The following is a 57,067-nucleotide window of genomic DNA, read 5'->3' as shown; positions in this document are numbered from 1 at the left end:
ACCGGTCGCTCGTCGACGGCGGTCCGGTGGACCTGGCTGTTCTCGGGCTGCCGTGGTGGTACCGCCAGGAGGCCGATCATGCCGTCTGAGCTCCACCGCATCATCGCGCGAACGCGGCGCCACCTCGACGAGTGGCTTCGCCCGGCCACCGTGGTCGCCGCCGCCCCGATCGGCACGACCGCGTGGGAGGCGCCGGGCGAGCCCGTGCCGTGGGAGGTCGCTGCCGCCGCGACCTACGGACCGTTCACGGACGGGGAGTCGTGGGGGCGCCCCTGGTCGACGTGGTGGTTCCGTCTCGAGGGGCGCGTTCCGGCTGATTGGGATGCCGACCGCGTCCGCGCAGTCGTCGACCTCGGCTTCACGCACCTGCGTCCCGGCTTCCAGTGCGAGGGCACGGTGTGGAGCGAAGACGGCCGGATCCTGCGTGCGGTCGAACCGATGAATCGTGCGCTCCCCGTCGGCGTTCCGGCCGGATCGCGGTTCGTGCGCCTGATCGAGGCATCCGCCAATCCCGATGTGCTCTTCGCCCCCGGCGATCTGACGGGCACCCGCTTGAACAACGGGCCGACGCTGCTCGGTGACCGCGACACCGCTCCCGCCGACCCGTTGTACCGGTACGGCGGGGCGCGGCTGGAACTCATCGACCCGGAAACGCAGGAACTCGTGCGCGACGTCGAGACGCTCCTGGGCCTGCTCCGCGTGGGAGACGCGGAGTCCGCCCGCTCCGCGACGATCGGGCGCGCGCTCGCGCGCCTTCTCACGGCGAGCGATCCCGACGACGTGCGCGGCACGGCGGTCGCGGCCCGGGCCGCCGTGGCGCCGGTTCTCGCCGCGCGGACCGGGGGAGGTGGGCATCGCGTCATCGCCGTCGGGCACGCCCACATCGACTCCGCGTGGCTGTGGCCCGCCCGCGAGACCCGCCGCAAGGCCGCGCGGACCTTCGCCAACGCGCTCGCATTGATGGAGGAGGATGCCGACTTCGTCTTCGCCGCCTCTTCCGCACAGCAGTACGCCTGGATCGAGGAGGACTACCCCGACCTGTTCGCCCGCATCCGCGAGCGAGTAGCGGAGGGGCGCTTTCTCCCCGTGGGCGGGATGTGGGTCGAGCCGGACACCAACCTCCCGTCGGGGGAGTCGCTCGTACGACAGTTCTTGGAGGGCACGACGTACTTCGCGGAGAAGTTCGGCGTGGAGACCGATGAGGTCTGGCTGCCGGATTCGTTCGGTTACAGCGCGGCGCTGCCGCAGATCGCTCGCGCGGCGGGCAAGCGCACGATGCTGGCGCAGAAGCTGTCGTGGAACGACACGAATCGTTTCCCGTTCACGACCTTCTCCTGGGAGGGACCGGACGGTTCGCGCCTGCTCACCCACATGCCGTCGGTCGACGTCTACAACGCCGAGCTCAGCGCGGAAGACCTCGTGCGCAGCGCCGAGCAGTACACGCAGAAGGACGTCGGCACGCTGTCGCTCGTCCCGTTCGGATACGGCGACGGCGGGGGAGGGCCGACGTCCGAGATGCTCGCGGCGGCGCGCCGGGTCCGGGACCTCGAGGGTCTTCCTCGCGTCGAGCTCGGCTCGCCCGCCCGCTTCTTCGCGGAGGCCGCGGCGGAGCTGCCCGACCCGCCGACCTGGACGGGCGAGCTTTACCTCGAGTTCCACCGCGGCGTGTACACCGCCCAGCACGACATGAAGGCGGGCAATCGCCGCAGCGAGCATCTCCTCCAGGTGGCCGAGGCGCTCGCCGCGGCGGCCACCGTCCTCGGCGACGCCGACTACCCCTCCGCCGACTTCCGGCGCCTGTGGCGCACCGTCCTCCTCGGGCAGTTCCACGACGTCCTTCCCGGGACGTCGATCGCCTGGGTGCACCGTGAGATGCGCGAGGCGCACCGCGCCATCCGTGCCGAACTCGGCGCGATCATCGACGCGTCCGCGGCGCGGCTCGGTATCACCGCCCCCGAGGTCGTGGCATCCGGTCCCCGCCCCGGCCTCGACGCCGAAGACGGAGACATCGTCATCGACAACGGGCTGATCCGGGCGCGCATCGACGAGCGCGGGCTGGTCGTCTCGCTCATCGACGCGGATACCGGGCGCGACCTCGTCGCCCCGGGCGCGGCGGTCGGCCTCCTACAGCTGCACCGCGACATCGCATCGATCTACGAAGCGTGGGAACTGGAGCGCGATTATGTCGACACCGTCGTCGATGTCGAAGCGGTCGAGCGCATCACGACCCACGTCGACGCCGAGTCCGCGTGGGTCGAGGTGCACCGACGGCACGGAGCGTCGAGCTTCGTCCAGCGGTTCGTGGTGACGACCGGATGCCGCGCGCTCGAGGTCCAGACCGACGTCGACTGGCGTGAGCGCCGGACGCTGCTGAAGCTGTCGTTCCCGCTCGACGTGGTGGCCGATCGCGCCGCGTACGAGATCGCGCACGGTTTCGTGGAGCGACCGATCGTGCAGAACACCTCGTGGGACCGGGCGCGGTTCGAGGTGCCGGCGCACCGGTGGGTCCGGGTGGCCGAGTCCGGCTTCGGCGCAGCCGTCGCGAACGACGCCATCTCCGGCCACGACGTGACACGGCTGCCCCGGATCGGGGGCGGGGCAGCCGTGCGCGTGCGCCAGTCGCTGCTGCGTTCTCCGCGCTTCCCCGACCCCGAGACCGACCAGGGCCGCCACGCCTTCCGTTCCTCCGTCCTCCCCGCTCCGCGCCTCGTCGATGCGGTCGAGGAGAGCGCGCGTCTCGGACGTCTTCCCGACGACCGCGGCATCGAGGCCCTCGCGCTGCTCGTCGACTGCGAGAGCCCGAGCGTGCGCGTGGATGCCGTGAAGCTCGCGGAGGACGACAGCGGCGACGTCGTCGTCCGACTCTACGAAGCCGCCGGGACGCGGGCGGCGGCGCGACTGCGTCCGCGGTTCGCGGTTGCGGCGGTGCGCGAGACCGACGTGCTCGAACGGCCACTGGACGGAGTCGACCTGTGGTCCGAGCGGGCCGACACGGACGCTCTCGACCTGATCGTGCGGCCGTTCGGCCTACGGACCCTGCGATGGGAGCGCCCACAGTGACCCTCGATGCCCGCGGAACCGTGCTCGTCCTTCCCGGCGGCGGATACCGCCGACACGCCGACGGCGAGGCGGAGCCGATCGCGGCGTGGTTGCGCGAGCTGGGATGGAACAGCCGCGTCGTGCGTTACCCGGTTCTCGCCCGGCATCCCGAGCCTCTGCGGCACGTTCAACACGAGATCGCCGAGGAGCGGGCGCGCGGAGCGGCGACGGTGGGCGTGATCGGGTTCTCCGCGGGCGGCCACCTGGCCGGGCTCGCGGCGCTCACGCCGGATGCCGCCGCGGTCGAGCGCCCGGACTTCGCGATCCTCGGCTACGCGGTGGTCAGTCTCCTCGCCACCCCGAACCCCGACTCGGCGACCGTTCTCCTCGGTCCCGACTCGCCCCGGCGGGAGCGCGCGGCGCTCTCGCTCGAGACCCTCGTGAGCCCGCAGTCCCCACCGCTGTTCATCTGGCACACCGCGGACGACCCCACGGTGCCGGTGTGGCACGCCCGTGCGCTCGCCGAGGCGATGGCCGCCGTCGGGGCACCCCATGAGCTGTGGGTCTACCCGGGCGACGTGCACGGTGTGGCATTGGCCCGCGACACCCCCGCGGGGGAGTGGACCGCGCGAGCCGCGGCGTGGCTGCGTGCACGTCTCGCGGAGGTGAGGTGAGACCATGCAGTTCGACCTCCCCCTCGACGCCCTCCGCGCCCATGTCAGCTCCGTCGAGCGCCCCGACGACTTCGACCGGTTCTGGAGCGACACGATCGCCGAGGCGCGCACCCACGACCGTGCACCTGAGATCGACCCGCTCGACCTGGGCCTGGATGCCGTGGACACGTACGACGTCTCCTTCCCGGGTTTCGGTGGTCACCCCATCCGGGCTTGGCTCCGCGTCCCGCGTTCGCGCCCGGCGGCCGGAGCACCGATCGTGGTGCAGTTCCACGGCTACAGCGGAGGACGCGGGTGGGCGCTGGACCCCGTGATCTGGCCGCTCGTCGGCTACGCCCACCTCTCGGTGGACACCCGCGGCCAGGGCATCGGGCGCATGGGAGGCGCGACACCCGACCCGGTCCCCGGCTTCGAGGGCGAGATCCCGGGCTGGATGACCAAGGGCATCCGCAGCCCCGAGACGGCCTACTACCGCCGCGTCTACACCGATGCCGTGCGGGCGGTGGATGCCGTGGCCTCGTTGCCCGGCGTCGATGCCCGGCGCATCGCCGTCGAGGGGACGAGCCAGGGCGGGGGTATGGCGCTCGCCGTCGCGAGTCTGCATGGCGACGTGTCGGCCGTTCTGGCCGCGGTGCCGTTCCTCTGCGACATCGAGACCGCGGCGACGCGGCTCACCGACGCCGACCCCTCCGCGGAGGTGGTGCGCTACCTTCGCGTGCGGCGTGAGATGGCGGATGCCGTGCATCGCACCCTCGGGTACGTCGACGTCGTGAACCACGTCGTCTCGGCGACCGCTCCCGCGCTGTTCTCCGTCGCTCTCATGGACCGCAACTGTCCCCCGCGGACCGTCTTCGGGGCGTTCAACGCCTACGGCGGCATCGACAAAGCGATCGAGGTGTATCCCTACAACGGCCACGAGGGCGGCGAGGCCGTGTGGGAGCAGACCCGGCTCGAATGGCTCCGGCGCGTGCTCCCCCCGCGTGGTGACGGGGTCGTGTCGTCGTGAGCGTGCGACAGCTGCAGACCTCGTTCGCGGTGATCGGCGGCGGACTCGGCGGCGTGGCCGCGGCCCTCACGGCGGCCCGGCTCGGCGTCCGCGTCGTCCTCACCGAGGGCAGTGATTGGATCGGTGGCCAGCTGACTTCACAAGCCGTGCCTCCCGACGAGCACGAGTGGATCGACCGACAGCCGATCTCGCCGAGCTACTCCCGGCTGCGCGAGGGCATCCGAGACCATTACCGGCGCACCTACCCGCTGACGGAGCGTGCTCTGCGGTCAGCGACCCTCAACCCGGGGGCCGGCTTCGTCTCTCGGCTCTGCCACGAGCCGAGGGTCGCGCACCTCGTGCTGCGCGAGATGCTCTCGCCGCTGGAGGCATCGCGCATGCTGACCGTCCTCACCGACCACGATCCGGTCGCGATGGAACGAGACGGCGAGCGCGTCATCGCCGTCACGGTTCGGGATCGCCGAACGGGCGACGACACGGTGATCACGGCATCCTTCTTCGCGGATGCCACCGAGCTCGGCGACCTGCTCGGTCTGGGTGGGCTCGACCACGTCATCGGAGCGGAGGGTGCCGGCGAGACGGGCGAGCTCCACGCCCCCGAGCGTGCGGATCCGCTCGATCAGCAGGCCGTGACATGGTGTGCCGCGCTCGAACTCCGGTCCGAGCCGGGTGAGCCGATCGCCCGGCCCCCGTCCTACGACCGCTGGCGTACCGACGCTCCACCGGGCTGGCCCGGCCCGCAGTTCTCCTGGACGGATGTGCACCCGATCAGCCTCCGCCCGCGGGAGCGACCGCTCTTCGTCGGGAACCCGTCGGGTGCCGCGAACGGCGTCGACCTCGACCTCTGGCGTTATCGACGGATCCTGGCCCGCAGGATGATGCGACCCGGCTGGGACGGGACGGACATCACGCTGGTCAACTGGCCGCAGATCGATTACTGGCGAAGGCCTCTCGTGGGGGTCTCCGCGAAGGAGACGGCCCTCGCGCTGTCCGAGGCGCGGGAGATGACAGCATCCTTCATCCACTGGCTGCAGACCGAGGCGCCGCGTGCGGACGGCGGCGTGGGCTATCCCGAGGTGCAGCCGCGCGGCGACGTCGTCGGCACCGCCGACGGGCTCGCCAAAGAGGTGTATGTCCGCGAGTCCCGCCGCATCAGGGCGCTGTTCACCGTGACAGAGGCGCACATCGGGCGCGAGATGCGGGGAGACGGTGCCGGTTCGGCGCTTTTCGACGACGCGGTCGGCATCGGGTTCTATCGCATCGACCTGCACCCCTCGACGAGCGGTCGGAACTACACCGACATCGACTGCTTCCCGTTCCAGATCCCGCTGGGTGCGCTGATCCCCCGGGATGCCACGAACCTGGTCGCCGTGAACAAGAACATCGGCACCACCCACATCACCAACGGCGCTTACCGCCTGCATCCGGTCGAGTGGTCGATCGGTGAAGCCGGGGGCGCGCTCGTCGCGCACTGCCTGTCGACGAGGGTGACCCCGCACGCCGTCCACGCGTCGCCCGAGCGCACGGCCGACGTCCAGCGCCTCCTCTCGGAGCGGCTGGGGGTGAGTCTCGCGTGGAGCGACGCGATCCGCACGCAAGGCTCCCGCGGGGGTCCGGTGGTGACCGAGTTCTGACCGCCGGGTCGGGTCGCTCGCCGGGAAGGAAGAAACGCCTGGCGCCCCCTACGCGGCGGTCAGGAGCCGCGGATCAGGACGCGGGCGGTGGCGCCGTCGACTCCCGCACGACGAGTTCCGCCGAAAGTTGCACGCGTCGGTGCGCGATGCTCTCTCCGCGTGACATCGCCAGGGCGAGGCGCGTGGCCTCGGATGCCATGCCCGCGAGCGGCTGATGGACCGTGGTCAGCTGCGGGTTCACCCACCGGCAGAGATCGACGTCGTCGAAGCCGACGACCGAGAGGTCCTCCGGCACGCGCAAGCCCCGTTCGCGCGCCGCGAGGTAGATGCCGTAAGCCTGCTCGTCGGACCCGCTGATGATTGCGGTGGGGCGGTCGGCGGCATCCAGCAGCTTGCCCCCGAACGTGATCCCTCCGGAGGTCAGCGAGTCGCCTATCTGCACGAGAGACGGGTCGGGGTCGATTCCGCGGCGGCGTAGCGCCGACGTGTAGCCATCGAGACGGTCCTGGTGGCATTCGAGGTTCAGTGGGCCGGTGACGAAGCCGATGCGCGTGTGACCCAGGTCGAGCAGGTGGTCGGTGGCATCCCTCGCTCCCGACCAGTCGGCGGCCGAGACGGTCACGAACGACTCGGTGTCGGTGCCGACCGGGTCGACGAGGACCACGGGGACGTTGAGTCGTGCCAGTTCGTCGCGGCCGACCGGATCGATCTCGGAGACGACGATGACGATTCCGTCCGTTCCGCGACCGGCGACGCGCTTCAGCCACTCGGGCGAGCCGGCCGGTGTCCCCTCGGTCGCGGTGACGACGAGGTCCGCACCGGCGCGGGAGGCCTCGGCCTGGGCGCCGCGGAGGAGCTCGGTCGCCCACTGCGTCTCCAGGCTCACGATGACGAAGTCGAGCAGCGAGGTCTCACGGCGGACCTTCCGCCTCTCGTAGCCGCGCTCTTCGAGGAGCTTCTCGATCTCTTCGCGTTTGGGGGCGGAGATTCCGGGACGACCGTTCAGCACCCGCGAGACGGTCGGGACGGAGACTCCGGCGACGTGGGCGATCTCCGCCAACGTGGCGGTGCGCTGCGACATGTGACCCTCTTCCCGTCCCGCGCTCACGAAGCTCTTGACCCCGTGGGGGAACGGGATCTACTATAACAAACACGCAAGTTGCGTAACAAGTTGTTCTTGATAGTTCCAAAACTTGCGATGCACACAGCCGTCCCGCAATGACCGCGTGGCGTGTACCCCTGCAGCACAAGAGGAGAAGATCCATGTCAAAGAAGACATCGTCCTGGCGCCGGCTCGGCGTGACGGCGGTGACGGGACTCGCGCTGGTCTCGCTCGTCGCCTGTTCCGGAGGCGGATCCGGCGGCAGCGATTCCGGCTCGGCCACCGAGGGTGACCTCGTCTGGTGGGGATGGACGCCCGACAAGCCGGTCGCCGACCAGCTCATCGCCGCGTTCAACGAGGAGTACCCCGACATCACGGTCGAGTTCGTCTCCAAGCCCATCGACAACTACGACTCCGTCATGGGTCCGGCGATCACCTCGGCCGACGGCCCGGACATCTTCAACGTCGCGCCCGGTTCGGCCAACGGCGGCGTCGAGACGTTCCAGGCCGGCGCGATCGACCTCGCTCCCGTGGTCGAGGCCGCCCTGGGCTCGGACTGGAAGGACAAGCTCTCGGCATCCGGGGTCGAAGGACTCGTCGTCGACGACAAGGTGGTCGGACTGTCGGCCGGCTCGGTCTACTCGGGCAGCGTCTGGATCAACAAGGATATGTTCGACGCGCAGGGCCTGGAGCCGCCCACGACGCTCGAGGAGTGGAAAGAGGTCTGCGCCGCGTTCCAGGCCGCGGGCCAGGGCTGCTTCGTCCAGGGCGCGGGGCAGTGGGCGTTCGACATGGACACCTTCGAGGCGATCATGGAGAACGTCGAGCCCGGTGCCTACATCGAGGCTTCGCTCGGCGAGCGCTCCTACACCGACCCGGCGTTCACCGAGGGCATGGAGATCTGGAAGTCGCTCTTCGACGACGGGATCATGCAGGACGGCGCGGTCGGGCTCCAGCAGTACCCCGACGCGAGCAACGCGTTCATGTCGGGTCAGTACGCGATGGTGATGATGGGCACCTGGTACACGCAGTACACGGTGCGCGACACCATGATCGGAGCCATGGAGGCAGCGGGCGTGTCCAACCCCGAGCCGTTCACGATGATCCCGATCCAGTTCCCCGATGTGGCGGGCACCGGCAACACGGGCAACATGTTCGGTGACGCCGATTACGGTCTGGCCATCAGCGCCCAGTCCGACCAGCAGGCCGCGGCCAAGACGTTCGTCACGTGGCTGACCACGACCGAGGCCGGGCAGCAGACGGTCGCCAACACCCTCAACGACATCCCGTCGCTGCTCGGCATCCAGCCCCAGTGGGACGAGATCGACCTGGTGAACCCCGAGGTGCAGTTGACCGCGCTCCAGGAGTACACCGACGTCGCGGCCGCGTCGACGCAGCCGCGGTTCGCCACGGTCTCCGCCGACCTCAACTCGGCCTTCCGCGACGCCCTGATCGGCGTCGCCACCGGTGACGTCACCATCGACGCCGCCCTGGCCGGCCTGCAGTCGGTCGTCGACGCGCAGAAGTAGCCCGTGCCGTCACCCCTCGCGGGCGGGATGCCTCCCGCCCGCGAGGGGCCCTGCCCACTCAAGGAAGAGCACATGAGCACCCTCACTGAAACCGTCGTGACCGCCGGACGGTCACGACGCAGCCCCGGCCGCGTTCCGCGCCGCGCCGGACAGAGGTCCCCGTACCCGGGCGGTCTGCCCTGGATCCTCCCGGCCCTCGCGCTGGTGATCGGGATGATCTACTTCTCGATCGGCTACACCGGCTACGTCTCCACGCTGGACTGGAACGGCTTCATCCTCAGCCCGTCCGAGTCGGTCGGCGGCGACAACTACGTCGCCATGGTCGCCGACTCGGTCTTCTGGCAGGCCATCTGGCACACCGCGATCTTCTTCGTGGTGACCTTCACCGCGCAGACCGTGATCGGATTCGTCTTCGCGGCGATCATGCACTCGCGCATCCACCTCGCGCCCGTGTACAAGGTCGTCATCTTCGTCCCCACCGTGCTCGCACCCGCGACCATGGCTCCGGTCTTCCGGCTGATCTTCGATGCCAACGGATCGTTCAACGGCATCCTGACCGCGATCGGACTCGGCGGGATCACCCAGCCCTGGCTGGCCGGCAACGTGACCGCGATGGTGGTGGTGATGCTCGTCACGATCTGGCAGTGGACGGGTCTGACGTTCATCCTCTTCTATGCCGCGATGAGTCAGATCGAGCCCGAGATCCTCGAGGCTGCGCGCGTCGACGGCGCGGGCAACATCCGCACGCTCTGGTCCATCGTCTGGCCCATGTGTCGCGGCACGGCCGTCGCACTCGCCGTCCTCGGCGTGATCGGTGCGCTGAAGACGTTCGACGTGCCGTATCTCGTCACCAAGGCGGGGCCGAACCACGCCACGGAGTTCCTCGGCACCTACATCTTCCAGACCATGGTCCAGGAGAAGCACTTCGGCTACGCCGCCGCGATCTCGATCGCGCTGCTCGTGCTGGCGGTCGGTGGGGGTCTGCTGATGAACCGCATCAATCGACGGTCCGAAGGAGCCTGAACCGTGTTCGACATCCGCTCCCGATCCTCCCGCTGGGGCCTGCAGCTCCTCGCGACGCTGATCGTGCTCCCGTACCTGTTCCCCCTCATCGCGATGGTGCAGGGATCGCTCGCCGGTCAGGGTTTCGGCAACTACGCCAAGGTGTTCGCCACCGGTATCGTGCACGTCTACTTCCTGAACAGCATCATCATCGCCGCCTCGACCATCGCCCTCGTCTACGTCTGCACGATGCTGGCCGCGTTCGGTTTCGCGAAGCTGCGCATCGCCGGCAAGGAGATCTGGTTCTGGCTCCTCCTCGTGGCGCTCACGATGCCGGAGGCGGTTCTGCTGACCCCGCTGTTCGTCACCGCGTCGCGGTTCGACATGTACAACGAACTCATCGCCGTCATCCTGCCGCTCGCGGCCCTGCAAGTCCCCTTCACCGTGCTTCTGGCGCGCAGCTTCTTCAACGGCATCCCGAACGAGCTCATGGAGGCGGGGCGGATCGACGGCGCCAACATCGTGCGGGTGTTCTGGCACATCGTGCTCCCGCTCACCCGCCCGATCGCCGGCGCCATCGTCGTGCTGACCCTCATCAACAGCTGGAACGCCTACCTGCTGCCGCTCCTGATGCTGAACGACCCCAGCAAGCAGGTCGTGACGCTGCTGCCGACCTTCTTCATGAGCCAGTACACGAACGATCAGACGGGTGTGCTGGCGGCAGCGGTCATCACGGCCGTCCCGGTGATCGCCGCCTACCTCCTGCTCCAGCGCTCCTTCGAGCGCGGCCTCGCGGCGGGGGCGCTCAAGTGACGCGGGCGCTGCTCGCCGGGCAGTTCGCCGTGGTCACGGCCGGGACCTCCGGGATCGGTCGCGCCATCGTCGAGCGTTTCCTCGCCGAAGGCGCGGACGTCCTGACGACGGGGCTGACCGCCGCGCGTATCGCTGACGCGCGCGCCGCGTGGGGCGACCGGGTGCGGGTGCTCCACGCGGATGCCAGCAGCCTCGACGGCCTCGACGAGCTCGCCGCCGCGGCGCGGGAGCGCAGCCCCGGGGTCGACGTCCTGGTCGCCAACGCCGGGCGCGATGTCGCGGCGACACTGATCGCCGAGACGGATGCCACGGCCTTCGACCACGTCAGCGACCTGAACTTCCGCGGCACGTTCTTCACGGCCCAGCGGATCGCGCCCCTGCTGAACGACCACGCCCGCATCGTGCTGGTGTCCTCGATCGCGGGGACGAACGGCGGCCCGGGCCACGCCGTCTACAACGCGACGAAGGCCGCGGTCCGCTCTCTCGCCCGCACTCTCACCGCAGAGCTGGGTGAGCGTGGCATCCGCGCCAATGCGGTCAGCCCGGGGCCGACCGCCACGGCGGGTTTCGATCAGTTCACCGGCGGCTCGGAGGCGGTGGCCGCGGCCGTCGCCGAGATGGTGCCGCTCCGGCGGATCGGGCGTCCGGAGGAGGTCGCGGCCGCGGTCGCCTTCCTCGCCAGTGCCGAGTCCAGCTTCGTGGCCGGTGTCGAGCTCGTCGTCGACGGCGGCATGAGCCAGGTCTGATCACCCCCTTGCCTCCCTCCCTCCCCGAGAAGAAAGACTCCCCCTTGAGCACTCCTGTGAAATTCGCCGTCATCGGCACCGGTTGGCGGTCCGATTTCCACATCCGCATGGCCGCCGCCGCCCCCGATCGTCTGGAGGCCGTCGGCGTCCTGGCCCGGAGCGACGAGGCCGCCGAGCGCATGGCCGAGCGGTGGGGCATCCCCGTCGTCCGGACGATCGACGAGGTCCTGGCGCTCGAGCCCGACTTCGTGATCGCGTCGGTCTCGTGGCCCTCGATGCCCGGTGTCGTGACCGAACTCGTCGAGCGCGGTGCCAAGGTCCTGGCCGAGACCCCGCCGGCGCCCACAGCCGAGGGCCTGCGCGAGCTGTGGGCGGCGGTCGGCGCGTCGGGTCGGGTGCAGGTCGCCGAGCAGTACATGCTCATGCCCGGACACGCGGCCCGCCTCGAGGTCGTGCGCTCGGGGGCCATCGGTCAGCCGACGGCGGTCGAGGTCGCCTCCACGCACCTCTACCACGCCACCTCGATCATGCGCTCCTACCTGAGCGCGGGGATGGCGGATGCCGTCGTCTCGGCGCGGACGTTCACGGCCCCCCTGGTCGACCCCCTAACGTTCGACGGGTGGGTCGAGAACCCGCAGCCGCAGCCGCGCACGACGACGATCGGCACGATCGACTTCGGCGACGGCCGCATGGGGCTGTACGACTTCGTCGACAACCAGTGGTGGAACCCGTTGCTGGCTCGGCGCCTCGTCGTGCGCGGATCTCTCGGTGAGATCGTCGACGACTCCGTGACGCGCCTCACGAGCGAGGGCGTCCTGACCTCGCCCATCACGTACCGCCGCACCGGTGTCGACATGAACCTCGAAGGAAACGAGGTCGTCTCCGCCGCGTTCGAGGGCCGCATGGTCTACCGGAACCCCTGGGTGGGCACGCGCCTGTCGGAGGACGACATCGCGGTCGCCTCCTTCCTCGAGGTCACCGGGCGCTGGGCGCGCGGCGAAGCCGAGGGCCCCTACTCCCTGGCGGACGCCTGCCAGGACCACCTGCTCGGACTCGCCATCGAAGAGTCCGCCCGCAACCGCGCCGACGTGCGCGTCACCAAGGAGGTGTGGGCCTGATGCCCCTCATCACGATCGAAGTCTCCGAGACCGTCCCCGTGGAAACGCGCCTGGCGTACGCCGAGGCCGTGCATCAGGGTCTCGCTGAAGGCCTGGGCATGGACATCGAGGACCGTTTCCAGGTGATCCACCCGCTGCCCGCGGATCACATCATCGCCGATCCCCACTACCTCGGCGGCGAGCGTCGCGACGTCCTCTACGTTCGCATCCTCATGGTCAGCATGTACGACGACGAGACCAAGGCTCGGGCGTTCCGCGCTGTCGCGCGCCGCTTGGAGGCGGAGGGTGTGCGGCCCGACGACGTCTTCATCGCGGTGACCGAGAACACGATTCCCGACTGGTACCCGGGCGCGCGCGGGGAGTCCACGCCCGATGCCTGATCTCTCGCAGCGCCGCGTCGGTGGACGCGCGCGTCTCGTCGACCCGTCCGGGCGTCCCCTCGCGGGCGCCCGGGCGCGGGTCGAGCAGACCGCGCACGCCTTCGGGTTCGGCAACATCGGTTTCGACTTCCTCGAGTGGATCGGGGGCGCGCCCGATCTCGAGGGCGCGCGTGAACTCGAGCACTTCGGGGGAGCGCTCTCGCTCGATCCTGAGCGTCTGGCCGCCGACTACCTCGATATCTTCAACGCGGTCACCCTGCCGTTCTACTGGCGCGGGTACGAGCCCCAGCGGGGGCAGACCGACGAGGTCCGCCTGAAGCGCACCGCCCAGTGGTTCGCCGCGCGCGACGTCCAGATCAAGGGCCATCCGCTCGTGTGGCACACGCTCACGCCGTCGTGGCTACTCGACCTGAGCGACACCGAGGTCGAGGACGTCCTGCGCGATCGCGTCCGCACCACGGTGGCGAACTTCACGGGGGTGATCGACCTGTGGGATGCCATCAACGAAGCGGTGATCCTCCCGGTGTTCACCGCCGAAGAGAACGCCGTCACGCGATTGGCGCAGTCCAAGGGACGCGTCGAGATGGTGAAGCTGGCGTTCGAGTCCGCCCGTGAGGCGAACCCCAATGCCCGCCTCGTGCTCAACGACTTCGACCTGTCGGCGGACTACGAGCGCCTCATCGCGGACTGTCTGGATGCCGGCATCCGGATCGATGCGCTCGGGGTGCAGACCCACATGCACCAGGGCTTCCGCGGCGAGGACCAGATCGCAGAGATCCTGGAGCGCTTCGCCGCCTTCGGGCTGCCGCTGCAGATGACCGAGACCACGCTGGTGTCGGGGGAGATCATGCCTCCCGAGATCGTCGACCTCAACGACTACATCGTCGACGAGTGGCCGAGCACCCCCGAGGGGGAGGCGCGTCAGGCCGACGAGATCGTGCGCCACTACCGCACGGTCCTCGCGAACCCGGCGGTCGAGTCGCTCACCTACTGGGGCATCACCGACCACGGGTCGTGGCTCGGAGCGCCCGCCGGCATCATCCGTGCCGACGGGACCCGTAAGCCCGCCTACGACGCGCTGCACGCGCTCATCCGCGGCGAGTGGTGGGTGGCGCCGACCGACGTCACCGCCGACGCCGACGGCATCGTCGCGATCGACGGGTTCGCGGGCCGATACCGCGTCGACAGCGGCACGGCATCCGCCGTCGTGGAGGTGTCGGATTCCACGCCGATCGAGATCGTGGTCGATCCCGATGCCCGGTGAGGCGACCGGAACCGCCCGCGCCGGCGGCGGGGTGAGCGACGTCGTCGCCCTCGCCGCCGGTGCGGCCCCGGCCCTCCGAGCCGCGAGCCGAGAGGTCCGCGCCGGGTGGCTCCGTGCCATCGCGGACGCCGTGGATGCCGAGGCGCCCGCGCTCGTCGAGCTCGCGGACCGCGAAACGCACCTGGGTGCTGAGCGCCTGCGCGGCGAGGTGGCCCGCACCACCGGGCAGTTGCGCCTGTTCGCCGGAGTGATCGAGGAGGGCGCGTACCTCGAGGCCATCGTCGACGCCGCCGCTGTTCCGCCGCGTCCGGAGTTGCGCCGCTTCTTGAGGCCGCTCGGGACGGTCGCCGTCTTCTCGGCGTCGAACTTCCCCTTCGCCTTCTCGGTCGCCGGGGGAGACACCGCCGCGGCGCTGGCGGCGGGATGCCCCGTCGTGGTGAAGGGGCACTCCGGCCACCCCGAGCTGTCGCGGGAAACCGCGCGGATCGTGACGGACGCGCTCGCCGCCGCGGGTGCCCCGGCGGGCGCCTTCGGTCTCGTCGAGGGGCGCCAGGCGGGCCTCGATCTCGTGCGGGCGTCGGCCGTCCGTGCCGCGGCCTTCACCGGCTCCCTTGCGGGGGCGCGGGGGCTGATGGACGAGATCGCGCGGCGTCCCGACCCGATCCCGTTCTTCGGCGAGCTCGGCAGCACGAACCCGGTCGTCGTCACCCCCGGCGCCGTCGCGGCTCGTGGCGACGCGATCATCGACGGGCTCGTCGCGTCCTTCACCCTCGGCGGGGGACAGTTCTGCACGAAGCCGGGACTGGTTTTCGTACCCCGCGGGGTCGCGGACGACCCGCGCCTGCGCGCGCGCGTCGCGGAGCGCCCCGAGTTCACCCTGCTCACCGATCGCATCTCGGCGGCGTTCGCGCCCGGTGTGGATCGTCTGCGTGAGGAGGGAGCGGCGCGCGTCGTCGCGGGCGAGACCTCGGAGGCGTCCGGCCCCGTGCGCGCGGTCGTCGTCGCGACCGGCATCGACACATTCCGAGAGCGGTCCGACGCGCTCCTCGAGGAGTGCTTCGGCCCGGTGACGCTGCTCGTGGAGTACGACGAGGTCGACGAGGTCGTCGCCGCTCTCGCCCTCGTGGGCGGGTCGCTCACGGGCACGCTCCATGCACAGCCGGGCGAGGCGATCGACGCGGTCGTCGCGGCCCTGGAAGAGCGGGTCGGACGCATCGTCTTCGACGGCTGGCCCACGGGCGTCGTCGTGACCTGGAGTCAGCACCACGGGGGCCCGTGGCCGGCGACGACGAACACGTACACCTCGGTGGGAGCCACCTCGATCCGTCGGTTCCTGCGCCCCGTCGCCTACCAGCAGGTGCCCGCCGAGGCGCTCCCCGCCGACCTGCGCGATGAGGCCCTGGCGGGCATTCCGCACCGCCGCGACGGCGAGCTCGTGCTGCCGTCTCCGAACAGAGGAACCACCCCATGACCGACCACGTACCCGGGGGCGGCATCCGCAGCGCCGAGTTCTACGGGGGCGACGACCGCAACGCCTACCTCCACCGCGCGTGGATGCGCCGCGGCGTCCCCGACCATGCCTTCGACGGGCGTCCGAACATCGCGATCGCCAACACCGCGTCCGAGCTCACACCGTGCAATGCGCACCTCGACGAGGTCGCGCAGAGCGTCAAGAACGGTGTGTACGAAGCCGGCGGCATCCCGTACAACCTGCCCATGGTGTCGATCGGCGAGACGACCGTCCGGACCACCGCGATGCTGTGGCGCAACATGGCAGCGATGGCGGCCGAGGAGCTCCTGCGCGCCAACCCCGTCGACGCGGTGGTGCTGCTCGGCGGATGCGACAAGACCATCCCCGCCCTCCTCATGGCCGCAGCCTCCGTCGGCATCCCCGCCATCGTCGTGCCCGGCGGGCCGATGCTCAACGGCACGTTCCGCGGCCGGCCCCTCGGGTGCGGGACCGACGTGTGGAAGCTGAGCGAGGAGGTGCGCGCCGGTGGACTCGCCGGCGACGTCTTCCGCTCGACGGAGTCGTCGATGATCCGCAGCCGCGGGCACTGCAACACGATGGGCACCGCCTCGACGATGGCCTTCATGGCCGAGGCGCTGGGCATGACGCTGCCCGGCATCGCCGGCATCCCCGCTCCCGACAGCCGGTTGCTGGAGTACTCGCACGCGACCGGCCGCCGCATCGTCGAGCTCGCACGGGAAGGGCTCACCCCCGCGGATGTCATGACGAAGGCCTCGTTCCACAACGCGATCGTCGCGCTCGCCGCCATCGGCGGGTCGACCAACGCCGTCGTTCACCTGCTCGCGATCGCGGGGCGTGTGGGCGTGGACCTCACGCTCGACGACTTCGACGCGATCGGCGAGGGCGTGCCCCTCCTGGTCAACCTCCAACCCGCGGGCACGTACCTCATGGAGGACCTCTTCCGCGCCGGCGGCTACCTCGCGGTCCTGCGCGAGGTGCGGGATCGGCTCGACCCCATAGCGATCACCGTCGCCGGCCGCCCGTTCGTCGATGAGCTCGACGCGCACGAGGTCTGGGATCGTGCGGTGATCCGCACGGCGGACGAACCCCTGCTGCCGGATGCCGGGATCGTGGTGCTGCGCGGCAACCTCGCTCCGTCGGGAGCGATCATCAAGCCCGCCGCGGCCACTCCGGCGCTGCTTCGTCACCGCGGCCCGGCCGTGGTGTTCGACTCCGTCGAAGACATGCGGGCCCGCATCGACGACCCCGACCTCGTCGTCGATGAGGACTCCGTCCTCGTGCTGCGCGGATGCGGGCCGCGCGGGTACCCCGGTATGCCCGAGGTGGCGAACATGCCGCTTCCACGGAAGCTCCTCGAGCGCGGGGTGCGCGACATGGTCCGCATCTGCGATGGCCGCATGAGCGGCACCGCGTACGGCACCGTCGTTCTGCACGTCGCCCCCGAGGCCGCGGCCGGTGGCCCCCTCGCCCTCGTCCGCGACGGCGACCTGATCGACCTCGATGTGGCCGCACGGAGCCTGCGGATGCTGGTCTCGGACGAGGAGCTGCGGACGCGCGAACCCGCGTCGGGGGCGTATGCCTCGCCGCGGCGCGGGTGGGAGCAGCTCTACGTCGACCATGTCCAGCAGGCCGATACCGGTGCCGACCTCGACTTCCTCGTCGGGGCGACCGGGCCGGCCGTCATGCGCGAGTCCCACTGACCCCGAAGGAGTCCCGATGCCTCTGATCCAGGCCGCCGTGCTGCGAGAGCCCGGCGAACCCCCGCGGATCGAACAGATCGAACTCGCCGACCCCGGCCCCGAGGAGATCCTCGTCGAGATCGAGGCGGCGGGCGTCTGCCACTCCGACCTGCACTACCTCCGGGGAGAGCTGCGGTGTCCGCTCCCGGTCGTGCCGGGGCACGAGGGCGCCGGCCGCGTGCGGGCGGTCGGCGAGCGCACGAGCGGTGCGATCCGCGTCGGCGATCGGGTCGCTCTGCTGTGGCGTCCCAACTGCGGGCGGTGCCGCCAGTGCATGGTCGGCGCTCCGATCATGTGCGAGATGGGCGCCGTCCAGGCGCAGTCCGGGGGGCTCCTCGACGGGACGACGCGGATGCGCGACACCGACGGACCCGTTCATCACCTGCTCGGTGCGTCGAGCTTCGCCGAGCGAGTCGTCGTGCACGAGCGCAGCGTCGTGCCCGTGCCCGACGACATCCCCGCCGAGATCGCCGCGATCGCGGGGTGCGCCGTGATCACCGGTGTCGGGGTCGCGCGCAACGTCATCGGGCGGTGCCTGGGCGACCCGGTCGTCGTGATCGGTGCGGGCGGTGTGGGGCTCGCCGCGATCATGGGGGCGAAGCTCTCCGGCGCGTATCCGCTGATCGCCGTCGATGTCGACGAGGACAAGCTCGCGCTCGCCCGCCGCCTCGGGGCGACGCACACGGTGCTCGTGGGAGAGGGCGACCCGGTCGATGACGTGCTCGCGATCGCCCCGGGCGGGGTGGCGTGGGCCATCGAGGCCGTCGGCCGCCCGCAGACCCTCGCGACCGCGGTGCGGATGCTCCGGCCGCTCGGCACGGCGGTCGCGGTCGGGCTCGGCGCCGTCGGGCAGACGTTCGAGGTGCCGATCAACGAGCTGGTGCAGCGGCAGAAGAAGATCGTCGGTTCGCTGTACGGCTCTTCGGTGCCGGCGCTGGATCTCCCCGCGATCTTCGAGCTGTACCGCGCGGGACTCCTTCCCCTCGACGAGCTCATCGGGACCCGCTACCCGCTGGACGGGGTGAACGAGGCGTTCGCCGCTCTCGCCGCAGGTGCGGTGGGACGTGCGGTGATCCTGCCGGGGGGTGTTCCGGCATGACCTATGCGAGCTACCCCAGCCTGGCCGGACGCGTCGCCGTCGTCAGCGGCGGGGCGACCGGGCTCGGCGAGGAGATCGTCCGCCACCTCGTCGCGCAGGGCGCGCGCGTCGGGTTCGTCGACATCGACGTCGCCGCGGCGGAGGCGCTCGCCGCGGAGCTCGGCGGGGCCGCGCGGTTCCTGCGGTGCGACGTGCGGGACATCCCCGCCCTCGAGGACGCGATCGCGCGTTTCGCCGCCGATCTCGGCCCCGTGCAGATCCTCGTCAACAACGCCGCGCACGACCTGCGCCACACGATCGACGAGCTCGACGTGGCGTACTGGGACGACCGGCAGGCCGTGAACCTCCGCCACCATTTCTTCGCCGCGCGGGCCGTCGCCCCGATGATGCGGGCGACGGGCGGCGGCTCGATCATCAACATGGGGTCGATCAGTGCGCACATCGACCTCCCGGACCTCGTCGGGTACATCACCGCCAAAGCCGGCATCGAGGGACTGACCCGCACGCTGGCGCGCGAACTCGGCCCCGATCGCATCCGCGTCAACTGCGTCATTCCCGGGTGGGTCATGACGGCGCGGCAGATGCGCGACTGGGTGACGCCCGAGGCCGAAGAGCACATCCGCCGCAACCAAAGCCTGGAAGACAAGGTGTACCCCGCGGACGTGGCACGCATGGTTCTGTGGCTGGCCGCCGACGACTCCGCGATGTGCACGGCGCAGAAGTGGGTGGTCGACGGTGGCTGGCTCTAACGTGACCGATGCGGCCGCGGCCCGATGGATCGGCGATCCCGAGGTCGACCACGGCGAGGGCGCCTTCTGGGATGCCGCGACCGGCACGCTGCGTCACGTCGACATGCTCGCCGGCGACCTGATCACCGTCGCCGGCGAGGTGGCATCCGTCGATCGCACGCACATCGCGGACGTCTTGAGCGTGATCCGGCGTCGTCGTGACGGCGGGTTCGTCGCCGCGGTCGAGCGCGGCTTCGCGCTGCTCGACGACGACCTCGCCGTCGTGCGGAGGATCCCCGTGTTCGACGACCCCGCGGTGCGCATGAACGAGGGCGCGTGCGACGCGGCGGGGCGCTTGTTCTGCGGTTCGATGGCGTACGACATGCGCCCGGGCGGTGGGCGGGTGTACCGCCTCGACCCCGATCTGAGCGTCCACGTCGCCCTGGAGGGGGTGTCGATCCCGAACGGACTGGTGTGGGCGGATGCCGGGACCACGGCGCTCCACGCCGACACGCTGTCCCGCGAGATCAGGGCCTACGACTACGACCCCGATCGCGGCACGTTCGGCGCCTCGCGAGTGTTCGTGCGGATGGAGGACGACGCTCCGGGGTCTCCCGACGGGATGGCTCTCGACGCCGAGGGTGGCCTGTGGGTCGCGATGTGGGGCGGCGGCGCCGTCCACCGTTACGACGCCGCGGGGCGGCTCGACCACGTGATGCCCCTGCCGGTCACGAACCCTACGTCATGCGCGTTCGGCGGTGACGGCACTCCGCTCCTGTACGTGACGACCTCGCGTCAGGGAGTCGCGGCGGGGGAGGAGCCCCTCGCGGGACGCGTCCTGATGGTGCCCGTCGGAGTGCGGGGCGCGGAGGTCCACTCGTTCGGAAGGTGAGGACGGCGGCGCACCCGGACCCCCGAGTGCGCCACCGCACGGGTGAGCGTCATCCCTGGATGAACGCCAGGATGTCGGGGTTGATCACGTCCGCGTGCGTGGTCAGCATGCCGTGGGGGAAGCCCTCGTAGATCTTGAGGGTCGAGTTCTGCAGCAGTTCGTGCTGCTTCAGCGCGGCGTTGCGATACGGCACCACCTGATCGTCGTCGCCCTGGAGCACCAGCACCGGAACCGTGATGGCCTTCAGATCCTCGGTCTGATCGGTCTCCGAGAACGCGGCGATCCCGAGGTAGTGGGCGAGGGCGCTGCCGGTCATCCCCTGGCGCCACCAGTTGTCGACCACGCGCTGCTGGGTCTCGACGCCGTCGCGGTTGAAGCCGTAGAACGGGCCGGATGCCACGGCCTCGAAGAACTCCGCGCGGTTGCCAGCGAGGGCCTCGCGGAAGCCGTCGAACACCGACAGGGGCAGCCCGTCCGGGTTGGCGTCGGTCTGCAGCATGAGCGGGGGGACAGCGGCGACGAGGACGGCCTTGGCCACGCGCCCCTGCGGCTCGCCGTACTGCGCGACGTAGCGGGCGACCTGGCCACCGCCGGTCGAGTGACCGATGTGGATCGCGTCGTGCAGGTCGAGGTGCTCGACGACGGCTGAGGCGTCGCTGGCGTAGTGGTCCATGTCGTGACCGGTGCTGATCTGCGACGAACGGCCGTGGCCGCGGCGGTCGCTCGCGATCACGCGGTAGCCCTTGTCGAGGAAGTACAGCAGTTGCGCATCCCAGTCGTCCGACGACAGCGGCCAGCCGTGATGGAACATGATCGGCTGGGCGTCCTTCGGACCCCAGTCCTTGAAGTAGATCTCTGCGCCGTCTTCTGTGGTGACGAATCCCATGATCGAACCTCTCGTGTGACATCCAATGGGGGTGACGCGAACGCTCCGTGAATCGCGGGAGCGCTCACACGGGAAGTTCACACCCGCTCGCGCGCTCTGTCCAGTGACGCTTCGGTGTACGCGCGGTGCTCGGTGAGGCAGACCGGGGCGACGCGTTCGAAATCGTCCATTGACCTCCCGGGTGGGCGGGGGTACTCTCAACATACGCAAACTAGTTTGCAAACAGTTTGCAGCCTCAAATGAGGCTTTATCCGGACCAATGGAGGCTCGACGGTGTCCGATCGTAAAACCAGTTTGGACTCCCCGAACGCTCGGCGCGACGTCGCCACGGCGGTCACCATTCAGGCTGTCGCGGCTGCTGCGGGAGTGAGCAAGACGACGGTGTCGCACGTGCTCTCGGGGAACCGTCCGGTGTCCGCGGAGACGCGTCGACGTGTCGAGAAGGTGATGGACGAGCTCGGGTTCAGTCCGAACTTCTTCGCGCAGGCGCTCAACCGCAACCGGAGCAACACCATCGCCCTGATCGCTCAGGACATCACGAACCCGTTCTACCCGTCTCTGGCGCGCGGCCTGCAGGCAGCGGTCTCCAGCCAGAACCAGGTAGTGATCCTGTTCGACGCCGGGGCGGGCGAGGGTGCGCTCACCGAGGCCTTCGTCACGGACGCGATCCAGCGGCGCGCGGACGGTGTCGTGATCGCAGTGAGCGACGTCGACGACGACATCTCCCGCCTGCGCGACGCCGGCATTCCCGTCGTCACGGTCGGGGCAGGCGCCTCCACGCTTCCCATCGATTGGGTGACAGCCGACGACGAGAGGATCGCGGCGGATGCCGTGGTGCATCTGCACCTCCTGGGTCATCGCCGTATCGCCACCATCACGGGTCCGGTGAATCAGACGCCCGGCAAGCCCCGCCACCTCGGATACCTGCGCGCGATGCAGGATCTCGACCTGCCGGTGGATCCGCAGATGATCGAGCGCGGTGACTGGACGCGCGAAAGCGGATTCGACGGCATGAACAGCCTGTTGGCGCTGCGCGAACGTCCCAGCGCGGTCTTCTGTGCCAACGACCTGATGGCGATCGGCGCGCTCGACGCCGCGCAGCGGCAGGGGCTGGCCGTGCCGGACGATATCGCGATCATCGGCGTCGATGACATCGACGCCGCCGCCCTCGTGCGGCCCGCGCTCACCACCGTTCGGATCCCCGCGGAGGAGATCGGCCGGGCAGCTGGAGAGCTGCTCCTCCATCGCATCGCGGAGGGCATCACGACGACGCACCGGCACGTGCGTGTCCAGCACACGCTGCAGACCCGCGAATCGACCTGATCCGTCCCGGCGCCCACAGAACGTCCCTCGACACAGAAGGAAGCAGTCGTGCACTCTGCCCTCGACCCCCGCGACCTCGTCCCCGACGAGGCGGAGCAGCTCGCCCACTCCGGGTACCTCGTCGGTGATCTGCAGACGCGTGCGCGCCTCGCCGCGGCGGCGTCCGACCTTCACGCCCTCGCCCGTGTCCGGGAGCAACTCGCGGCCGCGCCACTGCGACCGGACTGGCCCTACGACGAACCCAGCGACCCGACGACGCTGCAGCTCCTCGGCGCCGGCGTCGAGCCCCGGCCGGTCGATCGCGACGACTTCCCGCGACGGGTGAGGGGCGCCTGGCTCGGTCGCGCCGTCGGGAACACGCTCGGCAAGCCCATCGAGGGACTGTCGAGGACCGAAGTGGAGACCTACCTGCGCGCCGCTGGCCAGTGGCCGCAAATCGGATACGTCGAACTCCTCGAGCCGCTGCCCGAGGGGGTCTCCCACCTGCATGAATCCGCCCCGTACTCTGCCGCGGGTCGATTCACGGACGTGCCCAGAGACGACGACCTCGACTGGACCATCCTCGGCCTGCACCTCGTGGAGCGCTACGGCGGACGGCTCACCACGGAGGACATCGCCAACGAGTGGCTGGACCGCATCCCGTTCACGCAGACGTTTACCGCCGAGCGAGCGGCGTACCGGAATCTCGTCCACGGTGTCCACGCTCCAGACACGGCAACCCGCGACAATCCCTACCGGGAATGGATCGGGGCGCTCATCCGCGCCGACATCTTCGGCTACGTCCACCCCGGCGATCCAGCCGCCGCCGCCGCGATGGCACTCGTCGACGCCCGACTCACCCATGTGCAGAACGGCATCTACGGCGAGACGTGGGCGGCGGCACTCGTGGCCGGAGCGTTCTCCACCGAAAGTGCCGAGGAAGCGCTCGTCGTCGCCCGTCGATTCGTGCCGGACCGTTCTCGCCTCGCCGCCGCGCTCGACGGCATCCTCGATGTCCACCGCAGCGGGGCGAGCGCCGTCGACGGGCTCGACTGGATCGACCGCGAACTCGGGCACTACAACTGGGTGCACACCATCCACAACGCTGCCGCGATCGCCGCCGGGCTCCTCTGGGGGAGCGGATTCACCGAGTCCGTCGCTCTGACCATCGCCGCCGGTCGCGACACGGATTCTTCCGCCGCGACGACGGGGAGCGTCTTCGGCGCGCTCCACGGCGACGACGCCATCCCGGCGGAACTCGTGGGGTCGACGCACCATCGCGTGCGCAGCAGCATCCGCGACTTCGACCGCGTCACCATCGACGAACTCGCGGCGCGCACCGTGGCCGTTGCTCGCATCGCCGTCGCGGCGGAGTCGGAGGCGGTGCTGTGATGGCCCCCCGCAAAGTCATCATCGACACCGACCCGGGCCTCGGCGAGCCCGGCAGTGACATCGACGACGGGCTCGCGATCGCCCTCGCCGTGCGCGATCCCCGGGTGGAGGTGCTGGGCCTCACCATCGTCAACGGCAACGTCACTCTCGAGACCGGTGTGCACGTCGCCCGGAACCTCGCCGACCGACTCGGCGTTCCCGACCTCCCCGTCCTCGCGGGCGCCGAGGCGCCCTTGTCGCGCGACATGGAACCCGTGCGCGCTCTTTTCGAGGCCGTACCCGGCCACCGCGGCCGACCCGAGGACCAGGAGATGCGGGCCCCGAGCTCCTCGGTTCACGCGGCGGACTGGATGATCGAACAGGTCGAGCGTTTCCCCGGCGAGATCACCGTCCTGGCCATCGGTCCGATGACGAACCTCGCGCTCGCGATCCAGCGTTCTCCCACCTTCGCGGCGAACGTGCGTGAGTTCGTGCTGATGGCGGGGAGCGCGACGGGCTACGCGCAGAACATCTCGGTCGTCGGGGACTTCAACACGTACGTCGACCCCGAAGCGCTGGACGAGGTCGTTCGCAGCGGCGGCCGCCTCACCATGGTCGGGCTCGACCAGACTTCCCGGGTGCTGCTGACGCGGGCGGACGCGGACCGCATGCTCGCGTCGGCGGACCCGTTCTCCCTCTGGGCGGGGGAGTGCACGCACGCGTGGATCGATTACCTCGCCCGCGCGTTTCCGAGACGTCCGGAACACGCCGACGGATGCTTCCTCCACGACCCCTTGGTCATTGCGGCCCACCTCGACCCCGGCATCTGCGAATGGGAGGCCGCGCACGTGGAAGTCGAGGTGGTCAGCGATCTGGCCCGTGGCCTCGTGGTGGCCGACCGGGGGCTCTCGCTCACCGTGCCCGGAACCCCGAACGCGACGGTTGCCACGAACACCGATGTCGACGCGTTCCGTCGACTCTTCTTCTCTCGTATCGACCTTTCCCCGACGCCCGACCCGCACGTCTGACCACCACAGCAGAAGGAGTAACCCGAAATGCGATCTCACAATGGCGTGACCCGCTGGCTTGCCGCCGGCACAGGAACAGCGCTCGCCCTCACCGCTCTCGCCGGGTGCGCCGGCTCGGGAGGGTCGGGAACCATCGACGGCGTCGCACCGTCCAGCCTGACGGAGCCGACCGAGCCCATCACCCTCACCTACGCGGGCGCCGCGTACGACGCGAAGCAGATCCAACCCGTGCTGGACGCCTTCCACGCGGCGCACCCGAACATCACCGTCAGCTATGAGGCGGTGCCCTTCGATGACTTCAACAGTGTCCTGGCGGCGCGACTGACCTCGTCGCAGGATGCCATCGACGTCTTCGACGTCGACATGCCGCGGACCGCCGCGTACGCGGCGCGCGGGTGGCTGACCGACATGAGCGGCACGTTTCCCGATCTGGCTTCTGCGGTGGATCCGTCGAGCCTGCAGGCATCCACCGTGGACGGGAAGCTCGTCGCGATGCCGTATCAGACGTCGACGAACATCATGTACTACAACAAGACCCTCCTCGCGGCGGCCGGGATCGCCGCACCCGGCGCGGCTCCGGACGCTCGAGAGACGTGGGAACAGCTGACCGAGGATGCCGAGAAAGCTCAGGCCGCGGGTGCGCAGTACGGACTGGTGTTCGACCAGATCGACCGGTACTACCAGCTGCAGCCGCTCGCCGAGAGTGCGGGCGGAGGTCCCGGCGGAACCGGAGACGGCAACCTCACGCCGGACGTGACGAACGAGGGGTGGGAGAAGGCCTTCGGGTGGTACGGGTCCCTCTTCGCCGACGGACTCTCGCCCCGTGGCGTCGCGGTGGCGGACACGCCCAGTCTCTTCGCGGCGGGCAAGGTCGCCTACTACGTCGGCGGTCCCTGGTGGGGGACCCAGTTCGTCGGCGAGCAGGGTCTCGACTTCGGCATCGCCCCCTTCCCGGCCTTCGCCGGTGGTGAGGCGGCGACGCCCACGGGTGGCTGGTCCCTCGGGATGAATCCCCAGGCGACCGTGGAGAAGGCCAACGCGAGCGCGATCTTCCTGAAGTTCATGGGCATCGACGACGGCGGCTACGCGCAGTACCTCTCGGCGTTGGCGGTCCCCCCGTCGAACCTCGAGGGCTCGGCGAAGTTCTACGACTCGGAGGTGTTCACGGACCCGCGGTTCACCGGGGTGGTCGACCTGATGAAGAGCGAGTTGGCCACCACCGCCACGATCCGCCTGCAGACCGTGGGCTACGTGGAGTTCGAGGACATCATGACGAAGACCTTCAGCGACATCATCAACGGCACGGATGTCACGTCGGCCCTCGACTCGGCGTCGACCCAACTCGACGACGCCTGGTCGAAGTACCGCCAGTGAGACCAGCCGCCGGTACCGGGGTGCGTGCCCCGGTACCGGCGATCAGGAAGAGAGACGATGACTTCGGCAACACACGAACTCGATCGCGCCGATCGCGTCGACGACCCCGGGCTGCCGCCCGTCGATGTGAGACGCAGGCGTCGGAGCGTCACGCGACGCGACCTCATCGCCGCCGCGTGCTTCCTCCTCCCGACCGTCCTTCTCATCCTGGTGCTGCGGATCTGGCCCACGGTCGTCGCGGTTGTGAACGCCACGCGCAGCGGTCTTCCCGGCAGTCTCGCCGAGCCGGAGTTCGTCGGGCTCGACCTGTTCGGTGAGATGTTCTCCAGCCCGGCATTCTGGAACAGCGTCACCCAGACACTGGTGTTCAACGTGATCGTCAATCCGTTGCAGATCCTGCTCGCGCTCCTGCTCGCGGTCCTTCTCTCCCAGAACCTCCCGGGGCGCGGCCTGTGGCGTACGCTCATCTTCCTGCCCGCGGCTGTTCCGCTGGCCGGCAGCACGATCGTCTGGGGCATCGCCCTGCGCCCGGACGGCCCGGTCAACGGCCTCCTGCAGGTGTTCGGGGTGCCCGCGCAGCCGTGGTTCACCAGCCCGGACCAGGTCATGACGTCGATCATCGTGCTCGCCAGTTGGATCGGCATCGGGTACTGGATGATGTTCCTGATCGCGGGCCTCAACGACATTCCCCCGGTGTACTACGAGGCGGCCCGCCTCGACGGAGCAGGTCCCCTCCGCACCTTCTTCTCGGTCACTCTGCCCATGCTCAGGCGTCCGCTTCTGTTCGTGCTGGTCGCCGACACCGTCTCCAACTTCGTCCTGTTCGCGCCGGTGCAGATTCTCACCGGTGGCGGGCCGGAAGGCCGCAGCAACTTCCTGATGTACGACATCTTCCACCGCAGCTTCGAACTCAGCGATCCCTACCAGGCGTCGGCTCAGCTGGTCGTTCTCCTCGCCCTGATGATCGTCATCGTGGCGATACAGTTCCGCCTGCTGGGAAGTGGAGCGAACGAAGAATGAACGCCCGTCCCCGCCTGCTGTCGCGGGCACTTCTGACCGCGCTCGCCGTGGTGATCTCGCTCGCTTTCCTGGTCCCCGTCCTCTGGCTCCTCGCCAGCACCTTCCGGTCCGCCACCGAGACCTTCGCGTCGAGCTCCCCCCTGAGCTGGCATGTGCTGTGGCCCCAGGAGTGGACGCTCGACAATCTTCGGTCCGCGCTCGACAGCGGATTCCTCACCGCCCTCAGCAACAGCCTCGTCGTCGCCGCCGCCACGGTGGGCGTGGGACTCCTGATCAGTTCCGCGGCGGCATTCGCCCTCGCGGTGATCCCGTTCCGCGGTCGTGGCGCCGTCTTCACGGTTGTCGTGCTGAGCTTCCTGATCCCGTTCGAGGCCATCGCGATTCCTCTGTCGCGCACGATCTCGGATTGGGGTCTCGCCAACACCCTCGTAGCGCTCATTCTGCCGGGACTCGGAAACGGTCTGGCCGTCTTCACATTGCGGCAGTTCTTCCTCGGCATCCCCCGTTCGCTCTCGGAAGCAGCGCACCTCGACGGGGCCGGCTGGTTCCGGATCTATTGGTCCCTCTACCTGCCACTCACCCGGCCAGCGCTCATCGGTGCCGGACTCATCCTGTTCCTGTTCCAGTGGCAGGCCTACCTCTGGCCGATCCTGATCACCTCGACGCAGGCGATGGACCTCGCTCCGGTGGCGATCGCCAAGTCGTTCGGAGCCTTCTCCACCGACTACGGTCGGGTCTTCGCCGAAACGGCCATTCTCGCCGTCATCCCCGCCGTGATCCTCCTCGGTCTGCAGCGCTACTTCGTCACGTCGGTCGCGAGCACCGGGAGCAAGGAGTGACGTCGATCTCCGCCGGATCCGACGGCGGCGTCACGGTCGTCGGGTCGGTGAACCTCGACGTCGTGGTCACGGCCGACCGACGTGCGAAGGCCGGCGAGACCGTCCCGGGACGCGAGATCTTCGAGGTCGTCGGGGGAAAGGGGGCGAATCAGGCTATGGCGGCAGCACGGGAGGTGCGGACAGCGCTCGTGGCCGCTGTGGGATCGGACGCCGCCGGGCGCGCCGCGCGCGGAGCGCTCGATCGGGCCGGGGTCATCATCGACGCCGTGAGCGATTCATCGCGTCCGACGGGGCGTGCGTTCATCACCCTCACCCCGGACGGGGAGAACAGCATCATCGTGGTCCCGCTGGCCAACGCAGGCCTGACCGGCGATCACGTCTCCGCGTCGCTGGACCGACTCCGGCCGGTCGTCGTCCTCAGTCAGCTGGAGGTTCCGCTAGAGGCCGTGTCGTCCGCCGCCGATTGGTGCGCCGTCCGCGGCGCACGGTTCCTCTTCAACCCGAGCCCGCTGATCGACTTCGACCACCGACTGATCGCTCTCGCCGATCCGCTGCTGGTCAATCGGCACGAGGCGGAGCTCCTCACCGCCCGTCTCGGCGCGAGCGCTCGAGAGCTCGCGGAGGAACTCTCCCTGGTCTGTCGTTCGGTCGTCGTCACCGACGGCGGCCGGGGGGCCTACGTCGCCGCGCGGGCCTCGGTCGAGCTCCTTCCCGCTCCGAACGTCGCCGCTGTCGACACCACGGGCGCGGGGGACGCGTTCGCGGGTGCGCTCGCCGGGCGACTCGCGCGGGGCGAGTCGCTGGTGCATGCCACCGCCCACGCCGTCGCCACCGCTTCTCGGATCGTTCAGCTGGCGCGATCCGAGCGCTGAAGACCCGCCGGCATCCCTCTCTGCGAAGGAGCAGCAATGACGACCATCCGAGCCGGTGCCGTGTACGCGGCCACCCTTGTCCTCCTGGCGAGCGCGATCATCGTCGCGTCACCGGCGAACGCCGATCCGCTCTCGCCCGCCACGGGTGCGCGGCCATCCACCTCCGGCACTCCCTCCGCCGGGGCGGGCGGCACGGTGTACTACGTCGACGCCACCGCGGGCGACGACGGCAATGTCGGAACCTCCTCGACGTCCGCGTGGCGGACGTTGGCCAGAGTCACCGCGCACACGTTCGCGCCGGGGGACGTCGTCGCGTTCGAACGTGGAGACACCTTCAGCGGCTCGGCGACGATCTCCGGTGGGGGAACGAGCGCCAGCCCCGTCACCGTGACGGCGTACGGTTCGGGTCCGCAACCCCTGCTGACCAATCCGGGTGGCTGGAACATGCTGCTCGTCGACGCCCCCTACGTCGCCGTCGATGACCTGTCCTTCACCAACGGGGCGGTGTTCGACAACGCCGACGGCGTGGGGATCCGGGGTCCGAAGTACGAACGCAGCGGCGCTGTCGCGATCACGGGGAACGGCACCGGAGTGTTGGTGCAGGACAGTACCTTCACCGATGTCGGCGTCGGGGTGAAGACCTACGGCGCGGACTCGAAGGTGCTGCACAACACATTCCAGAACCTCCGCATCGCCTATCGCGGACCGGACTCCGGCATCCAGACCTCGTACGGGGCCATCGGCGTCTCGGTCAACAACAGCGGCGTGGAACTCGCGTACAACGACTTTCTCGGCTGCCGGTCGACCAACAGCCCCTACGGCGCGGACGGAGGGGCTGTGGAGATCGAGGGATTCCTCTACTCCAAGGACGACATCACCATCCACCACAACTATTCACGCGGGTCGCAGGGCTTCCTCGAGGTCACCGAGACGACCACGTCGAACGTGACACTGACCGAGAACGTCAGTGACGATTATCAACAGTTCATCGCGTGGAACACTACGACGACGCCCAGCGGATACCTCGTCCAGAACAACACCGTGATCCGATCGCTCGACTCGGCGACGCTGTTCGACTGGTACTACTACCGCGAGTCCGGGCCCTCGCCGAGCGCAGGCTGGGCCACCATCCAGAACAACGTGTTCCAGACGTCGGGCAGGTTCAGCGTCTTCAACTTCCCGCACGACCACAATCTGTTCGCCCCGTCCGTGAGGATGAGCTACGCCCTGGGCGCGGGCGACATCATCGCGCCGCCCGCTTTCGTGGACGCCGCGGCGCGCGACTATCGGCCGGTGCAGACCAGCCCGGCGGTGGACAACGGAACGACCACCGCTTCGGCGACGGATGTGGCCGGCAATCCCCGTGGCGTCGGTCTCGGAACCGACATCGGCGCACACGAACTGCAGTCCTCGCCCGCCGGGCTCGGAACGAACCTCGTCAGCGATGGCGGTTTCGAGTCGCAGACCGCCATCGCGGCCGGCACGACGCCCTGGTGGAGTCAAGGCAGCCTCACGTACGGCTTGGACGTCAACGCCGGGAAATCGCACTCCGGGCTCGACAACGGGTGGATCGCAACGTCGGGGACCGGCTGGGGCGCGTTGCGTCAGACGGTCGCTGTCACCCCGAACACCACCTATCGGCTCACGGTGTGGGTGCGCAGCTCCGGGGGAGTGAACAACGCGTGGGTGGGGGCCAAGACGACGACGGACGCCGTCATCGGCGAACTCCGACACGGTCGGGCCGTCGACTACACCCGGTACGTCGTCTCCTTCGATAGCGGACCGAACACCACGGTCCGACTCCACGCGGGCCTGTACGGCGCGGGCGGCGGAACGTGGGAGCAGATCGACGACGTCTGGCTGCAGCAGTTGTAGGTCGACACGCGCGGGTCGGGCCGTCCACCGAGCCTCTCGGCCGGCGGCCCGACCCCGTGCCCATCCGACCGGTCGTGTCCCCTCCAGCGCGAGGTGGTCTAGGCCTTCCGCACCTCCAGGGCGTCGATGCCCGGCATCCCGAACCACGACCGGCCGCCGACGGCATCGACGACCGTCAGGAGTACCGCGTCGCACGAGCGACACCGTGCGACGGCGCCCATCGCGCTCACGTACACCGCGACCCGGGCGACCGCCCCGCCGTCGCCGCAGGATCGGCAGCGGATCAGGGAGCCGGTGGCATCCCACCCGAGGAGGTCGGCCAGCCGGCCGGCCAGCGCGTTGCCGTCGAGAACGTCCATCACGAGCCTCCGAATCGCTCGGTGCGGATGTCGCCGGGCCGGTGCCCGGCGTCGAGGAGCCAGCGCGACACGGCCTCGACGAACGGGGTCGGACCGCACACGTACACGCGGGGGTTGTGCGCGGCCGGGACGACCGCGTCGCGCAGGCGCTCGGCCGTGAGTCGGGCGGGGGGAACGGACGCCTCGGGCGGGGAGCTGCGCGTGAAGACGAGATCGAGGTCGACGGCGCGCGACTCCGCCAGCGCCGCGATCTCGTCGCGGAAGAACACGTCGTCCGGGGTTCGCACCGAGTACAGCAGGCGGAACTCGCTCGCGTCACCGGCGACCGCGTGCGCCTGGGCCATGGCGTACAGCGGCACGACGCCGGAGCCGCCGGCGATCAGCTGCACCGGTCGCGGGTCGTCGTCCGTGGGCGGCGTCCACACGAAGAATGCGCCGAGCGGGCCGTGCACCTCGATCTCGTCGCCGACCCGCAGATCGTGGACGAGGAAAGGGGAGACCTCGCCGTCCGGCACCTCGTCCACGGCGAGGACGACCCGCGTGCCGTCGCCCGACGAGGCGATCGAGTACGACCGAGAGGCCTGGTAGCCGTCGGGTGCGGTGAGGCGCAGATCGAGGTGCGCCCCGGCGTCGTTGCCCGGCCACGTCGGCACGTCGAGGTAGAGGCGTTTCGCCGTCGGCGTCTCGGGCCGCACGTCGACCACCGTCGCGGTGTGCCAGGCGGTCGGGCGGCGCGTCACCAGTACCGCTCCTCCTGCCACGGATCGCCGTGGAGGTGGTAACCGTTCTGCTCCCAGAACCCGGGATCGTCGTCGGGCATGGTCACGAGGCCACGCACCCACTTCGCGCTCTTCCAGAAGTACAGGTGCGGAACGAGGAGGCGCGCGGGGCCGCCGTGCTCGGGCGTCAACGGCTCACCATCGGCCTCGAAGGCGATCCAGCTCTTGCCGTCGAGGAGGTCCTCGAGCGGCACGTTCGTGGTGTACCCGCCGTACGAGTGGGCCATGACATAATCGTGCGCCGTTTCGACCTCGTCGAAGATGCGGTCGAGCGACACCCCGCGCCACGGCATGTCGAGCTTCGTCCAGTGCGTCACGCAGTGGATGTCGACCGTGATGTCCTCCATGCCCAGCGCCTGCAGCTGTGCGATGTTCCAGCGGTGGTCGCCGTTCTCGGTGCGGACGACGAACTCCCAGTCGTCCGCGTCGATCTCGGGGGTGGGCCCGGCCGAGAGCACCGGCCAGTCGCCCACCAGGGTCTGGCCGGGGGGAAGGCGCGGATCGCGCTCGGCGCGGCGTCCGGAGAAGCCTCGAGTGATGAACGACATGGATGCCTCTTTCCTCCCGCGAGCGGACGAGTTTCACCCTAGCCACGTCGGCGGGGCCGCGACAGGGACGATCGTCGGACGCCCGGGTCGGCGGACGGTCAGGTCGTGGACAGGCCCTCGTCGGCGCGCGGACCGCGGGCGTCGGCGGCCGCCGCCAGCACGCTGTCGACGAGCGACGCCGTCTCCTCGCCCCCGATGGCGACCGGCTCCAGCACCTCGCCCCTCGTGGTCAGCAGCACCCCGACCGGACGGTCGCCGGGGATGCCGAGCGCCACCGCGAACTCCCCGGAGGGGTCCGCGTGCAGCCCCTCGCCGGCCGTGCTCAACGCGGAATCGTCGCCCACGGGCACGATCAGCCGCACGTCGACGAGAGTCTCGAGGAGAGCACGGTCCCACGTCATCCGGTCGATGAGGTTCTCGCACGAACTGCATCCGCGTCGGACGAACAGCAGCAGCTGCGCGCGTCCGCGCAAAGCGCGCTGCCGCGGAACGACGACACCCCCGTCCGGCGTGATGAGGGCGGCGTCGGGAACCTCTCCCGCCTGCTTCGCCGTGGGGCGGACGGACGCACGCAGCGTCCCTCCGATCACGGCAATCGCGGCGACGACGGCGACCAGCGCCGCGGCCGTGAGCGGCGAAACCCACAGGCGCTCCGCCACCGACGGCGCGAGAGGATCGATCGAGGCTCCGACCAGCGCAAGAGCTGCCAGCACGGTGATCGCCGTGTTGCGGACCGTCATCGCCGGACCGATCCGGGTGGATGCCAGACGGCCGAAGCAGCCGCAATCGTCCGTCGAGGAGAGGGCCTGAGCGCGCAGGCCGACGGCGAGGAAGACGGTCGAGAGGGCGAGGGCGGCACCGGCCGCGGCAACCGCGAGGGCACCGGAACCGAGGAGGAGCCCGCCGGCCACGGAGAGCTCGGCGACGGCCACGGCGGCGACCACGCCGCGGGTCGGGAGTCCCGAAAGGCGGAGGGCGCGCAAGGTCGAGGGTGCGGCATCGAGGGCGAGCATCTTCCCGACCCCGCTGAGGACGAGGACGGTGGCGACGACGAAGGCGGAGAGGGTGAACGGCCCGAGCATCCCTCCAGGGTGCCGCGCTGCGGTGTGGCACGCGTCGCGACCCGAGCCGGGTCCGTAGGGGTGAACCCGTGCCCGCGCCCGTCCCCACGCCGGGCCGCTAGGGTCGCAGTGACGACACCGTCACCTGCGCGCGGCTCCCGCGGCAGCCATTCACCCAGGGGGAATCGCGTATGTCCGTCGGTCTGCTCGCCGTGGTCGATGACATCCTCAGCGCCGCGCTGAAAGCCAGCGCGAAGACGGCGGGCGTCGTCATCGACGACGCCGCCGTGACGCCGCAGTACGTGCAGGGCATCACCCCGGCGCGTGAGCTTCCGGTCGTCTGGAAGATCGCGCTCGGCAGCATCATCAACAAGTACGTCGTCATCATCCCCATCGCCCTGCTCCTGACGGCTTTCGCCCCGGGAGTGCTGCCGTTCCTGCTCATCATCGGCGGGGGATTCCTCTGCTTCGAGGGTGCGGAGAAGGTGCTCGAGTGGTTCGGCGTCTCCCACGGGCACGCCGATGATGGTCCGCGCGACGAGCGCAAGCTCGTGCTCGGGGCGGTGCGCACCGACCTGATCCTCAGCACCGAGATCATGCTCATCGCGCTGTCGAGCCTCGACCCGGGCTTCGGCATCTGGATGACCCTCGGCGCGTTGCTGGTCATCGGGCTCGGAATGACGGTGCTGGTCTACGGCGCCGTCGCGCTGCTGGTGAAGATCGACGACATCGGACTGCGGTTCATGAAGAGTCCGACGCGTGCAGTCCGTCGCTTCGGGGCACGGGTCGTGGCATCCATGCCCGCCGTCTTCCGCGTCATCAGTGTGATCGGGACCGTCGCCATGCTGTGGGTGGGTGGGCACCTCGTCGTCGCCAACCTCGCCGAGACCCTATGGCACGGGCCGCTCGATCTCGTGCACGCCGTGACCCACCTCGTCGAGGCCGCCGGCCCGGTGGTGGTGTGGATCGTCGACACCGCGATCTCGGCGGTGTTCGGCCTGATCCTGGGGCTCGTCATCGTCGCCGTGGTGACGGTCGTCGGCCGCGTGTTCCGCCGCGGCGAGAAGACCGACGCGGCGCACTGAGGGCGGTCAGTCCAGCCGCGAGTGCTCGCCCAGGCGGTGCCACGTGCGGTTGTGGTACACCAGGGCCGCGCCGGGCTCGCCCGGCTCGAGGTCGCGCTCGACGTCGACCTGCAGGGCCTGGGCGGCGATGACGGTCGAGCCGCCGGCATCCATCCGGCTCACCACGGCGCAGCGCAGCCACGCGCGGACCCCGTGATAGACGGGCTCTCCCGTCGGAAGGCGTGACCAGGCGGAGGTGTCGGCGAAGCGGTCGAGCCCGCTCGTCGCGCCGGCGCGGGCGAGGCCGATGTCCTCGGCGTCGAGCAGGTGCACCACGATCGTCGACGCCGCCACGATCGTCGGGGTCGCCGACGACAGGCTCGAGACCGAGAAGATGAGCAGCGGCGGGTCGGCCGACACCGACGACACCGACGAGGCGGTGAGGGCCACGGGGCCGTGCTCGCCGTAGGCGGTGATCACCGCGATGCCACCGGGATGACCACGGAACGCGCGCTTGAAGTCGTCCGCCGTCACGGACGTGCCGATGGTCGGCGTGCTCTCGGGCCGCTCCTGCGGAAGGGAAGTCATACCTCGACGGTAACCCCCGTCGGCGCGTGCGGCACCGCACGTCGACACGATGCGACACACGCGGCGGGCCGTCGGCGCCGCAATGTGAGGCTTCACATCGCCGCCTCTGCGATATTTCCCGCTCGAAAGATTCTTGACACGGCACAGAGTGTGAGCGCTAACATTCAGGAGTCAGCCCGCCCGAGGGGGCTGCATCACATGAACCGGCGACGCAGCCGGCGAAACGAGGAGGTTTCAACATGAAGGCGAAGAAGACCCTCGCTGGACTCGCGCTCGTGGGCGCGATCGCTCTCACCGCATCCGGCTGCGCCGGCGGCGGCACCCCGGCCGGGGGTGGGGGCGACGACGTCATCACCGTCGGCTTCGCGCAGACCGGCTCCGAGAGCGGGTGGCGCAGCGCCAACACCGAGTCGATGAAGGAGGCGTTCTCGGAGGCGAACGGCTTCAACCTCATCTTCAACGCGGCCGACAACAAGCCCGAGGCGCAGATCGCGGCCGTCCGCAGCTTCATCAACCAGGGCGTGGATGCCATCGTGCTCGCCCCGATCGTCACCGACGGGTGGGACGACGTGCTGCAGGAGGCGAAGGACGCCGGCATCCCCGTCATCCTCGAGGATCGCACCGTGTCGGCCTCCGAGGACCTGTACGCCAGCTGGATCGGTCTCGACTTCGAGAAGGAGGGCGAGACGGCCGGCGAATGGGTCGCCGAGAACTTCGGTTCCACGCCGACCAACCTTGTCATCCTCGAGGGCACCACGGGGTCGTCCGCCGCGACCGACCGCGCGACCGGATTCGCCACGGCCATCGAGGGCACCGACATCACGGTGCTCGACTCGCAGACCGGCAACTTCACCCGCGCCGAGGGCAAGACGGTCATGGAGGGCTTCCTCCAGAAGTACGGCTCGCAGATCAACCTGCTGTTCGCCCACAACGACGACATGGGTCTCGGAGCCCTGGACGCGATCAAGGCCGCCGGCCTCACGCCCGGCACCGACATCAAGATCGTCACGATCGACGCGGTCAAGGACGGCATGACGGCTCTGGCCGACGGTGAGTTCAACTACATCGTGGAGTGCAACCCGCTGCTCGGTGAGAAGGTCGCCGAGGTCGTCAAGAAGGTCGTCGACGGCGAGTCGGTCGACAAGCAGTACATCGTCGAAGACCAGGCATTCGACCAGGAGCAGGCCAAGGCCGCTCTGCCCGACCGCAAGTACTGATCCACCCGCGGACGCCTCCGCGTCCGCACCCCTCGGGTGTGCGGGGCCGACTCCGGCCCCGCACACCCTCCACTGACCCCCTGAGAAAGCGATCGAGCATGACATCCGAACGCGCTGCCGTCGTCGCGATGCGCGGTATCAGCATCTCCTTCCCCGGAGTGAAGGCGCTCGACGGCGTGGACTTCACCCTGTATCCCGGTGAGGTCCACTCCCTCATGGGAGAGAACGGCGCCGGCAAGTCCACCCTCATCAAGGCGCTCACCGGCGTGTACGGGATCGACTCCGGCACCATCCGCGTCCAGGGCGAGGAGCGGTCGTTCCGCTCCACCGCCGACGCTCAGGCGTCGGGAATCGCGACCGTCTACCAAGAGGTCAACCTCTGCCAGAACCTGTCCGTCGGCGAGAACGTGATGCTCGGCAACGAGATCCGGCGCGCGGGGATGGTCGACTGGCGCGCCACCCACGCCGCCGCAGCGACAGCGCTCGCCGAACTCGGCCTGGACATCGACACCCGCTCCATCCTGGCGAGCCACTCGATCGCGGTGCAGCAACTCGTCGCGATCAGTCGGGCCATGGTCGTGGACACCACCGTTCTCGTGCTCGATGAGCCCACGTCCAGCCTCGACCGCGGCGAGGTCGAGCAGCTCTTCGGCGTCATCCGGGATCTCCGCGACCGCGGCGTCGCGATCCTGTTCGTCTCGCACTTCCTCGACCAGATCTACGAGATCTCCGACCGCCTCACGGTCCTGCGCAACGGCACTCTCGTGGGGGAGTACCCGATCGCCGAGCTCGGGCGCGAGCAACTGGTGGCGAAGATGATCGGCCGCGAGCTCGGCGAACTGGATGCCATCTCGGCCAGCGCCGAGCGTCCGATCGATCGCTCCGGCACGCCCGCGCTGAAAGCCGTCTCTCTGGCCCGCAAGAACGCCCTCGAGCCGATCGACCTCGAGGTCTTCCCCGGAGAGATCGTCGGCCTGGCGGGTCTCCTCGGCTCGGGGCGCACCGAACTCGCCCGCCTCATCGCCGGCGCGGACCGCGCCGACCAGGGCCAGGTCGAGGTCGGCGGCTCCCCGTCGCGCCTCGGTTCACCGCGCCACGCCCTCGACCGCGGCATCGCGTTCTCGTCCGAGGACCGCCGCGCCGAGGGCATCGTCGGCGACCTCACCGTCGCCGAGAACATCATCCTCGGCATCCAGGCCCGTCGCGGTGCGCTGCGCAAGCTCGGTTCCACCGAGGTGCAGGCCATCGTCGACGACTACATCACGGCGCTGGGGGTGCGCCCCGCGAACCCGAACGCGCTCATCCGCAACCTCTCCGGGGGCAACCAGCAGAAGGTCCTGCTGGCGCGCTGGCTCGCCACGGCCCCCGAACTGCTGATCCTCGACGAGCCCACCCGCGGTATCGATGTCGGCGCGAAGGCGGACATCCAGCGGAAGGTCGCCGAGCTCGCCGAGAAGGGCCTGTCCGTCGTGTTCATCTCGTCCGAGCTGGAAGAGGTGCTCCGCATCGCTCAGCGCGTGGCCGTGCTGCGCGACCGTCGTAAGATCGGCGAGCTGGCCACCCGAGACGTCGACCTCGACGCCCTCGTGGCCTACATCGCCGAGGGGCAGCCCGAGACAACGTCGTCCGATCGGGAGAAGATCGCATGAAGAAGTTCCTTTCGCACCGCCTCGTGTGGCCGATCGCCGCTCTGGTCGCGCTCATCGCCGTCAACACGATCTCGCGGCCGTCGTTCCTCAGCATCACGGTGCAGAACGGTCAGCTCTACGGGTCGCTGATCGACATCCTGCGCAACAGCGCGCCGCTCATGCTGGTCGCCCTCGGCATGACGCTCGTCATCGCGACGCGCGGCATCGATCTGTCGGTCGGCGCGATCATGGCCGTCTCGGGTGCTGTCGCGCTGACGATCATCGAGGCGTCGCCCGAGCCGGGCAACCTCGGGGTCGTCATGGTCGCGATCGCGGCCGCGGTCGGCAGCGCTCTGCTGCTGGGCGTCTGGAACGGCTTCCTCGTCTCCGTGCTCGGTATCCAACCCATCATCGCCACGCTCGTGCTGATGCTCGCCGGCCGTGGTGTCGCCCTGCTCATCACCAAGGGCTTCATCACGACGATCAACAGCGATCCGTATCAGTTCATGGCGCAGGGATACGTGCTGGGACTGCCGTTCGCCTTCTACGTCTCGATCGCCGCGGTGATCGTCGTCGGCATCGTGGAGCGTCGCACGGCGCTGGGCATGCTGACCGAGGCGGTGGGCATCAACCCCGAGGCCAGCCGGCTCGCAGGTGTGCGCTCGCGCGGCATCATCTGGGGCGCGTACATCGCCAGCGGCACGCTCGCGGGGATGGCCGGTGTCCTCTACAGCTCGAACATCATGGCGGCCGACGCCAACGCCGCCGGCCTCTACATCGAACTGGATGCCATCCTCGCGGTGGTCCTCGGCGGCACCTCCCTCGCCGGCGGCAAGTTCAGCCTCGCCGGAACGGTGGTCGGTGTGTTCACGATCCAGACGCTGAAGAGCACCATCACCTTCCTGGGCGTCCCGCCCGCCGTCAGTCCCGTCTTCATGGCCGCGGCCGTGCTGATCGTGGTCCTGCTGCAGTCGCGCCGCTTCCGCGCGTTCTTCCAGACCGCGGGCCGCTCGGCCCTGCGCCCCCTCACCCGACGTCCCGACGCAAAGGTGCTGTCCTGATGGTCACTCTCACCGCCGAGCGCGGCTCCGCCGCTCCCACGACCTACCGCCGATTCCTGAGCCGCCACGTCTCGTGGATCCCGGTGTTCGCCGCGATCGCGATCCTCGTCATCATGATCGCGGGGTCGATGGCGTACTTCCCCAACTTCCAGCTCCCGCGGATCCTGTCGTCGATCCTGCTCGACAACGCCTACCTGCTCGTCCTCGCGGTCGGCATGACCTTCGTCATCCTCACCGGGGGCATCGACCTCTCGGTCGGCGCGGTCATGGCGTTCACCGGCATCCTGTGCGCCAGTCTTCTCTCGCAGGGGGTCCCGGTCGCCGTCGCGATACCCGCGATGATCCTGATCGGCGCGGCGATCGGGCTGCTGATCGGTGTGCTCGTGCAGTTCTTCGACGTCCAACCGTTCATCGCTTCGCTCATCGGTATGTTCCTTGCCCGCGGCCTCGCATTCGTCGTCAGCCTGCAGTCGATCAAGGTCGACGACGAGGGTCTGCTCTGGCTGCAGTCCACCCGGTTCTCCCTCGCCGGGTGGTACATCACGCCCACCGGCATCATCGCCCTGCTCACGGTGGCGCTCGCGGCATTCGTGCTCCGCTTCACGCGGTTCGGTCGCACCGTCTACGCCGTCGGCGGCAACGAGCAGTCCGCGCGACTCATGGGACTGCCCGTCGTGCGCGCCAAGCTCTCGGTGTACGTCATCAGCGGCGTGTGCGCGGGCCTCGCCGGGATCGTGCTGACCGCCTACTCCGGGGCCGGCTACCCCCTGAACGGCGTCGGGACCGAGCTCGACACCATCGCGGCCGTCGTCATCGGAGGGACGTTGCTCACGGGCGGGAGCGGATTCGTGCTCGGCTCGATGATCGGCGTCTTCGTCTACGGCCTGATCCGCACGATCATCTCGTTCTCGGGTGCCGAGCAGTCCTGGACGCGCATCACGGTCGGTGCGCTGCTGCTGCTGTTCGTCGTGGTGCAACGGATCATCGTCTCCCGGTCGGCGCTCAGCAGGTGACGCGCCCGCACGGGATGTTCGCTGCGCCGTCACCGCGCGGGCATGATTGACCCCATGTCCACCGACGCCCCACCCCTCCTCGAGGTGCGTGGGGCGACGGTGCGTTTCGGTGTCGAATCCGCCCTCGCCGACGTCGATTTCCTCCTCCGCCCCGGCGAGGTGCATTCGCTCATGGGCGAGAACGGCGCCGGCAAATCGACGTTGATCAAGGCGATCACCGGTGCGCTGCGACTCGACAGGGGCGAGATCCTCCTCGACGGCCGTCCGGTGGATTTCTCGACCCCGGCCGAGGCGCAGGCGCTCGGGATCTCGACCGTGTACCAGGAGATCGATCTCCTTCCGAACCTCACCGTCGCCGAGAACATCTCCCTCGGACGCGAGCCGCGCCGGTTCGGGATGATCGACCATCGCGCGATGCGCGAGCGCGCGACCGAGGCGCTGTCGTCCCTCGGGGTCGACGTCGATCCGTCGTCGGTCCTCTCGACGCACCCGCTCGCCATCCAGCAGCTCGTCGCGATCGCCCGGGCGGTCTCCATCGACGTGAAAGTCCTCGTGCTCGACGAACCGACCTCGAGCCTGGATGCCGACGAGGTCGCCGAACTCTTCCGCGTGATCCGCGACCTGAAGACCCAGGGCATCGCCATCGTCTTCGTCTCGCATTTCCTCGACCAGGTGTACGAGATCTGCGACCGGGTGACGGTGCTCCGCGGCGGGCGGCTCGTGGGGGAGTACGGCACGCGAGAGCTCCTGCGCATCGATCTCGTCGAGAAGATGCTCGGTGCTGCCGCCGACGCCCTGGCGCCGCTCGGCCAGCGCTCCTCCGAACCCGCGGACGGCCCGACGATCGTGAGCGCGCGGGGGCTGGCATCCGGATCCCGACTGCGCGACGCCGACGTCGACATCGCCGAGGGGGAGGTGATCGGGGTCGCGGGACTGCTCGGTTCCGGGCGCAGCGAACTGGCACGCGCGCTCACGGGAGTCGACCACCCGGACGGCGGTGAACTGCGCATCGACGGAGAACCGGTGCGGCTGGGCTCGCCGCGCGACGCGATCCGCCGCCGCGTCGCCTACTCGTCCGAGAACCGTCGCACCGAGGGGATCATCGGCGACCTCAGCGTGCTGGACAACATCACCCTCGCCCTGCAGGCGCAGCGCGGGATCTTCCACCGACTGAGCACCGCGCGGCGCCGGGAGCTGGCGACGAGCTGGGTGGAGGCGCTGCACATCCGTCCCGCCGACATCGACCGGCCCGTGTCGACCCTTTCCGGCGGCAACCAGCAAAAGGTCCTCCTCGCCCGGCTCCTCGCGCTCTCCCCCCGCGTCATCGTGCTCGACGAGCCGACGCGGGGCATCGACGTCGGGGCGAAAGCCGAGATCCAACGGCTCGTGGGCGAGCTCTCCGACAACGGACTCTCGATCGTCTACATCTCGGCCGAGCTCGACGAAGTGCTGCGCGTCGCGCACCTGGTCGCGGTCATGCGCGACGGGGTGCTGGCCCAGATCCTGCCCGCCGCCGAGCTGACCTCCGACGCCCTCCTCGCCCTCGTCGCCAAGCCCGCGACGGAGGAGGAGGGGGTCGTGGATGGCTGACGACAAGGCATCCCGCACCGCCAACATCTTCGACGTCGCCCGCCTCGCGGGCGTCTCGCATCAGACGGTGTCGCGCGTGCTGAACGACATGCCCAACGTCCGCCCGGCCACCCGGGCTCGCGTCGAGCAGGCGATCGCGCAGTTGCGGTACAGCCCGTCTCCCGCCGCGCGCGCCCTCGTCACGCGCCGCACCCGCACGATCGGTCTCGTGACCCCCGGAACCGTCGACTACGGGCCGTCGTCGATCGCGACGAACTTCAATTTCGCCGCCCGCGCCGCCCGTTACAACGTCGATGCGATCAGCTCGCCCCAGAACGATGTGGCCGCGGTCCGTGCGGCGATCGACGGTCTCCTCAAGCAGCGCGTGGATGCCATCGTGCTCATCGTCGTCGATGTCGAGGTCCTCGCGGCGGTGCAGGCGCTCGAGATCGACGTTCCCATCGTGGCCGCGGCGACGACCAGCCGGCCGCACCCGCGGCTCGTCGCGATCGACCAGTACCGGGGCGCGCGGGCGGCGGTGCGACACCTGCTGGAGTCGGGGTACGGCACTGTCCGCCACATCGCCGGGCCGGCACGCAATCCCGACGCGGTCGAGCGCCTGCGCGGGTGGCGCGAAGAGGTCGCTGCGGCCCGCGCGCAGTCCACTCCACCCGTGCACGGGGATTGGTCGGCGGCGAGTGGCTACCGCATCGCGACCGAGACCGACCTCGCTCCGGGCGAGGGCATCTTCGTCGCCAACGACCACATGGCGATCGGTGTGCTCTCGGCCCTGCGCGAGCGCGGCTTGCGGGTGCCGGACGACATCGGCGTGGTCGGTTTCGACGACGTCCCCGAGGCGCCGTTCCTGTTCCCGTCGCTGACGACCGTGCGTCAGGACTTCGCCGCGCTGGGCGAGATCCTGATGCAGAAGGTGCTGTTGATGGTCGAGGAACCCGACATGGTGAGCGAGAGCACCCCGCTGCCCACGCGCCTCATCGTGCGCGACTCGGCACCGCTGCGCGCCTGACGGCGCGCACGGGGGCGTGAGTCGCCGGATCGCGACGCTCGCCGGCGTCGGGCGGCGACGAATCCCGGCGACTCAGGCCTCGAAGACCCCCCAGCCGCGGGGCGGGAGTTCGGCCCGGGCATCCCGGAGCGTCGCGTCGCCGGCGGACAGGGCCCGGGCGTCGGCGGCGGGCAGCGACGCGGGGGAGTCGGCGAGGTTCAGCGCGACGATCACCGCCTCGGCATCCACGCCCGTGCGCAGCACGAGGGTCGAGTTCGTGACCTCGACGACGTCGGTGCGGGCGCGCCAGAGCCAGGGATGCCGCCGGCGCAGGGCGATGAGCGCGCGATGCGCGGCGAGAATGCGTTCGTCGGCGTCCGCGATGTCCGCCGGCGTCGCGGGGAACGCGGGCCGCACCGCGTCGTCGCCGCCCTCGCGCTCCTCCTTCACCGCGGTCCAGCCGAACTCGTCGCCGGCGTAGACCGACGGCGTGCCGCCCACGGTGAACAGCACGGCGAGGGCGTGCGGAACGAGGTCGGGTCCTACCGCCGACGCGATGCGCGTCACGTCGTGGTTTCCGACGAAGGTCTGGGGGACGTAGGTCGCGAGCAGCTCGCCGTGACGCTCGATCGCGTGGCTGAGCTCGAAGAAGTTGCCGTCCGAGATGCCATGCCAGATCCCCTGCCACAGCTCGTACTGCGTGAGGGCGTCCATCGTGGACGCGTTCACGATCGCGGGACCGTCGCCGTGGATGACCTCGCCCAGGAACCACGACTCGGGGAAGCGTTCGCGCACGCGCGGGAGCACCCGCGCCCAGAACTCCGGCGGCACCGCGTACGCGGCATCCAGTCTCCAGCCGTCGATGCCGCGCGCGAGCCAGTGACACATGACGTCGACGACGAGCTCGACGGTCGCATCCGAGGAGTGGTCGAGCGCGACCAGGGCGCCGTGCCCCTCGAACACCTCGGGCTCGAACCGCCCGTCGACCCACGCGCCCCGGAAGAGGGTCGCGTCACCGCCGTCGCGCACGGCCCGGAAGGCCGGATGCCCGCGTCCCACGTGATTGAACACGCCGTCGAAGAGGACGCGGATGCCGCGCTCCCGGGACGCTGCCAGCAGCCGGTCGACGTCGGCGTCGTCGCCGAGCCGCGGATCGACGCGGAAGTGATCGACGGTGTCGTACCCGTGGGTCTCGGACGCGAAGATCGGCCCCAACAGCAGCCCGTTCAGGCCGAGCTCGATGACGTGATCGAGCCAGGCGTCGATGCGGTCGAGTCGGTGGGCGGGTTCAGCGTCGGGATCGACGCCGTCGCGGATCGGTGCACCGACGAACCCCAGGGGGTACAGGTGCCACCAGAGGGCGTGTTCGGGCCAGTTCGGCATGGGCCGAGGCTATCCGCCGAGGCTCCGTCGGACCGACGGGTTGCGCCCCGAGCCCGTGTGCGTGAGGTGTCGGAATTCGTCGCCTCGGCGGGCCCGAAGCGACGAATTCTGACCCCTCACGCGCCGGATGCCCGGGCGCGCTCGGCGGGGAGGCGGAACGCCTCGAGGTCGATCGCACGGGCGCGCGCCGATTCGAGGGCCGCGGCGACCGCGCCGATCGAGACGATGTCCGCGCCGAGCGGGGATGCAACGATCTCGGGCGGCGGCAGGTGCAGCGCGGCGGGGAGCGCCTCGGCCGCGGCGGCGATGATCGGCCCCGCGCCGGCGGCGATCGCGCCCGAGATCACGACCCGGCGCACATCGAAGAGGCTGCCGAGGAGCCCCGTCACGATCGCGAGCTGCCCGCCGACCTCGGCCGCGACGGCCAGCGCTCCCGGGTCGCCGGAAGCGGCGAGGTCGAGCACGCGCTTGGCATCCAGGTCGTCCGGGGGCACCTCCGCCAGCGTGCTGCCGGGGAGCGTCTCCGCGGCGATGGCCGCGCGTGCGGCGTCGACGCAGCGCGGTGCGAGTCCGTAGGCGCTGCCCACGCCCTCGACCCGGTCGAACGCGACGGTCTCGCCCGCTCCGCCGTGCGCTCCGCGCAGGAGCCGCCCGTCGAGCCAGAGTCCCGCGCCGAAGCGCTCGCCCGCGAGCAGGGCCACGAAGTCGTCGTAGCCGACGGCGGCCCCCTCCGCGTGCTCGGCGACGGCGGCGAGCGACGCGTCGTTCTCGACTCGGACCACCGGCGCCCAGGGGGCGAAGGTGTCGACGAAGTCGGGGTTCATGCGCTGCCAGAAGCCGTCGTGGTGGATCGGGGAGCGGCCCGAGCGATCGACCGGTGCGGGCACCCCCACGCACACGGCGACGAGGTCGTCGCGGGTGGCGCGAGCCCGGGTGAGCGTGGCGTCGACGACCTTCTCGGCGGCGCGGCGACGGCGTTCGGGGGAGTCGCGTTCGGGGTCGATCGACAGGCGCGAGGTCGCGACGGGCACGCCGCGCAGGTCGGCGACCGTCGCCGTGATGTGTCCTCGCCCCGCGTCCACCCCGACGACGAGCCCGGCATCGGCGCGGAGCGCGAAGCGACGCGCGGGGCGCCCCTTCGAGTACTCGCCCACGGCCCGGGCGTTCGGCATCTCGATCAGCAGCCCCCGGACGACGAGCTCATCCAGCACGTCGATCGTCGTGGAGCGGGTCAGGGCGACCGCGGCCATCACGTCGCTCGCGGTGAACGCCTCGGCGTCCCACGCGTAGGCGAGCACGGCGTCGAGGCTGTGGCGGCGGAGCGAGGGCACCGAGGGTGTGGCATCCGTCATCGGATCTTGACCCCCTTCGTGTCTCCTGCAATACTGCCGTCACCGCATTAATTTGGCGAGTAGATTTAATAACCGATTCAAAATCGCAAGGATGCGAGGAGGAAACGTGTCGACGAAGACGACAACCGCGCGACGGGGTGTCGCGGCGCTGGCGGTGACGGCGCTGGGGGTGGCGATGCTCGCCGGATGCTCCGCCGACGGTCGCGAGACCATCCGATTCACCTTCAGCAAACGCGAAGCGCTCGCGTTCATGACCCAGGTGGTCGCGGACTACAACGCCTCGCAGGATCGGGTGCGTGTCGAAATGGACAGCTCGGGCGTGGACGTCGTCTCGGCGAGCTTCGTGCGCGGCAACCCGCCCGACATCATGCTCGCCAACTACAACTACGAGGTGGCCCGGTTCGTGCAGCGGTGCGCGCTCACCGACCTCTCGGGCACCGCCGCGGCCGCAACGGTCCGCGAGGACCTGCAGCCGCTCATGGACCAGTACGGCGTCTGCGCCGGGCGCACGAGCGCTCTGCCGTATTCGGTGATGGCGTCGTCGGTCATCTACAACCAGCAGATCTTCGACGACCTCGGCCTCGAGGTGCCGACGACCTGGGACGAGCTGATCCAGACGGCCGAGACCCTCACGGCGAACGGTGTCACCCCGTTCTACGGCACCTTCAAGGACGACTGGACCGTCGGCCAGGGCTGGTACGACTACGCCGTGGGCGGCTCGGTGGACGTCATCGACTTCTTCGACTCGCTCGCCGCCGAAGGCGATCGGGTCGGGTCCGATTCGACCGTGTCGTTCCAGAAGGACTTCGCCGTGCCGATGGACCGCATGACCCAGCTGGCGACGACCTACACGAATCCGGATGCCGACAGCCGGGCGTACGGCGACGGCAACCTCGCGTTCGCGCAGGGCCAGGCCGCGATGTATCTGCAGGGACCGTGGGCCCTCGGCGAGATCGCCAAGACCGCGCCCGACCTGCCGGTGGGGACCTTCCCCCTGCCGATGACGGACGACCCCGACGACCTCGCCGTCCGCGTCAACATGGACCTCGCCGCGATCATCCCCGAGGGGTCGCGCCACCAGGAGGCCGCGCGCGACTTCCTCGAATACCTCTACCAGCCCGAGATCATCGAGGCCTACAACGAGTCGCAGCTCGGCTTCGCCCCGACGACGGACGCCCCCGCGCCGAGCGACCCGCGCGTGGCCGGAATGATCCCGTTCTACGACGACGGTCGCATCTACCAGGGGGCCTCCGTGCTCGTGCCGAAAGCGATCCCGGTCTTCAACTACGCGCAGGCGATGATCCTCGGCGCCTCGCCCGAGAGCACCCTGCGCACGATGGACCAGGACTGGGCGCGGCTCGCCTTCCGGCAGCCTGTCACCTCGACCGCCGATGCCTCCGCCGCCGTCGAAGGAGACCAGCGATGACCACCACCACGACCATCGTCACGGGGGGAAAGGCGGCCGCCCGCCGCAGCGCCCGCCGCGTCGAGCCGATCTACTACCTCTTCCTGATCCCCACGCTCGTGCTGTTCACGCTGGCGATCACGGTGCCGGGCCTCATCGGCATCTTCTTCAGCTTCACCGACTCCATCGGCATCGGCGAATGGAACTTCGTCGGACTGACGAACTACATCGCGATCTTCAGCGACCCCGCGATCCTGCAGTCGTACCTGTTCACGTTCGGCTTCTCGATCGCGACGGTGATCGTCGTCAACGTCGCCGCGTTCCTGCTGGCCGTCGGGCTCACCGCGCGGATCCGGTTCACGAAGGCGCTGCGCACGGTCTTCGTCATCCCGATGGTGATCTCCGGCATCATCATCGCCTACGTCTTCAACTTCCTGTTCAGCAACTCGATGCCGCAGGCCGGGGCGGCGCTCGGCATCCCGTGGCTCGAATCGAGTCTCCTCGCCAACCCCGACCTCGCGTGGCTCGCGATCGTGATCGTGACGGCGTGGCAGGCGATCCCCGGCACGCTCCTGATCTACATCGCCGGGCTCCTCTCGGTCCCGGGCGACGTCTACGAGGCAGCGGGGCTCGACGGCGCCGGCAAGGTGCAGCAGCTCCTGCGCATCACCCTGCCGCTGGTCGCCGGCTACGTCCTCATCAACGTCATCCTCGGGTTCAAGGGATTCCTGAACGCGTACGACATCATCGTCGGTCTCACCGGCGGCGGCCCCGGCACAGCCACCCGCAGCGTCGCGATGTCGATCATCTTCGGCTTCAACGGCGGCGACTACGCCTACCAGATGGCCAACGCCGCCCTCTTCTTCATCGTCGCCGTCGCCATCTCGCTGCTGCAGCTCTCGCTCACGCGGGGAAGGAACACGCTCTCATGACCGCCCTGAATCAGCCCGCGCTCGCGTTCGAGCAGGCCGACCTCGCTCTTCCCGATCAGCGGCGCGCGCGCCGTCGCACCCGCCGCGTCGGCGCAGAACGCGTCAACTGGTCGGCCACGACGATCCTCGTCCTGTGCTCGGTCACCGTGCTGCTCCCGCTCTACGTCACGGTCACGATGGCCCTCAAGAGCGGTGCCCAGGTCGTCGACGGCAACGCGTTCTCGTTCCCGTCGCCCATCAGCTTCGACGGGTTCGCGCAGGCATGGACGCTGACGAGATTCCCCGTCGGCCTCGCGATCTCCCTCCTGGTCACCGCCGGAACGGTCGCGGCGACGATCGTGCTCGCGGCCTTCGCCTCCTACGCGATCGCCCGCAACTGGGACCGCAAGCTCTTCCGGTACTCGTTCTTCTATCTGCTCGCGGCGATGTTCATCCCGTTCCCGGTCGTCGCGCTGCCGCAGATCCAGCTGACCGGCCGGGTCGGTCTCGACAACCCGTTCGGCGTGATCATCCTCGCCACGATGTTCCAGCTCAGCTTCAGCGTGCTGCTGTTCACGGCGTTCCTCCGCTCCATCCCGCTCGAGCTCGAGGAGAGCGCCCGCATCGACGGCGCGACGACGTGGCAGACCTTCTGGCGGCTCATCTTCCCGCTCCTCGCGCCGATGAGCGCCACGGTCGGCATCTTCGCGTTCCTGTACGCGTGGAACGACTTCATGATGCCCTCGCTCATCATCAGCGATCCGGCCTTGCAGACCCTGCCCGTGCGGCAGAACCTGTTCCAGACGCAGTTCAGCAACAACTACAACGTCGCCTTCGCCTCGTACCTCATGGCCATGGCCCCCGCGATCGTCGCCTACCTCTTCACCCAGCGATGGGTGATGGCCGGCGTCACGCAGGGCGCCGTCAAGGGCTGACCGACCCCACCCCTCGAAAGGACCCCTTCGTGACCACCGCCGCACCGTCCGTGCACGCCCGCGAGCTCTCCGACGCCCCCGACTGGTGGCGCCAGGCCGTGGTGTACCAGGTGTATCCTCGCAGCTTCGCCGACAGCAACGGCGACGGCCTCGGCGACATCCCCGGCATCACCTCGCGGGTCGCGTACCTCGCCGAGCTGGGGGTGGATGCCATCTGGCTCAGCCCGTTCTATCCTTCGGCGCTCGCCGACGGAGGGTACGACGTCGCCGACTACCGCGACGTGGATCCGCGCCTCGGGACCCTCGCCGACATGGACGCGCTCATCGCTCAGCTGCACGCGCATGGCATCCGGGTCGTCGTCGATATCGTGCCGAACCACACCTCGAACGATCACGTCTGGTTCCAGGAGGCGCTCGCCGCCGGCCGCGGATCCGCGGAGCGCGACCGGTACATCTTCCGCGAGGGCACCGGGCCCGACGGCTCCGAGCCGCCGACGGACTGGCAGTCCGTGTTTGGCGGCTCCGCGTGGGAGCGCGTCGCCGACGGCCAGTGGTACTTTCACAACTTCGACGTCTCGCAGCCCGACCTGAACTGGGCGAACCCCGAGGTGCGCGCCGACTTCGTGAAGACCCTGCGCTTCTGGAGCGACCGTGGAGTCGACGGCTTCCGCATCGACGTCGCGCACATGCTGACGAAGGACCTGAGCGAGCCGCTGCCGTCCGCCGCGGAGCTCGCGGCGATGCCCGTGGACGGCACCCACCCCCTGCTCGACCGTGACGACGTGCACGAGGTGTACGCCGAATGGCGCGCGGTGTTCAACTCCTACGACCCGCCCCGTACCGCCGTCGCCGAGGCGTGGGTGCACCCCTCGCGCGTGCCGCTGTACGCGAGCATCGAGAGCCTGGGGCAGTCGTTCAACTTCGACCTGCTCGAGGCCGATTTCGACGCGGGCCAGTTCCGCCGCATCGTGACCGACAACCTCGCGCTCGCCGCGGAGTCGGGCTCGTCCACGACGTGGGTGCTGTCGAACCACGACGTCGTCCGTCACGCCACGCGCTACGGCCTGCCCGACGCCGAGCGCGGTGCCGACGGTCGCCCGACGCTCAAGCACGGCAACGAGTGGTTGCTCTCCGGCGGCACCGAGCCGACGCTCGACGCCGAGCGGGGGGAGCGCCGTGCCCGCGCCGCGGCGCTGTTCGTCCTGGCGCTCCCGGGCTCGGCGTACCTGTACCAGGGCGAAGAGCTCGGGCTGCACGAGGTCGCCGACATCCCCGACGCCGCTCGCCAGGACCCGACGTTCTTCCGCAGCCCCGGCGTGGACATCGGACGGGATGGATGCCGGGTACCCCTGCCGTGGACGGCCTCCGGCGCCGGGTTCGGCTTCGGAGCGGGAGCGCACCTGCCTCAGCCGGAGTGGTTCGGCGCGTACGCGGTCGATCGCCAGGACGGCGACCCCGCGTCGACGCTGTCGCTGTACCGCCGCGCCCTCGACCTGCGGCATGAGCTGCAGACCGCCGAGGAGCTGGAGTGGCTCGACCTCGGTCGCGCCGACGTGGTGGCTTTCGCGCGCCCAGGCGGCTGGATCGTCGTGACGAACTTCGGCACCGAGCCGGTGGAGCTTCCCGCGGGCGAGGTGCTGCTGTCGAGCGCCGAGGTCGCGGGGGGTGCGCTGCCCGGCGAGGCGACGGCCTGGATCCGGAGCGCATAGCACGCGTCATCCCGGCCGCCGTGCTCGGCGCTTCGCGTGAGCGCGGCTGAGCCGGCGCGTGAGGGGTCAGGAACTGTCGCTTCGGCGGACGTGTGGCGACAGTTTTCGACCCCTCACGCGCGCGGAGCCCGCACCCAGGCGTCGCCGCGGCGCTCGATCGCGCCGGCGGCGGCGAACGCCTCGAGCCACCCCGCCATCGGCCAGACGCCCCAGCGGCGGTGGAACGCGGCGCCGTTGCGGAGGATGTCGTCCAGATGCTGCCACGGCGGCGAGGACACCGGATGCCACTGGTGATAGGCATCCGCTCCGCCCGTCCACACCAGCGGGACGCCCCGCGTCCGCGCCGTCCACGCGAGGTCGGTGTCCTCGGCCCCGTATCCCTCGTACGCGTCGTGGAAACCGCCGAGTCGTTCCCACGTCGCCGGGGTGGCGGCGAAGGACAGCGACCAGAACAGGTCGTACTCGCCGGGCTCGGCGACGCGCGTCGCCCCGGCGGGCAGCGCCGGACGCGCCCGGTGCGGGCGGGTCACGAACGGCAGGTCCGCGACGCCGGGACGCTGCACGCTCGCGAGGTAGGTGACGGGTCCGGCGAGCAGCGCGTCGGGGTGGGCGGCTGCGGCGTCGGTGTACCGCTCGATGAGCTCGGATCCCGGGAGGCAATCGACGTCGAGGAACACCAGCAGCTCGGCACCCTCCGCGATCGCGGCCGCGGCGGCGGCGTTGCGTCCCGCGCCCACGCGGAGTCCGTGCGGGCCGGGCGGCACGTGCAGCGTGTGTACCTCGGCATCCCGTATGCCATCCGGCACCGCCGCGTCGAGGAGGACCTCCACCCGCACGACGCCCGGAGCCACGGCGGCGAGCACCTCGCGCTGTCGTTCGAGGTGCGCGCGGCGGGCGGCCGAGGCGACGGTGAGGACCGCGATCCTCACGGGAGCATCGCCTCGATGGCCTCGGCGGCGCGCTGGGCGGCGCCGGCCACCTGCCACCGCGACCAGTCGGGGACGTCGGTGGCCGCGGCCTCGATCAGCGCCGCGACCCCTTCGGCGTCGACGTCCTCGGGGGCGACCCGGGCGAGGTTCCAGCGGTGCAGCGCGCACGCGGTGTGGCGCTGTTCGTCGAAGGGGCGGTCCTGCGCGACGACGACCGCACGCGCGGTCGCGGCGGCGAGGTCGGCGATGCTGTTCTGCCCCGCCGCGCTGACGACGACGGTGTGGGAGGTCAGCAGCGGCCACGGGTCGTCGATGCGCGAGGCCGCGTCATGCCCCACCGCACGCGTGCGCCATCCGAGCGAGGCCAGGAGCGCCTCGGCATCCCGGCGGACGTCGTCGTCGAGCACGCGACCGAGGAAGAGCACCGACCGCTCGATGTCGGGCGAGGCGGCCGCGCGGCCGTCGTAGCGGGAGATCCCGCCGGTCCACACGACCCGGTCGGTCCGAGTCGCCAGGGCTCCGGCCGGGACCGCTCCGTGCGCCCACGGCGCGAGGATGCGGTCGGCCAGGTCGTAGGCGAGCGCGTGGGCCTCGTCGGTCCGCTCGCCGGGCTGCGTCACCGCGACGGTTCGCAGGCCCAGCAGCCGCGCGAACGCCACGACCTCGGCGCTGACATCGACGACCATCGCGCGAAGATCCGCGGCCCCGGCGGCGATACGCGCGAGCCGCGCGCGGTGCCCGGGGTGGTCGTGCGGTGCCCAGTGCAGAGCGCCGCGGACGGTCGGGTCCGCCTCGCGCGGATCGAACACCGTGCCGTCCTCGCGCTCGATCGCGTCGGCGTCGTCCGGCAGCACGATCCACTCGACGGCATCGCCGAGGCCAGTGGGCCGCGGCAACGACGAGAAGGCCCGCACGGGCTGACGCAGGTGCGGGTGGACGGCGAGGAAGCGGGCGACGTGCCCGTAGCCGTGGTGGTGGACGTACCAGCCGATCACCACGACACCGCCGGCACGCGCCGTTCCGCCGCCGGCTGGGCCGTGTGCGCGAGCACCCGCTCGATGTCGCGATAACGCCGGCTCAGGGCGTGCTCGCGGACTGCGGCACGGCGGGTCCACACACGGGTGAGCGGTTCCCGTTCGCCCTGGAGGGCGAGGTCGCGAGCCGCGTGGGCCAGAGCGGTGACATCGCCGGGCATGACGGCGGCCGTCCCCGGCATCCCCGCCAGGACCTCGGACACCCCGCCGATATCGAAGGCGGCCACCGGCGTGCCGGTGACGAGGGCTTCCGCGATCACGAGACCGAACGGCTCTTCCCACATGGGCGTGACGAGCGCCACCGCTGACGCGCCCACGAGACGGCACAGGTCGGGCTGGTGCAGCGCACCGACGTAGCGGGCGTGCCCACCGAGGCGCGGCGCGACCTCCTGCTGGAAGTAGTCCACGTCGCCGATGCGCCCGGCGACGACGATCTCGGCGTCTACCGCCCGGGCCGCCTCGATCGCGAGGTGCGGTGCCTTCTCGGGGACGATCCGCCCCGACCACACCCACCGCGAACCACCGGAACCGGGGGTCCAGCGCGCGGTGTCGATGCCGTTGGGGAAGACGAACGCGTCGACGCCCTCCACCGACCACGCCCGTGCGGTGGCCTGGCTCACGGCGACGAAGCGGTGGGCGCTGCCGCGGGCGTACACCGCCGCCTCGAGCATGGGCTCGAGCGGAGGCGTGTGCAGGGTCGTCACGACGGGGATGCCGGTATCCCGGCTCCAGCGGACCGGGGCGGGGTGCAGGCTGTGGTTGTCGATGACGTCGAACCGGTGGTGCTCGGCCCGCAGTCGATCCAGGAGCACGTCGTGCGCCGCGTCCGTTGCCGCGGCGTACCCGTCGGGGTAGTCGGTGTCGGAGGCGTCCTCGACGCGCGACCACGCGGGTGCCGGGAGAGCGAACTCGAGCGAATCGTCCAGGAAGTCCGAGCCCTCCGCCGCGCACAGGGTCACCTCGTGCCCGCGATCGCGCAGCCACCGGACGCGATCCCACACCGCCGCCTCCAGCCCACCGGCGTGCGGCTGGCGCAGCGGGTAGCGGGAGGGTGCGACCACGAGCACCCGCATCGGCTTCAGCGCCCGGGTCACGCCGCGTGCTCCTTCTCGAGCGAACGGCGGTACAGGGCGACGTGCGCCTGCCGCACCCGGTCGCGTTCGTCGAGTCGTTCCGCCCGGCGGCGCGCCACCTCGGCCGCCCGAGCGTCGGATCCCGCCACCGACCAGCCGGGGGTCGTGGCATCCACGATCGCCCGTTCCAGCGACACGGGGTCGCCCACGTGGAACGCGTGGAAGTCCGCGGGGTGCTGCGCGGCGATGTGACCGACGCGGGTGCCGACGACGGGCACGGCGAGGTCGTAGCAGAGCTCGGCCCACCCCGAGTGCGTGCCGTGCGAATACGGCAGCAGGCACGCGTCGAGGTCGGCGATCCACGCCGCGAGGGCGTCGTCGTCGAGCCGCGCCGACCGCTCCAGTGTCACGCCGTCGGTGGTGGCGACGAGCGCGTCGATGGATGCCGCGGCCTCGGCGTCGCGCACGTTCTCGTTCAGTCGCACCACCGCCTCGACGTCGGCGCCGCCGGCGCGGAGATCCGCGACGGCGCGGACCAGCGTCGCCGTGGTCCCCACGCCGTCGATATTGGGACGGAGGTCGCGCAGGTGGACGCCCACGCGGGTGGTGGTGTGCGAACGTCCCGCGGGCAGGGCGCCCCCGTCGACCAGCGTGGGGTGGGGGATGACCTCGCTCACACGACCGAAGTCGCGCTCCACCTCGGCGGCCGTTGCGGCCGTGAGGGTCGTCACCTCGTCGGCGCCGGTGATCAGAACCGACAGCGCCGCGCGGTGCGCGTCCTGATCGGTCAGTTGCGGGTTCTCGAGGTCGTGCACGGTGTACACCAGGGGGATGCCGAGCCGCCGGACCGCCGCGACCGTGGTCGAGAGCTCGTCGGCGGTGTACGACTCGCTGCCGAAGTGCACGTGCACGAGGTCGATGGTCGCGGCGTGCGCGTCGAGCCACTCGGGAAGCAGCACCTGCGGCGGCCACCACTGCCCCGGAGCGGCTCCGGGCGGCGGCGGATCGGCGAGCAGATCGACCACGCGCTCGTCGGTCACCGCGCGGGTGTAAGGATGCCCGGCGGGCACGGCGGCGATCCGGATCCGGCGAGGTGTTGCGGCGTTGATCGGGGGTCCTCCTGGGTTACGACGGCGAGGGCGCGTACCGCATCGGGAGGTCGGTCGCAAGGCAACGGTCCCGTTGCGAAGGCGACGGCACCGACGGCGTACCTTCACATCATGCGTGGCAGTGAGAGCGGTTCTGGAAGCCTTGCGGACGATGACGCGGCGGTGCTAGCGCGCCGACGCCACTACGCCGAGTTCTTCGGTGACACTCCCGCGCCCGACGGCTACGGCGTCGTGGTGGGCAACTGTCAGGCCGAATCGATCCGACTGGTCGTCTCGACCGACGCCCACCCGGGTGTGCGGATCCCCGCGGTCCACGAGATGGATGCCGAGGACGCCGCGCGCCTTCACCGCCTGCTCGCGGGCGCGTCCTTCCTCGTCGTTCAGCCCATCCGCGACGACTACCGCGGGCTGCCGCTCGGCACCGCCCAGCTGCGGGCCGCGCTGCCCCCCGGCGCCCGGACCGTGGTGGTCCCCTCGCTCCGGTACGGCGGGCTCCATCCGTTCCAGGCCGCCATCCGCGTCCCCGGGATCGATGAGGACCCACCGCTGGTGGCCTACCACGACGTCCGGCTGCTCGCCGAAGCCGCGGGCCTCCCGGTGGCATCCACCCTTCCGTCCGCCGCCGTGCGCGCCGTGGGGGAGGACTCCGTCGCCGAGCTGCGTCGCCGCGAGGACCTGGGCGTCGACGTCGTGGCATCCGATCTCTACGCCCCGGTCGTGGCCGACCTCGCGCGAACCGTCAATCATCCGGGCAACGCCGTGTTCCTCCCGCTGGGGGAGCGCATCGTCGCCGCCCTCGGTGCCCCCGGCACCGCGGTCGACCCCGGACGCCCGATCCTCGCGGGCGTGCAGGCACCGCTCGAGCCGTGGGTCGTCGAGGCCTGGAACCTGGATGCCGAGCCCCGGCGCGACTGGATCGTCGGGGGCGAGGTGCTCGACGTCGACGCCGTCGCCGAAGAGCACCGCCGGTGGTACGCCGCGCACCCGGCGTTCGTCACGGCGGCTGTGGAGCGACTCGCCCCGCTGCTCGGCCGGTGGCGGGCCGCGTGAGCGTGCACCCCGTCCTGCTGACGCCCGCGGGTCCTCACGGCGTGGCCGCCTACGCGCGCGCCGTGGCGGAGGAGGTGCGCGCCCTCGACCCCTCGGTCGCCGTGGTGACGTCCGACGACCTCCCGGCGCTGGCCGCCGGGACGCCCGTGCACGTGCACGTGACCGAACGCCTGTGGGGAGCCTCGCCGGAGGAGGCGACCGAGCGGCTCGCGACCCTGGCGCGACGGCATCCCCTCACCGTCACGCTCCATGACGCGCCCCAGGCCTCGGACGGGGAGCGAAACCGCCCCCGCCGCCGCGCGTTCTACGCCGCCGTGACCCGCGCCGCCCACGCCGTGGCCGTGAACAGCGCGCACGAGCGCGCCCTGCTCGCCGAGGAGGGCGTGTGGGACGGGCCCGTCGAGGTCGTCCCCCTTCCGGTGCCCGCCCTCACCCCGGGTCCGCGTCCCCGACCCGACGGCACCGTGGGGGTGCTCGGCTACTTCTACCCGGGCAAGGGGCACGACGAGGCGCTCGCCGCCGCCGCAGCGGCGGGCGTCGGTCGCGTGACGATCCTGGGCCGGGCGTCGGACGGTCACGCCGCGGACCTCGACGCCTTCGTGCGCCGCGCCGCCGATGCCGGCGTCGCCGTCGAGGTGACCGGCTGGCTCGACGACGCCGAGATGGCCGAGCGTGCCCGCGCGGTGTCGGTCCCCGTGATCGCGCACCAGCACGTGTCGGCGTCGGCGTCCCTCACCTCGTGGATCGGGTGGGGCCGTCGGCCCCTCGCCCTCCGCAATCGGTACGTCGACGAGATGGCCGCGCTCCGGCCCGGCACCCTGCTGCCCGTCGAGCTGTCGGGGTTGGCGGCCGCGGTGCGCGCGGCGGCGGAGGATCCGGATGCCACCTGGCACGGCATCCATCCCGTTCCCGTCGGCCCCGCCGACGTCGCCCGCGCGTACCTGGCGTGGTGGGCCGCGCTGCCCGCGCCTGCTGCCGCGGCCGGTCCCGCGCCCGCCGCCGCCGCGCCCGCGGGCGACTCAGACGCCCGGTGGGTCGTCGGGAACCGCTGGGACCACGTCGCCGGGCGCGATCCCGAACCCCCGCGGGTGAGCGTGATCGTCACGCACTACGACCAGCCCGCGGAGCTCGCCCGCACCCTCGCTGCGCTCGCTCAGCAGGATCACCCGGCCGACCGCCTCGAGATCGTGGTCGCCGACGACGGCTCTCCCGAGGCGCCGGTCGTGCCGGAGGGCGTGACGCTCGTGCGCCAGGAGGACCGTGGATTCCGCGCCGCGGCCGCCCGCAACCTGGGTGTGGCGGCGAGCACGGGCGACGTCCTGTGCTTCCTGGATGCCGATACGACCCCTGAACCCGGGTACGTCCGCGCCCTCACGCGCCTGCCCGCGCTTCTGTCCGAGGCCGTGACGGTGGGGCGACGTCGGCACGCCGACCTCGCGGACGTCGACCCCGGCGTCCCG

51 protein-coding genes (2 of these 51 only partly in view) are annotated in these 57,067 nt (G+C 70.4%); 38 read left to right on the top strand and 13 right to left on the bottom strand.

The window, feature by feature from the left end; all coding sequences use genetic code 11:
* The 5 genes in view from D8Y23_RS00515 to D8Y23_RS00495 are tightly spaced (at most 4 nt apart) and all read left to right on the top strand, a layout consistent with a single transcriptional unit that may run on beyond the window.
* Window positions 1-89, top strand: the final stretch of a protein-coding gene (locus D8Y23_RS00515) for a Gfo/Idh/MocA family protein (RefSeq protein ID WP_128216220.1). Its footprint begins 1,261 nt before the window's first position; the window shows 89 of its 1,350 coding nt (coding positions 1,262-1,350); its start codon lies off the left edge, out of view; it ends in the stop codon at window positions 87-89.
* Complete coding sequence (locus D8Y23_RS00510) at window positions 79-3,060, top strand: alpha-mannosidase (RefSeq protein WP_164878087.1); 2,982 nt, start codon at window positions 79-81, stop codon at window positions 3,058-3,060. Before D8Y23_RS00515 ends, D8Y23_RS00510 begins: the two co-directional genes overlap by 11 nt.
* Complete coding sequence (locus tag D8Y23_RS00505) at window positions 3,057-3,713, top strand: alpha/beta hydrolase (protein WP_240663707.1); 657 nt, start codon at window positions 3,057-3,059, stop codon at window positions 3,711-3,713. The genes D8Y23_RS00510 and D8Y23_RS00505 overlap by 4 nt, the downstream gene beginning before the upstream one ends.
* A gap of 4 nt (window positions 3,714-3,717) precedes the next feature.
* Complete coding sequence (locus D8Y23_RS00500; RefSeq protein WP_128216217.1) at window positions 3,718-4,719, top strand: acetylxylan esterase; 1,002 nt, start codon at window positions 3,718-3,720, stop codon at window positions 4,717-4,719.
* The gene (locus tag D8Y23_RS00495) at window positions 4,716-6,353 is read left to right on the top strand and encodes an FAD-dependent oxidoreductase (RefSeq protein WP_205796673.1); all 1,638 of its coding nucleotides are present in this window, start codon (window positions 4,716-4,718) and stop codon (window positions 6,351-6,353) included. Before D8Y23_RS00500 ends, D8Y23_RS00495 begins: the two co-directional genes overlap by 4 nt.
* A 73-nt stretch (window positions 6,354-6,426) precedes the next feature.
* Here D8Y23_RS00495 and D8Y23_RS00490 read toward each other — a convergent pair whose 3' ends face one another.
* Complete coding sequence (locus D8Y23_RS00490) at window positions 6,427-7,434, bottom strand: LacI family DNA-binding transcriptional regulator (RefSeq protein ID WP_128216216.1); 1,008 nt, start codon at window positions 7,432-7,434, stop codon at window positions 6,427-6,429.
* A gap of 182 nt (window positions 7,435-7,616) precedes the next feature.
* Here D8Y23_RS00490 and D8Y23_RS00485 point away from each other — a divergent pair, with 182 nt between their 5' ends.
* From D8Y23_RS00485 to D8Y23_RS00430, 12 genes are all read left to right on the top strand, one after another.
* Window positions 7,617-8,984, top strand: a complete 1,368-nt coding sequence (locus D8Y23_RS00485) for an ABC transporter substrate-binding protein (RefSeq protein ID WP_164878086.1) — start codon at window positions 7,617-7,619, stop codon at window positions 8,982-8,984.
* Between the two features lie 72 nt (window positions 8,985-9,056).
* A complete protein-coding gene (locus tag D8Y23_RS00480; RefSeq protein ID WP_128216214.1) occupies window positions 9,057-10,007 on the top strand; it encodes a carbohydrate ABC transporter permease in 951 nt (316 codons plus the stop codon).
* Window positions 10,008-10,010: 3 nt separating this feature from the next.
* Complete coding sequence (locus tag D8Y23_RS00475; RefSeq protein ID WP_128216213.1) at window positions 10,011-10,799, top strand: carbohydrate ABC transporter permease; 789 nt, start codon at window positions 10,011-10,013, stop codon at window positions 10,797-10,799.
* Window positions 10,796-11,545 carry an SDR family oxidoreductase gene (locus D8Y23_RS00470; protein WP_205796672.1) on the top strand — a complete coding sequence of 250 codons (750 nt, stop codon included), beginning with the start codon at window positions 10,796-10,798 and terminating at the stop codon, window positions 11,543-11,545. The genes D8Y23_RS00475 and D8Y23_RS00470 overlap by 4 nt, the downstream gene beginning before the upstream one ends.
* Window positions 11,546-11,589: 44 nt before the next feature.
* Complete coding sequence (locus D8Y23_RS00465) at window positions 11,590-12,663, top strand: Gfo/Idh/MocA family protein (RefSeq protein WP_128216212.1); 1,074 nt, start codon at window positions 11,590-11,592, stop codon at window positions 12,661-12,663.
* Window positions 12,663-13,043, top strand: a complete 381-nt coding sequence (locus D8Y23_RS00460; RefSeq protein WP_128216211.1) for a tautomerase family protein — start codon at window positions 12,663-12,665, stop codon at window positions 13,041-13,043. The genes D8Y23_RS00465 and D8Y23_RS00460 overlap by 1 nt, the downstream gene beginning before the upstream one ends.
* Window positions 13,036-14,307 (top strand): endo-1,4-beta-xylanase, encoded by a 1,272-nt coding sequence (locus tag D8Y23_RS00455; RefSeq protein WP_128216210.1) that lies wholly within the window; start codon window positions 13,036-13,038, stop codon window positions 14,305-14,307. Before D8Y23_RS00460 ends, D8Y23_RS00455 begins: the two co-directional genes overlap by 8 nt.
* Window positions 14,297-15,778, top strand: a complete 1,482-nt coding sequence (locus tag D8Y23_RS00450; protein WP_128216209.1) for an aldehyde dehydrogenase family protein — start codon at window positions 14,297-14,299, stop codon at window positions 15,776-15,778. The genes D8Y23_RS00455 and D8Y23_RS00450 overlap by 11 nt, the downstream gene beginning before the upstream one ends.
* Window positions 15,775-17,499, top strand: a complete 1,725-nt coding sequence (locus tag D8Y23_RS00445; RefSeq protein WP_128216208.1) for an IlvD/Edd family dehydratase — start codon at window positions 15,775-15,777, stop codon at window positions 17,497-17,499. Before D8Y23_RS00450 ends, D8Y23_RS00445 begins: the two co-directional genes overlap by 4 nt.
* A 16-nt stretch (window positions 17,500-17,515) precedes the next feature.
* On the top strand, window positions 17,516-18,637 hold the full coding sequence (locus tag D8Y23_RS00440; RefSeq protein ID WP_128216207.1) for a zinc-binding dehydrogenase: 1,122 nt from the start codon (window positions 17,516-17,518) through the stop codon (window positions 18,635-18,637).
* Entirely contained in the window at window positions 18,634-19,386 is a 753-nt protein-coding gene (locus D8Y23_RS00435) for an SDR family NAD(P)-dependent oxidoreductase (protein ID WP_128216206.1), read from the top strand. Before D8Y23_RS00440 ends, D8Y23_RS00435 begins: the two co-directional genes overlap by 4 nt.
* Window position 19,387: 1 nt before the next feature.
* Window positions 19,388-20,257, top strand: coding sequence for an SMP-30/gluconolactonase/LRE family protein (locus tag D8Y23_RS00430; RefSeq protein ID WP_205796671.1), 870 nt, complete (start codon window positions 19,388-19,390; stop codon window positions 20,255-20,257).
* Window positions 20,258-20,306: 49 nt separating this feature from the next.
* Here D8Y23_RS00430 and D8Y23_RS00425 read toward each other — a convergent pair whose 3' ends face one another.
* Window positions 20,307-21,143, bottom strand: a complete 837-nt coding sequence (locus tag D8Y23_RS00425) for an alpha/beta fold hydrolase (RefSeq protein ID WP_128216205.1) — start codon at window positions 21,141-21,143, stop codon at window positions 20,307-20,309.
* Window positions 21,144-21,416: 273 nt separating this feature from the next.
* Between D8Y23_RS00425 and D8Y23_RS00420 the strand changes: the two genes are divergently transcribed.
* From D8Y23_RS00420 to D8Y23_RS00385, 8 genes are read left to right on the top strand one after another with little or no spacing between them, the layout of a single operon-like run.
* On the top strand, window positions 21,417-22,466 hold the full coding sequence (locus D8Y23_RS00420; protein ID WP_128216204.1) for a LacI family DNA-binding transcriptional regulator: 1,050 nt from the start codon (window positions 21,417-21,419) through the stop codon (window positions 22,464-22,466).
* Window positions 22,467-22,514: 48 nt separating this feature from the next.
* Window positions 22,515-23,837: an ADP-ribosylglycohydrolase family protein gene (locus D8Y23_RS00415; RefSeq protein WP_128216203.1), complete on the top strand. Its 1,323-nt coding sequence runs from the start codon at window positions 22,515-22,517 to the stop codon at window positions 23,835-23,837.
* A complete protein-coding gene (locus D8Y23_RS00410) occupies window positions 23,837-24,844 on the top strand; it encodes a nucleoside hydrolase (RefSeq protein ID WP_128216202.1) in 1,008 nt (335 codons plus the stop codon). The genes D8Y23_RS00415 and D8Y23_RS00410 overlap by 1 nt, the downstream gene beginning before the upstream one ends.
* A 45-nt stretch (window positions 24,845-24,889) precedes the next feature.
* Window positions 24,890-26,218 carry an ABC transporter substrate-binding protein gene (locus D8Y23_RS00405; protein WP_164878085.1) on the top strand — a complete coding sequence of 443 codons (1,329 nt, stop codon included), beginning with the start codon at window positions 24,890-24,892 and terminating at the stop codon, window positions 26,216-26,218.
* Between the two features lie 57 nt (window positions 26,219-26,275).
* Complete coding sequence (locus D8Y23_RS00400) at window positions 26,276-27,238, top strand: carbohydrate ABC transporter permease (RefSeq protein WP_128216200.1); 963 nt, start codon at window positions 26,276-26,278, stop codon at window positions 27,236-27,238.
* Window positions 27,235-28,077: a carbohydrate ABC transporter permease gene (locus tag D8Y23_RS00395; RefSeq protein WP_128216199.1), complete on the top strand. Its 843-nt coding sequence runs from the start codon at window positions 27,235-27,237 to the stop codon at window positions 28,075-28,077. Before D8Y23_RS00400 ends, D8Y23_RS00395 begins: the two co-directional genes overlap by 4 nt.
* A complete protein-coding gene (locus D8Y23_RS00390) occupies window positions 28,074-28,949 on the top strand; it encodes a ribokinase (RefSeq protein ID WP_128216198.1) in 876 nt (291 codons plus the stop codon). The genes D8Y23_RS00395 and D8Y23_RS00390 overlap by 4 nt, the downstream gene beginning before the upstream one ends.
* Before the next feature lie 36 nt (window positions 28,950-28,985).
* Complete coding sequence (locus D8Y23_RS00385; RefSeq protein WP_128216197.1) at window positions 28,986-30,824, top strand: choice-of-anchor Q domain-containing protein; 1,839 nt, start codon at window positions 28,986-28,988, stop codon at window positions 30,822-30,824.
* Between the two features lie 98 nt (window positions 30,825-30,922).
* On the opposite strand, the gene D8Y23_RS00380 is transcribed toward D8Y23_RS00385, so the two are convergent.
* The 4 genes from D8Y23_RS00380 to D8Y23_RS16645 form a co-directional block, all read right to left on the bottom strand.
* Window positions 30,923-31,183 (bottom strand): DUF6510 family protein, encoded by a 261-nt coding sequence (locus tag D8Y23_RS00380; protein WP_128216196.1) that lies wholly within the window; start codon window positions 31,181-31,183, stop codon window positions 30,923-30,925.
* A complete protein-coding gene (locus D8Y23_RS00375; RefSeq protein WP_128216195.1) occupies window positions 31,183-31,923 on the bottom strand; it encodes an FAD-binding oxidoreductase in 741 nt (246 codons plus the stop codon). The genes D8Y23_RS00380 and D8Y23_RS00375 overlap by 1 nt, the downstream gene beginning before the upstream one ends.
* Window positions 31,920-32,510, bottom strand: a complete 591-nt coding sequence (locus tag D8Y23_RS00370; protein WP_128216194.1) for a molybdopterin-dependent oxidoreductase — start codon at window positions 32,508-32,510, stop codon at window positions 31,920-31,922. The genes D8Y23_RS00375 and D8Y23_RS00370 overlap by 4 nt, the downstream gene beginning before the upstream one ends.
* A 98-nt stretch (window positions 32,511-32,608) precedes the next feature.
* Window positions 32,609-33,592 (bottom strand): MauE/DoxX family redox-associated membrane protein, encoded by a 984-nt coding sequence (locus D8Y23_RS16645; protein WP_164878084.1) that lies wholly within the window; start codon window positions 33,590-33,592, stop codon window positions 32,609-32,611.
* A gap of 170 nt (window positions 33,593-33,762) precedes the next feature.
* Between D8Y23_RS16645 and D8Y23_RS00360 the strand changes: the two genes are divergently transcribed.
* Window positions 33,763-34,656 carry a DUF808 domain-containing protein gene (locus D8Y23_RS00360; protein ID WP_128216193.1) on the top strand — a complete coding sequence of 298 codons (894 nt, stop codon included), beginning with the start codon at window positions 33,763-33,765 and terminating at the stop codon, window positions 34,654-34,656.
* Window positions 34,657-34,662: 6 nt separating this feature from the next.
* Here D8Y23_RS00360 and D8Y23_RS00355 read toward each other — a convergent pair whose 3' ends face one another.
* Window positions 34,663-35,223 carry a flavin reductase family protein gene (locus D8Y23_RS00355; RefSeq protein ID WP_128216192.1) on the bottom strand — a complete coding sequence of 187 codons (561 nt, stop codon included), beginning with the start codon at window positions 35,221-35,223 and terminating at the stop codon, window positions 34,663-34,665.
* Window positions 35,224-35,462: 239 nt separating this feature from the next.
* Between D8Y23_RS00355 and D8Y23_RS00350 the strand changes: the two genes are divergently transcribed.
* The 6 genes from D8Y23_RS00350 to D8Y23_RS00325 all read left to right on the top strand — a co-directional run bounded on the left by D8Y23_RS00350 (window position 35,463) and on the right by D8Y23_RS00325 (window position 42,738).
* Window positions 35,463-36,440, top strand: coding sequence for an ABC transporter substrate-binding protein (locus D8Y23_RS00350; protein WP_128216191.1), 978 nt, complete (start codon window positions 35,463-35,465; stop codon window positions 36,438-36,440).
* Between the two features lie 98 nt (window positions 36,441-36,538).
* Window positions 36,539-38,089 (top strand): sugar ABC transporter ATP-binding protein, encoded by a 1,551-nt coding sequence (locus D8Y23_RS00345; protein ID WP_128216190.1) that lies wholly within the window; start codon window positions 36,539-36,541, stop codon window positions 38,087-38,089.
* The gene (locus tag D8Y23_RS00340) at window positions 38,086-39,129 is read left to right on the top strand and encodes an ABC transporter permease (protein ID WP_128216189.1); all 1,044 of its coding nucleotides are present in this window, start codon (window positions 38,086-38,088) and stop codon (window positions 39,127-39,129) included. Before D8Y23_RS00345 ends, D8Y23_RS00340 begins: the two co-directional genes overlap by 4 nt.
* Complete coding sequence (locus D8Y23_RS00335) at window positions 39,129-40,142, top strand: ABC transporter permease subunit (protein ID WP_128216188.1); 1,014 nt, start codon at window positions 39,129-39,131, stop codon at window positions 40,140-40,142. The genes D8Y23_RS00340 and D8Y23_RS00335 overlap by 1 nt, the downstream gene beginning before the upstream one ends.
* Before the next feature lie 54 nt (window positions 40,143-40,196).
* Window positions 40,197-41,732, top strand: a complete 1,536-nt coding sequence (locus D8Y23_RS00330) for a sugar ABC transporter ATP-binding protein (protein WP_128216187.1) — start codon at window positions 40,197-40,199, stop codon at window positions 41,730-41,732.
* Window positions 41,725-42,738, top strand: coding sequence for a LacI family DNA-binding transcriptional regulator (locus tag D8Y23_RS00325; RefSeq protein WP_128216186.1), 1,014 nt, complete (start codon window positions 41,725-41,727; stop codon window positions 42,736-42,738). The genes D8Y23_RS00330 and D8Y23_RS00325 overlap by 8 nt, the downstream gene beginning before the upstream one ends.
* Before the next feature lie 72 nt (window positions 42,739-42,810).
* Here D8Y23_RS00325 and D8Y23_RS00320 read toward each other — a convergent pair whose 3' ends face one another.
* Both D8Y23_RS00320 and D8Y23_RS00315 read right to left on the bottom strand, forming a co-directional pair.
* Window positions 42,811-44,100: an alpha-amylase family glycosyl hydrolase gene (locus D8Y23_RS00320; protein ID WP_128216185.1), complete on the bottom strand. Its 1,290-nt coding sequence runs from the start codon at window positions 44,098-44,100 to the stop codon at window positions 42,811-42,813.
* Window positions 44,101-44,216: 116 nt separating this feature from the next.
* On the bottom strand, window positions 44,217-45,452 hold the full coding sequence (locus D8Y23_RS00315) for an ROK family protein (protein WP_128216184.1): 1,236 nt from the start codon (window positions 45,450-45,452) through the stop codon (window positions 44,217-44,219).
* 106 nt (window positions 45,453-45,558) lie between these two features.
* Here D8Y23_RS00315 and D8Y23_RS00310 point away from each other — a divergent pair, with 106 nt between their 5' ends.
* Genes D8Y23_RS00310 through D8Y23_RS00295 form a run of 4 tightly spaced genes read left to right on the top strand, consistent with a single transcriptional unit; the run spans window position 45,559 to window position 50,412 of the window.
* Complete coding sequence (locus D8Y23_RS00310) at window positions 45,559-46,878, top strand: ABC transporter substrate-binding protein (protein ID WP_240663706.1); 1,320 nt, start codon at window positions 45,559-45,561, stop codon at window positions 46,876-46,878.
* Complete coding sequence (locus tag D8Y23_RS00305; protein WP_128216182.1) at window positions 46,875-47,789, top strand: carbohydrate ABC transporter permease; 915 nt, start codon at window positions 46,875-46,877, stop codon at window positions 47,787-47,789. Before D8Y23_RS00310 ends, D8Y23_RS00305 begins: the two co-directional genes overlap by 4 nt.
* Window positions 47,786-48,703 carry a carbohydrate ABC transporter permease gene (locus D8Y23_RS00300; RefSeq protein WP_128216181.1) on the top strand — a complete coding sequence of 306 codons (918 nt, stop codon included), beginning with the start codon at window positions 47,786-47,788 and terminating at the stop codon, window positions 48,701-48,703. The genes D8Y23_RS00305 and D8Y23_RS00300 overlap by 4 nt, the downstream gene beginning before the upstream one ends.
* 29 nt (window positions 48,704-48,732) lie before the next feature.
* On the top strand, window positions 48,733-50,412 hold the full coding sequence (locus D8Y23_RS00295) for a glycoside hydrolase family 13 protein (protein WP_240663705.1): 1,680 nt from the start codon (window positions 48,733-48,735) through the stop codon (window positions 50,410-50,412).
* 113 nt (window positions 50,413-50,525) lie between these two features.
* Here D8Y23_RS00295 and D8Y23_RS00290 read toward each other — a convergent pair whose 3' ends face one another.
* From D8Y23_RS00290 to D8Y23_RS00275, 4 genes are read right to left on the bottom strand one after another with little or no spacing between them, the layout of a single operon-like run.
* Complete coding sequence (locus tag D8Y23_RS00290; protein WP_128216179.1) at window positions 50,526-51,341, bottom strand: glycosyltransferase family 2 protein; 816 nt, start codon at window positions 51,339-51,341, stop codon at window positions 50,526-50,528.
* Complete coding sequence (locus D8Y23_RS00285) at window positions 51,338-52,336, bottom strand: glycosyltransferase (RefSeq protein WP_240663704.1); 999 nt, start codon at window positions 52,334-52,336, stop codon at window positions 51,338-51,340. Before D8Y23_RS00285 ends, D8Y23_RS00290 begins: the two co-directional genes overlap by 4 nt.
* A complete protein-coding gene (locus D8Y23_RS00280; RefSeq protein WP_205796669.1) occupies window positions 52,333-53,469 on the bottom strand; it encodes a glycosyltransferase in 1,137 nt (378 codons plus the stop codon). The genes D8Y23_RS00285 and D8Y23_RS00280 overlap by 4 nt, the downstream gene beginning before the upstream one ends.
* Window positions 53,466-54,488 (bottom strand): glycosyltransferase, encoded by a 1,023-nt coding sequence (locus tag D8Y23_RS00275; RefSeq protein ID WP_164878083.1) that lies wholly within the window; start codon window positions 54,486-54,488, stop codon window positions 53,466-53,468. Before D8Y23_RS00275 ends, D8Y23_RS00280 begins: the two co-directional genes overlap by 4 nt.
* A 180-nt stretch (window positions 54,489-54,668) precedes the next feature.
* Here D8Y23_RS00275 and D8Y23_RS00270 point away from each other — a divergent pair, with 180 nt between their 5' ends.
* Together D8Y23_RS00270 and D8Y23_RS00265 are read left to right on the top strand one after the other, a co-directional pair.
* On the top strand, window positions 54,669-55,607 hold the full coding sequence (locus D8Y23_RS00270; RefSeq protein ID WP_128216176.1) for a WcbI family polysaccharide biosynthesis putative acetyltransferase: 939 nt from the start codon (window positions 54,669-54,671) through the stop codon (window positions 55,605-55,607).
* Window positions 55,604-57,067 carry the 5' portion of a glycosyltransferase gene (locus D8Y23_RS00265; RefSeq protein ID WP_240663703.1) on the top strand. 858 nt of this gene lie beyond the right edge of the window, so 1,464 of the gene's 2,322 nt are visible here — the first part of the coding sequence; the start codon lies at window positions 55,604-55,606; the stop codon falls past the right edge of the window. The genes D8Y23_RS00270 and D8Y23_RS00265 overlap by 4 nt, the downstream gene beginning before the upstream one ends.

Source organism: Microbacterium enclense (assembly GCF_004022425.1).
In the GTDB taxonomy this organism is placed as follows: domain Bacteria; phylum Actinomycetota; class Actinomycetes; order Actinomycetales; family Microbacteriaceae; genus Microbacterium; species Microbacterium enclense_A.
Note: the sequence above shows the minus strand (reverse complement) of the source record. Positions and strands in the feature narration are given on the sequence as shown.

Excerpts from the sequence above, each read along its gene's own strand:
- D8Y23_RS00510 (WP_164878087.1), top strand. The coding sequence starts at position 79 with ATGCCGTCTGAGCTCCACCGCATCATCGCGCGAACGCGGCGCCACCTC.
- D8Y23_RS00500 (WP_128216217.1), top strand. The coding sequence starts at position 3,718 with ATGCAGTTCGACCTCCCCCTCGACGCCCTCCGCGCCCATGTCAGCTCC.
- D8Y23_RS00490 (WP_128216216.1), bottom strand. The coding sequence starts at position 7,434 with ATGTCGCAGCGCACCGCCACGTTGGCGGAGATCGCCCACGTCGCCGGA.
- D8Y23_RS00485 (WP_164878086.1), top strand. The coding sequence starts at position 7,617 with ATGTCAAAGAAGACATCGTCCTGGCGCCGGCTCGGCGTGACGGCGGTG.
- D8Y23_RS00480 (WP_128216214.1), top strand. The coding sequence starts at position 9,057 with ATGAGCACCCTCACTGAAACCGTCGTGACCGCCGGACGGTCACGACGC.
- D8Y23_RS00460 (WP_128216211.1), top strand. The coding sequence starts at position 12,663 with ATGCCCCTCATCACGATCGAAGTCTCCGAGACCGTCCCCGTGGAAACG.
- D8Y23_RS00455 (WP_128216210.1), top strand. The coding sequence starts at position 13,036 with ATGCCTGATCTCTCGCAGCGCCGCGTCGGTGGACGCGCGCGTCTCGTC.
- D8Y23_RS00450 (WP_128216209.1), top strand. The coding sequence starts at position 14,297 with ATGCCCGGTGAGGCGACCGGAACCGCCCGCGCCGGCGGCGGGGTGAGC.
- D8Y23_RS00445 (WP_128216208.1), top strand. The coding sequence starts at position 15,775 with ATGACCGACCACGTACCCGGGGGCGGCATCCGCAGCGCCGAGTTCTAC.
- D8Y23_RS00440 (WP_128216207.1), top strand. The coding sequence starts at position 17,516 with ATGCCTCTGATCCAGGCCGCCGTGCTGCGAGAGCCCGGCGAACCCCCG.
- D8Y23_RS00435 (WP_128216206.1), top strand. The coding sequence starts at position 18,634 with ATGACCTATGCGAGCTACCCCAGCCTGGCCGGACGCGTCGCCGTCGTC.
- D8Y23_RS00425 (WP_128216205.1), bottom strand. The coding sequence starts at position 21,143 with ATGGGATTCGTCACCACAGAAGACGGCGCAGAGATCTACTTCAAGGAC.
- D8Y23_RS00410 (WP_128216202.1), top strand. The coding sequence starts at position 23,837 with ATGGCCCCCCGCAAAGTCATCATCGACACCGACCCGGGCCTCGGCGAG.
- D8Y23_RS00400 (WP_128216200.1), top strand. The coding sequence starts at position 26,276 with ATGACTTCGGCAACACACGAACTCGATCGCGCCGATCGCGTCGACGAC.
- D8Y23_RS00395 (WP_128216199.1), top strand. The coding sequence starts at position 27,235 with ATGAACGCCCGTCCCCGCCTGCTGTCGCGGGCACTTCTGACCGCGCTC.
- D8Y23_RS00385 (WP_128216197.1), top strand. The coding sequence starts at position 28,986 with ATGACGACCATCCGAGCCGGTGCCGTGTACGCGGCCACCCTTGTCCTC.
- D8Y23_RS00380 (WP_128216196.1), bottom strand. The coding sequence starts at position 31,183 with ATGGACGTTCTCGACGGCAACGCGCTGGCCGGCCGGCTGGCCGACCTC.
- D8Y23_RS00370 (WP_128216194.1), bottom strand. The coding sequence starts at position 32,510 with ATGTCGTTCATCACTCGAGGCTTCTCCGGACGCCGCGCCGAGCGCGAT.
- D8Y23_RS16645 (WP_164878084.1), bottom strand. The coding sequence starts at position 33,592 with ATGCTCGGGCCGTTCACCCTCTCCGCCTTCGTCGTCGCCACCGTCCTC.
- D8Y23_RS00360 (WP_128216193.1), top strand. The coding sequence starts at position 33,763 with ATGTCCGTCGGTCTGCTCGCCGTGGTCGATGACATCCTCAGCGCCGCG.
- D8Y23_RS00355 (WP_128216192.1), bottom strand. The coding sequence starts at position 35,223 with ATGACTTCCCTTCCGCAGGAGCGGCCCGAGAGCACGCCGACCATCGGC.
- D8Y23_RS00350 (WP_128216191.1), top strand. The coding sequence starts at position 35,463 with ATGAAGGCGAAGAAGACCCTCGCTGGACTCGCGCTCGTGGGCGCGATC.
- D8Y23_RS00345 (WP_128216190.1), top strand. The coding sequence starts at position 36,539 with ATGACATCCGAACGCGCTGCCGTCGTCGCGATGCGCGGTATCAGCATC.
- D8Y23_RS00340 (WP_128216189.1), top strand. The coding sequence starts at position 38,086 with ATGAAGAAGTTCCTTTCGCACCGCCTCGTGTGGCCGATCGCCGCTCTG.
- D8Y23_RS00335 (WP_128216188.1), top strand. The coding sequence starts at position 39,129 with ATGGTCACTCTCACCGCCGAGCGCGGCTCCGCCGCTCCCACGACCTAC.
- D8Y23_RS00330 (WP_128216187.1), top strand. The coding sequence starts at position 40,197 with ATGTCCACCGACGCCCCACCCCTCCTCGAGGTGCGTGGGGCGACGGTG.
- D8Y23_RS00325 (WP_128216186.1), top strand. The coding sequence starts at position 41,725 with ATGGCTGACGACAAGGCATCCCGCACCGCCAACATCTTCGACGTCGCC.
- D8Y23_RS00320 (WP_128216185.1), bottom strand. The coding sequence starts at position 44,100 with ATGCCGAACTGGCCCGAACACGCCCTCTGGTGGCACCTGTACCCCCTG.
- D8Y23_RS00315 (WP_128216184.1), bottom strand. The coding sequence starts at position 45,452 with ATGACGGATGCCACACCCTCGGTGCCCTCGCTCCGCCGCCACAGCCTC.
- D8Y23_RS00305 (WP_128216182.1), top strand. The coding sequence starts at position 46,875 with ATGACCACCACCACGACCATCGTCACGGGGGGAAAGGCGGCCGCCCGC.
- D8Y23_RS00300 (WP_128216181.1), top strand. The coding sequence starts at position 47,786 with ATGACCGCCCTGAATCAGCCCGCGCTCGCGTTCGAGCAGGCCGACCTC.
- D8Y23_RS00270 (WP_128216176.1), top strand. The coding sequence starts at position 54,669 with ATGCGTGGCAGTGAGAGCGGTTCTGGAAGCCTTGCGGACGATGACGCG.